The sequence below is a fragment of the Streptomyces sp. NPDC045287 genome (genome assembly GCF_056432325.1).
The window spans coordinates 18,796-75,058 of record NZ_JBWKJG010000018.1 but is presented as its reverse complement, the minus strand read 5'-3'; the positions used below and the strand labels follow the sequence as shown (position 1 = coordinate 75,058).

General features: G+C 73.5%; 50 protein-coding genes and 1 pseudogene (1 of these 51 cut by a window edge). 28 read left to right on the top strand and 23 right to left on the bottom strand.

The window, feature by feature from the left end; translation table 11 throughout:
* The 3 genes from AC07D6_RS26565 to AC07D6_RS26555 form a co-directional block, all read right to left on the bottom strand.
* Positions 1–1,194 carry the 5' portion of a sulfatase-like hydrolase/transferase gene (locus AC07D6_RS26565; RefSeq protein ID WP_479048396.1) on the bottom strand. The gene continues 324 nt to the left of window position 1, outside the view, so 1,194 of the gene's 1,518 nt are visible here — the first part of the coding sequence; its start codon is at positions 1,192–1,194; its stop codon lies beyond the left edge, outside the window.
* A 17-nt stretch (positions 1,195–1,211) separates the two neighbouring features.
* Complete coding sequence (locus AC07D6_RS26560; protein WP_479048551.1) at positions 1,212–1,865, bottom strand: pyridoxine/pyridoxamine 5'-phosphate oxidase; 654 nt, start codon at positions 1,863–1,865, stop codon at positions 1,212–1,214.
* 149 nt (positions 1,866–2,014) lie between these two features.
* Positions 2,015–3,001, bottom strand: coding sequence for a glycosyltransferase family 2 protein (locus AC07D6_RS26555; protein ID WP_315877499.1), 987 nt, complete (start codon positions 2,999–3,001; stop codon positions 2,015–2,017).
* A 538-nt stretch (positions 3,002–3,539) separates the two neighbouring features.
* Here AC07D6_RS26555 and AC07D6_RS26550 point away from each other — a divergent pair.
* The 4 genes from AC07D6_RS26550 to AC07D6_RS26535 all read left to right on the top strand — a co-directional run bounded on the left by AC07D6_RS26550 (position 3,540) and on the right by AC07D6_RS26535 (position 8,175).
* Positions 3,540–4,790, top strand: a complete 1,251-nt coding sequence (locus AC07D6_RS26550; RefSeq protein ID WP_479048392.1) for an MFS transporter — start codon at positions 3,540–3,542, stop codon at positions 4,788–4,790.
* A 73-nt stretch (positions 4,791–4,863) separates the two neighbouring features.
* On the top strand, positions 4,864–6,483 hold the full coding sequence (locus AC07D6_RS26545) for a nucleotidyltransferase family protein (protein WP_479048389.1): 1,620 nt from the start codon (positions 4,864–4,866) through the stop codon (positions 6,481–6,483).
* A gap of 123 nt (positions 6,484–6,606) precedes the next feature.
* Entirely contained in the window at positions 6,607–7,278 is a 672-nt protein-coding gene (locus AC07D6_RS26540; RefSeq protein WP_315877502.1) for a thymidylate kinase, read from the top strand.
* A gap of 162 nt (positions 7,279–7,440) precedes the next feature.
* Positions 7,441–8,175 (top strand): HAD-IA family hydrolase, encoded by a 735-nt coding sequence (locus tag AC07D6_RS26535; protein WP_479048386.1) that lies wholly within the window; start codon positions 7,441–7,443, stop codon positions 8,173–8,175.
* Between the two features lie 421 nt (positions 8,176–8,596).
* On the opposite strand, the gene AC07D6_RS26530 is transcribed toward AC07D6_RS26535, so the two are convergent.
* Both AC07D6_RS26530 and AC07D6_RS26525 read right to left on the bottom strand, forming a co-directional pair.
* Entirely contained in the window at positions 8,597–8,908 is a 312-nt protein-coding gene (locus AC07D6_RS26530) for an STAS domain-containing protein (RefSeq protein ID WP_315877504.1), read from the bottom strand.
* On the bottom strand, positions 8,908–13,065 hold the full coding sequence (locus AC07D6_RS26525) for a SpoIIE family protein phosphatase (protein ID WP_479048383.1): 4,158 nt from the start codon (positions 13,063–13,065) through the stop codon (positions 8,908–8,910). Before AC07D6_RS26525 ends, AC07D6_RS26530 begins: the two co-directional genes overlap by 1 nt.
* Before the next feature lie 208 nt (positions 13,066–13,273).
* On the opposite strand from AC07D6_RS26525, the gene AC07D6_RS26520 reads away from it, so the two are divergent.
* Both AC07D6_RS26520 and AC07D6_RS26515 read left to right on the top strand, forming a co-directional pair.
* Complete coding sequence (locus tag AC07D6_RS26520) at positions 13,274–13,630, top strand: STAS domain-containing protein (protein WP_479048381.1); 357 nt, start codon at positions 13,274–13,276, stop codon at positions 13,628–13,630.
* 76 nt (positions 13,631–13,706) lie between these two features.
* Positions 13,707–14,105, top strand: coding sequence for a hypothetical protein (locus AC07D6_RS26515; RefSeq protein ID WP_479048379.1), 399 nt, complete (start codon positions 13,707–13,709; stop codon positions 14,103–14,105).
* 24 nt (positions 14,106–14,129) lie between these two features.
* On the opposite strand, the gene AC07D6_RS26510 is transcribed toward AC07D6_RS26515, so the two are convergent.
* The 4 genes from AC07D6_RS26510 to AC07D6_RS26495 all read right to left on the bottom strand — a co-directional run bounded on the left by AC07D6_RS26510 (position 14,130) and on the right by AC07D6_RS26495 (position 19,784).
* The gene (locus AC07D6_RS26510; protein WP_479048377.1) at positions 14,130–15,005 is read right to left on the bottom strand and encodes an alpha/beta fold hydrolase; all 876 of its coding nucleotides are present in this window, start codon (positions 15,003–15,005) and stop codon (positions 14,130–14,132) included.
* 74 nt (positions 15,006–15,079) lie between these two features.
* A complete protein-coding gene (locus tag AC07D6_RS26505; RefSeq protein WP_479048374.1) occupies positions 15,080–16,654 on the bottom strand; it encodes an alkaline phosphatase D family protein in 1,575 nt (524 codons plus the stop codon).
* A gap of 389 nt (positions 16,655–17,043) precedes the next feature.
* Complete coding sequence (gene lanL, locus AC07D6_RS26500; protein WP_479048371.1) at positions 17,044–19,599, bottom strand: class IV lanthionine synthetase LanL; 2,556 nt, start codon at positions 19,597–19,599, stop codon at positions 17,044–17,046.
* A 2-nt stretch (positions 19,600–19,601) separates the two neighbouring features.
* Positions 19,602–19,784 (bottom strand): SflA family class IV lanthipeptide, encoded by a 183-nt coding sequence (locus tag AC07D6_RS26495; protein WP_315877511.1) that lies wholly within the window; start codon positions 19,782–19,784, stop codon positions 19,602–19,604.
* A gap of 136 nt (positions 19,785–19,920) precedes the next feature.
* Between AC07D6_RS26495 and AC07D6_RS26490 the strand changes: the two genes are divergently transcribed.
* From AC07D6_RS26490 to AC07D6_RS26465, 6 genes are all read left to right on the top strand, one after another.
* On the top strand, positions 19,921–20,106 hold the full coding sequence (locus tag AC07D6_RS26490) for a cupin domain-containing protein (protein WP_479048368.1): 186 nt from the start codon (positions 19,921–19,923) through the stop codon (positions 20,104–20,106).
* A gap of 321 nt (positions 20,107–20,427) precedes the next feature.
* Entirely contained in the window at positions 20,428–20,619 is a 192-nt protein-coding gene (locus AC07D6_RS26485) for an SDR family oxidoreductase (RefSeq protein ID WP_479048365.1), read from the top strand.
* Positions 20,620–20,861: 242 nt separating this feature from the next.
* On the top strand, positions 20,862–21,833 hold the full coding sequence (locus tag AC07D6_RS26480) for an ABC transporter ATP-binding protein (protein WP_479048362.1): 972 nt from the start codon (positions 20,862–20,864) through the stop codon (positions 21,831–21,833).
* Entirely contained in the window at positions 21,830–22,681 is an 852-nt protein-coding gene (locus AC07D6_RS26475) for an ABC transporter permease (protein ID WP_479048361.1), read from the top strand. The genes AC07D6_RS26480 and AC07D6_RS26475 overlap by 4 nt, the downstream gene beginning before the upstream one ends.
* A gap of 523 nt (positions 22,682–23,204) precedes the next feature.
* Positions 23,205–24,245 (top strand): vWA domain-containing protein, encoded by a 1,041-nt coding sequence (locus AC07D6_RS26470; RefSeq protein WP_479048359.1) that lies wholly within the window; start codon positions 23,205–23,207, stop codon positions 24,243–24,245.
* A 150-nt stretch (positions 24,246–24,395) separates the two neighbouring features.
* Positions 24,396–24,563 carry a hypothetical protein gene (locus AC07D6_RS26465; protein WP_479048358.1) on the top strand — a complete coding sequence of 56 codons (168 nt, stop codon included), beginning with the start codon at positions 24,396–24,398 and terminating at the stop codon, positions 24,561–24,563.
* A gap of 375 nt (positions 24,564–24,938) precedes the next feature.
* Here AC07D6_RS26465 and AC07D6_RS26460 read toward each other — a convergent pair whose 3' ends face one another.
* The 3 genes from AC07D6_RS26460 to AC07D6_RS26450 form a co-directional block, all read right to left on the bottom strand.
* Complete coding sequence (locus AC07D6_RS26460; RefSeq protein ID WP_315877518.1) at positions 24,939–25,781, bottom strand: DUF1206 domain-containing protein; 843 nt, start codon at positions 25,779–25,781, stop codon at positions 24,939–24,941.
* A gap of 637 nt (positions 25,782–26,418) precedes the next feature.
* Positions 26,419–26,790 (bottom strand): ClpX C4-type zinc finger protein, encoded by a 372-nt coding sequence (locus tag AC07D6_RS26455; RefSeq protein WP_479048357.1) that lies wholly within the window; start codon positions 26,788–26,790, stop codon positions 26,419–26,421.
* 647 nt (positions 26,791–27,437) lie between these two features.
* Entirely contained in the window at positions 27,438–28,535 is a 1,098-nt protein-coding gene (locus tag AC07D6_RS26450; protein WP_479048549.1) for a serine hydrolase domain-containing protein, read from the bottom strand.
* Between the two features lie 520 nt (positions 28,536–29,055).
* Here AC07D6_RS26450 and AC07D6_RS26445 point away from each other — a divergent pair.
* The 3 genes from AC07D6_RS26445 (at position 29,056) to AC07D6_RS26435 (ending at position 31,579) form a co-directional block, all read left to right on the top strand.
* Positions 29,056–29,733 carry a TetR/AcrR family transcriptional regulator gene (locus tag AC07D6_RS26445; RefSeq protein WP_479048356.1) on the top strand — a complete coding sequence of 226 codons (678 nt, stop codon included), beginning with the start codon at positions 29,056–29,058 and terminating at the stop codon, positions 29,731–29,733.
* Positions 29,734–30,204: 471 nt separating this feature from the next.
* Positions 30,205–30,774 carry a PadR family transcriptional regulator gene (locus AC07D6_RS26440; protein ID WP_479048354.1) on the top strand — a complete coding sequence of 190 codons (570 nt, stop codon included), beginning with the start codon at positions 30,205–30,207 and terminating at the stop codon, positions 30,772–30,774.
* Positions 30,761–31,579 (top strand): SGNH/GDSL hydrolase family protein, encoded by an 819-nt coding sequence (locus tag AC07D6_RS26435; RefSeq protein ID WP_479048352.1) that lies wholly within the window; start codon positions 30,761–30,763, stop codon positions 31,577–31,579. The genes AC07D6_RS26440 and AC07D6_RS26435 overlap by 14 nt, the downstream gene beginning before the upstream one ends.
* 515 nt (positions 31,580–32,094) lie before the next feature.
* On the opposite strand, the gene AC07D6_RS26430 is transcribed toward AC07D6_RS26435, so the two are convergent.
* The gene (locus AC07D6_RS26430) at positions 32,095–32,226 is read right to left on the bottom strand and encodes a hypothetical protein (protein ID WP_479048350.1); all 132 of its coding nucleotides are present in this window, start codon (positions 32,224–32,226) and stop codon (positions 32,095–32,097) included.
* 575 nt (positions 32,227–32,801) lie between these two features.
* On the opposite strand from AC07D6_RS26430, the gene AC07D6_RS26425 reads away from it, so the two are divergent.
* Positions 32,802–33,422 (top strand): hypothetical protein, encoded by a 621-nt coding sequence (locus AC07D6_RS26425; protein ID WP_479048348.1) that lies wholly within the window; start codon positions 32,802–32,804, stop codon positions 33,420–33,422.
* Positions 33,423–33,748: 326 nt separating this feature from the next.
* Here AC07D6_RS26425 and AC07D6_RS26420 read toward each other — a convergent pair whose 3' ends face one another.
* Positions 33,749–34,111 carry a DUF1330 domain-containing protein gene (locus tag AC07D6_RS26420; RefSeq protein ID WP_479048346.1) on the bottom strand — a complete coding sequence of 121 codons (363 nt, stop codon included), beginning with the start codon at positions 34,109–34,111 and terminating at the stop codon, positions 33,749–33,751.
* 756 nt (positions 34,112–34,867) lie between these two features.
* On the opposite strand from AC07D6_RS26420, the gene AC07D6_RS26415 reads away from it, so the two are divergent.
* From AC07D6_RS26415 to AC07D6_RS26390, 6 genes are all read left to right on the top strand, one after another.
* On the top strand, positions 34,868–35,392 hold the full coding sequence (locus AC07D6_RS26415; protein ID WP_479048344.1) for a SigE family RNA polymerase sigma factor: 525 nt from the start codon (positions 34,868–34,870) through the stop codon (positions 35,390–35,392).
* Positions 35,389–36,591 (top strand): hypothetical protein, encoded by a 1,203-nt coding sequence (locus AC07D6_RS26410; RefSeq protein ID WP_479048342.1) that lies wholly within the window; start codon positions 35,389–35,391, stop codon positions 36,589–36,591. Before AC07D6_RS26415 ends, AC07D6_RS26410 begins: the two co-directional genes overlap by 4 nt.
* A gap of 337 nt (positions 36,592–36,928) precedes the next feature.
* Positions 36,929–37,711 carry a phosphotransferase enzyme family protein gene (locus tag AC07D6_RS26405; RefSeq protein WP_479048340.1) on the top strand — a complete coding sequence of 261 codons (783 nt, stop codon included), beginning with the start codon at positions 36,929–36,931 and terminating at the stop codon, positions 37,709–37,711.
* 403 nt (positions 37,712–38,114) lie between these two features.
* Positions 38,115–39,200, top strand: a complete 1,086-nt coding sequence (locus AC07D6_RS26400) for an S-(hydroxymethyl)mycothiol dehydrogenase (protein ID WP_315877529.1) — start codon at positions 38,115–38,117, stop codon at positions 39,198–39,200.
* Positions 39,200–39,829 carry an MBL fold metallo-hydrolase gene (locus AC07D6_RS26395; protein WP_479048337.1) on the top strand — a complete coding sequence of 210 codons (630 nt, stop codon included), beginning with the start codon at positions 39,200–39,202 and terminating at the stop codon, positions 39,827–39,829. Before AC07D6_RS26400 ends, AC07D6_RS26395 begins: the two co-directional genes overlap by 1 nt.
* 414 nt (positions 39,830–40,243) lie before the next feature.
* A complete protein-coding gene (locus AC07D6_RS26390; protein ID WP_479048335.1) occupies positions 40,244–41,473 on the top strand; it encodes an MFS transporter in 1,230 nt (409 codons plus the stop codon).
* Between the two features lie 653 nt (positions 41,474–42,126).
* On the opposite strand, the gene AC07D6_RS26385 is transcribed toward AC07D6_RS26390, so the two are convergent.
* Positions 42,127–42,711, bottom strand: a complete 585-nt coding sequence (locus AC07D6_RS26385; protein WP_479048333.1) for a helix-turn-helix domain-containing protein — start codon at positions 42,709–42,711, stop codon at positions 42,127–42,129.
* Positions 42,712–42,833: 122 nt separating this feature from the next.
* On the opposite strand from AC07D6_RS26385, the gene AC07D6_RS26380 reads away from it, so the two are divergent.
* The 3 genes and pseudogenes from AC07D6_RS26380 (at position 42,834) to AC07D6_RS26370 (ending at position 45,155) form a co-directional block, all read left to right on the top strand.
* A complete protein-coding gene (locus tag AC07D6_RS26380) occupies positions 42,834–43,670 on the top strand; it encodes an EamA family transporter (RefSeq protein WP_479048330.1) in 837 nt (278 codons plus the stop codon).
* A 54-nt stretch (positions 43,671–43,724) separates the two neighbouring features.
* Positions 43,725–44,369 (top strand): annotated as a pseudogene (locus AC07D6_RS26375) (FMN-binding negative transcriptional regulator); the annotation flags it as partial.
* Between the two features lie 78 nt (positions 44,370–44,447).
* Positions 44,448–45,155, top strand: a complete 708-nt coding sequence (locus AC07D6_RS26370) for a B3/B4 domain-containing protein (protein ID WP_479048547.1) — start codon at positions 44,448–44,450, stop codon at positions 45,153–45,155.
* Positions 45,156–45,246: 91 nt separating this feature from the next.
* Here the strand turns inward: AC07D6_RS26370 and AC07D6_RS26365 are convergent, their stop codons facing one another.
* The gene (locus AC07D6_RS26365) at positions 45,247–45,996 is read right to left on the bottom strand and encodes a class I SAM-dependent methyltransferase (protein WP_479048327.1); all 750 of its coding nucleotides are present in this window, start codon (positions 45,994–45,996) and stop codon (positions 45,247–45,249) included.
* A gap of 600 nt (positions 45,997–46,596) precedes the next feature.
* Between AC07D6_RS26365 and AC07D6_RS26360 the strand changes: the two genes are divergently transcribed.
* Positions 46,597–47,022 (top strand): subtilase-type protease inhibitor, encoded by a 426-nt coding sequence (locus AC07D6_RS26360; RefSeq protein ID WP_315877538.1) that lies wholly within the window; start codon positions 46,597–46,599, stop codon positions 47,020–47,022.
* A 527-nt stretch (positions 47,023–47,549) separates the two neighbouring features.
* Here the strand turns inward: AC07D6_RS26360 and AC07D6_RS26355 are convergent.
* The 3 genes from AC07D6_RS26355 to AC07D6_RS26345 all read right to left on the bottom strand — a co-directional run bounded on the left by AC07D6_RS26355 (position 47,550) and on the right by AC07D6_RS26345 (position 49,446).
* Positions 47,550–48,488: a TIGR04222 domain-containing membrane protein gene (locus AC07D6_RS26355; RefSeq protein ID WP_479048325.1), complete on the bottom strand. Its 939-nt coding sequence runs from the start codon at positions 48,486–48,488 to the stop codon at positions 47,550–47,552.
* Positions 48,489–48,769: 281 nt separating this feature from the next.
* Positions 48,770–49,156, bottom strand: coding sequence for a VOC family protein (locus tag AC07D6_RS26350; protein ID WP_479048323.1), 387 nt, complete (start codon positions 49,154–49,156; stop codon positions 48,770–48,772).
* Positions 49,153–49,446 (bottom strand): ArsR/SmtB family transcription factor, encoded by a 294-nt coding sequence (locus AC07D6_RS26345; protein WP_315877541.1) that lies wholly within the window; start codon positions 49,444–49,446, stop codon positions 49,153–49,155. Before AC07D6_RS26345 ends, AC07D6_RS26350 begins: the two co-directional genes overlap by 4 nt.
* A gap of 731 nt (positions 49,447–50,177) precedes the next feature.
* Here AC07D6_RS26345 and AC07D6_RS26340 point away from each other — a divergent pair.
* Entirely contained in the window at positions 50,178–51,362 is a 1,185-nt protein-coding gene (locus AC07D6_RS26340; RefSeq protein ID WP_479048320.1) for a spore photoproduct lyase family protein, read from the top strand.
* A 372-nt stretch (positions 51,363–51,734) separates the two neighbouring features.
* Here the strand turns inward: AC07D6_RS26340 and AC07D6_RS26335 are convergent, their stop codons facing one another.
* The 4 genes from AC07D6_RS26335 to AC07D6_RS26320 form a co-directional block, all read right to left on the bottom strand.
* Positions 51,735–52,064, bottom strand: a complete 330-nt coding sequence (locus tag AC07D6_RS26335; RefSeq protein WP_315877543.1) for an STAS domain-containing protein — start codon at positions 52,062–52,064, stop codon at positions 51,735–51,737.
* Positions 52,061–53,404 carry a PP2C family protein-serine/threonine phosphatase gene (locus AC07D6_RS26330; RefSeq protein WP_315877544.1) on the bottom strand — a complete coding sequence of 448 codons (1,344 nt, stop codon included), beginning with the start codon at positions 53,402–53,404 and terminating at the stop codon, positions 52,061–52,063. Before AC07D6_RS26330 ends, AC07D6_RS26335 begins: the two co-directional genes overlap by 4 nt.
* Positions 53,404–54,207, bottom strand: a complete 804-nt coding sequence (locus tag AC07D6_RS26325; protein WP_479048317.1) for an alpha/beta fold hydrolase — start codon at positions 54,205–54,207, stop codon at positions 53,404–53,406. Before AC07D6_RS26325 ends, AC07D6_RS26330 begins: the two co-directional genes overlap by 1 nt.
* A gap of 611 nt (positions 54,208–54,818) precedes the next feature.
* Positions 54,819–55,385: a TetR/AcrR family transcriptional regulator gene (locus AC07D6_RS26320; RefSeq protein WP_479048315.1), complete on the bottom strand. Its 567-nt coding sequence runs from the start codon at positions 55,383–55,385 to the stop codon at positions 54,819–54,821.
* 86 nt (positions 55,386–55,471) lie between these two features.
* Between AC07D6_RS26320 and AC07D6_RS26315 the strand changes: the two genes are divergently transcribed.
* Positions 55,472–55,933 carry a nuclear transport factor 2 family protein gene (locus AC07D6_RS26315; protein ID WP_479048313.1) on the top strand — a complete coding sequence of 154 codons (462 nt, stop codon included), beginning with the start codon at positions 55,472–55,474 and terminating at the stop codon, positions 55,931–55,933.
* Positions 55,934–56,263 lie beyond the last annotated feature (330 nt).

Here is a 56,263-nt window from a genome sequence, read left to right as displayed (position 1 = left end):
GGGTGTGCCGTGCAGGAACGGGAGCAGCGACCGGCCGCACGCCCCGGGCAGGCTGGGCAACCCGGCCCACTCCAGCACCGTGGGCACCAGGTCGACGGACTCGGTGAACCGGTCCGTGCGCCGCGGCCCGTCCGGTGCCGCGGGGGCTCCGGGGACGGCGATGATCAGCGGCACCCGGTAGGCGCCGGCGGCGAACCCGCCGGTGCCCAGGGTCCAGTGGTCGCCCAGGGCGTCGCCGTGATCGGCGGTGAAGACGACGAGGGTCTCCTCGGCCTGACCGGTCCGGCGCAGCGCGGCGAGGACACGGCCGACGTGGTGGTCCACCTCGGTGAGCAGCCCCAGGTACACGGCACGGCCGCGCGCCACGGCGGTGTCGGTGAGCCGGTCCGGCGCGGTGTCGAGACCCGGCCGGCCGATCCACCGCCGCAGGAAGGGGTGGACGGCGCCCTGCGCCTCCCGGGTGGGCAGCCGCCGCGGTGCCGCCATCGCGGCCGACTCGTACATCGTGTCGTACGGGGGCGGTGCCACCCAGGGCGGATGCGGGCGCAGGAAGGTGCTGACGATGAGCCAGGGTTCGTCGCGGTGCTCGGTCAGGCAGTCGATGGTGCGGTTCGCCACGTACGCGGTGTCGCTGAGCTCCGCGTCGTAGCGCGCCCGGTGCGCGGTCCCCTCGACGGGACGGAAGACGTCCATCGGGCGCCGCGGGACGGGGTGCCCGGCGGCGCGCAGCGTCTCCAGCCAGCCGCGCAGTCCGGGGTCGTTCAGGTTGAAGCGGGTGTGCCAGGAGAAGCCGGGCGGGACCCCTTCCACCCCGTCGTGGCCGTCCTCGTAGACGCTGTCCGTGTAGCCCACGACGTGGCACGGGATGCGGGCGGTGGCCGGCGTGGGCAGCGCGGGGTCCAGCGGCGCGGAGTTGGAGACGACCCCGTGCTCGGCCTGGTGGAGGCCGGTGAGCAGGGAGGCCCGGGCGGGACCGCAGGGCGCGCAGACGGAGTAGTGCTGCTCGAAGAGGGCTCCGCGGGCGGCGAGTTCGTCGAGGTGCGGGGTGGGCGCCACCGGGTTCCCGTACGCGCCGAGGGCGTCGGCGCGCAGTTGGTCCGCGACGATCAGGAGGATCTTGCGGCCGCGCCCTAAGCGACCGCTCTCCGGACGGCCGCGCACCGGCGCCGCACCGGCCCGCGGCGAGGGGGGCACCGAGGTGCCCTCCCTCCTCAGGGCCACAGCAGTTCCCGCCGCCAGGCGCCCCGGGCCGTGTCCGCGTCCCTGCGGTACCGCACGCGGTGGTGGACGCGGTCCGTGCTCGCCTCCCAGAACTCCACCTCGGTGGGGGTGATCGCATAGAGCGTCCAACTCGGCGGGCACGGCACCTGGTCCGGGTAGAGCGCGTCGAGGCGCTCGAACTCGCCGTACGCGGTGTGACGGTCCGGCAGCGGGCCGGGCCGGTGCAGGTGGGCGGAGAGCCGGGAACCGCGGCCTCGCTCGGCGAAGTCACGCTCGGAGGCGTCCCGGTCCAGGCCGGAAGCCGTCCCCGTGATCCGCACCTGCCGACCGGTGACGGGCCAGTAGAAGTGGGCGGCGACGTGCGGGTTCGACGCGATTTCGATTCCCTTGCGACTGTCGGCAGGGGTGGCGAAGAACAACCGGTCGGTGTCGATGTCCTTCACCAGCAGGACCCGGCTCGACGGAATTCCCTCGGCATTGACCGTGCACAGGCTCATCGCGTGGGGTTCCGGCTGTCCGGCCGCATGCGCCGCGAGGATCCACTCGGCCACCCTCGGCACGGGATTCTCGGGAAGCTCGGATTCCTTGAAATCAACCGGTCCGACGTCCGCGAAGACGGAAATCCTTCTGAGTCTGTCCCGCATTGCTTCGGTCATGCTTCGGGTTCCTGCCCCTTGGTGCGGGCCGTACCGGAGACGCTCCGGACGGCGGTTGCTTTTCGGGAGGGTAACTGATTCTCCGGGCGTACCGCTCCGTCGAAATATTTCGAACCACGGTTCCCGTAATACGGCGTTTACGGAACGCCGCGCGCGGGGGCGCGCCCGCGCTCCGCCGCCGGGGGGTGCACGGCGGCGAGGGCCCGGCAGGTCTCGGCGGCCGCGGCCCGCCCCTCGGCGGCCATCGTGTCGGCCTGGCGCAGGTGGAACCGGCGCACGGCCTCCCGCAGGTCGGCGAGGCTCATCCGTCCCGCGTCGAGCGCGGCCGTCGCCGCGCCGAGGAACCCGTCCAGGTCGACCAGGAGCATGAGGCTGTAGAAGTCGTCGCCCAGCCGCTCCCGGCTCGCCGACCCCGAGGTCGACCGGGGGATGCGGTAGCCCGCCGTCACATCCGGCAGGAACCCCAGCCCGTCGCCGCCGGCGAGCAGGCGGAACCAGGCGTGGGCGTCCTCGGAGACCGCGGTGTGCGGGAACGGGTGGCGCAGCGCCAGGCCGGTGCGCACGGCGACCGTGCTGGTGAGGGTGGCGTAGCCGGTGGCGGTGCCGATGGGCAGCCAGGCGTCGGGACCCTGCACCGGGCCGGCTTCCAGGGCCTCCAGGATCTCCCGCACCGACGGCGTGACCTCGTCCCGCGGTACCGGCTTGTCGTGCTCGTCGATGACCTCGAACGCGGAGTAGAGGAAGTCGGTCCGCGGCTCCTCGGCGAACCGGCGCCGGGTGCGGTCGAGCCGTTCCGGGTCGGCCAGGTCGTCGGAGTCCTGGAACAGGACGAACGGCGCCTCCCGGGCCGCCGCCCAGCGCACCCCCTCGTTGCGGGCGCTTCCCGGGCCGCCGTTGTGGTCCTGCCGCAGGACGTGCAGACGCTCCGGATCGAGCGCGGCGATCCCCGCCAGTCGGTCGTCGGCACCGGGGTCCGGGGACGCGTCGTCCACGATCACCGCCCGCCAGCCGGCATCCGACTGCGCCAACAGGCTGCGTACGGTCCGGTCGAGATAGTCCCAGGCCAGAGGCGTGTCCCCGTAGTGCGGAACCACGAACACGGGCGAGTTGGCCAACGGATCCAAGGGGGTCTCCTCACATCCTGAGCGAACCGGCTCTGCCGCCGGGCGGGCACGGCCGGGCGGTACGGCGGGGCGGCGAATTCCGACGCGGTACGGTGCCGCAGCCCGTGGCCCGCGTCCACCGGTACCGAGTTCCGAACCGGAACGCCGAACACTCCACACCGCAACCGCACCCCGAACAGCGAAGTGCGCTTTCCTGAATAAGGGCGGACGCCCCGTCCGGCGGCCCGGATGGAGAGCGGTTTCAAGACTCTCCGAGCGCGCACGAGATTGTCAAGGACTGTAAGAAACGGGCTCTGGCGGCCCCATTCTCCCGTCGATAGCGTCTTGCGCCCGGCAGGAGCCGCCTGCATATAATGCGCTGCCGCCTTGAGGTGTGCCGCTTTTCTACGTCCGCGTCTGCACCGAAGTGCCGGTAGTAGCGGCTGAGCTGCTTTTTCACATCTCGCCGAGAGGCCACTTCACCGGCGGCGCACGACCCTCGCTGCCGCGCTCCACTCGACCGGGCATCGGCCCGTCCGATCACGAGAGGTGGGCCAACGTGACGTCAGGGGACCTCCGGCGCGACCGGGTGAGCGTCCCGGCCGCCCTGAGTACCGGGCTGCTGCTGAACGCCGCCTTCGCCGGCCTGCTGAGCGTGACGCTTCCCCTCTGGCTGGCCGACCGCGGCCACGGAAAGGTCGACATCGCCGCCTTCTTCCTGCTCACGGCGGTCTTCGCGGCGGCACTCAACCTCCTCGTCGGGCGGCGCCCGCGGAACTGGGCCCGCGTGGTGCGGACCGCCGCCGTCGTCTCCGTGGCCGGACTGGCGGCCCTGTCCTACCTGCCGTGGTCCTGGACGGTCTTCCCGGCCGGTGCCGCCACGATGGCGATGAGCCTCGTCTACCCCCAGTACATGGCGGCGGCACAGCAGTTGGCCGGCCCGGCCCCCGAACTGCGCGTGGTGGCGCGTCTGCGCACCCTCTACGTGATCGGTTACGTCGCCGGCCTGGGCCTGTTCAGCGTGGTCAGCGCGCTCGACAGGTACGCGGAGGTGCTGCGGCCGATCAACTGGGCACTGCTGATCGGAGCCGTCATCGCCCTGTTGCCCAGGCCCGCCGCACCGGCCCCCGTCCCGGCTGACGACCAGTCCGCGGAGCAGCCCGGCGAGCGGGAGCCGGCCGAGGAGCAGCGCCCCGGCCCGGCCCGCACCGGCCTGTGGGTGCTCGGCTGCACCGTTGCCGCGATCGTGCTGCTGCGCGCCGCCGACAGCCTGCGCGGCGTCTACCTCCCGCTGTACGTGCTGCACGGCGGCTGGTCCGAGCAGTGGGTGTCGGCCCTGTTCGCCGTCACCGTGGTCGTCGAGATCGCCGTGCTGCGCCCGCTGGGCCGCATGGGAGGCCGCTACCGCGACGGCGCGGTGCTGACCCTGATCGCCGCGGTAGGGGGTGTCTCCTTCCTGCTGGTCGTGATCGGCGGCGGCCGACCCGTGCTGCTGGTCTCCCAGATCGTGTACGCGGTGTTCACGGCCGGCTTCCAGGCCGTCGGCATGACCCTGCTGGGCCGGCTCCTGAAGACCGGCGCCGCCGGTGGCGCCAGCCTCTACACCGCGGCGGTGCAGATCGGTTCGGCGGCCGGCGTGCTGGCGCCGCTGGCCGTCAGCGGCTACTCACCGGCGATCTTCGCCATCGCGGCGGGCTTCTGCGCGGTTTCCTGCCTGCTGCTGGCGCTCGCGCCCCCCGACCGGGCCGGCCGCCGCACCGGCCGAGGGCGCGTTCGGGCCGCCACCGGCACCGCGACCACGTCACGGTGACCGGCCCTCGCCGCTTCACGGCCCGGTGCCGTCCGGCCCGGGCACCCTTCGGAAGAAACGGGCACGCCTACAGATGACGCCGCTTGACCACGACGCCGGCCGGGACAGCTCGGTGCGGGCCCTGCGCGCCGCGATGACCTGGGCCGCAGGCGCCCCCGGAGACCCTCCCGCCCTCGGCTCCGGGCACCTTCCCCGGGTGAGGGAGCTGCTGGACGCCCATCGGCTGGACGCGCGTTTCCTGCGCCGCGTCGACGCGGAGGGGCCGCGGACGTTCGGCGACGACCTGGTCCGCGGCGTGCGGGAACGGCAGGAACGCACCGCGGCGGGCGTCGTCCGGCGCATCGCCCTGGCCCGGCAGGTCGCCGACCGGTTACGGCGTGACGGGGCCGCTCAACCCCTCGTGCTGGTCAAGGGCTTCACCCTGTACGGCCGGACCGGGGACCCGGCCCACCTGCGGCGCAGCGGCGACCTGGACGTCGTGTCCGACGAGCCGCAGCAGTTGGTGGACACACTGGTCCGCGAGGGATTCGTCCCGGAGGGCGAGCTCGACGTCCTGGACGAGTACTGCCGGCTGCGCAGCCCCGACGGCCAGTTGGTCGAGGTGCACTCCCACGTGCGGGTGCCCCGGCTGCCCGACGGCGTTCGGCCGTCCGACTGCGATCCCCGGCTGCACCCCGGCGACTGGCCCCAGCCGTGGCACCTGGAGACGTACCAGCTGGGGCAGAAGCGGCTGGCCGGTCTGCTGGACTCCGGGGACAACGCGGTCGGCCTTCCGCTGCTGCGGCCGGAGCCCGCGTTGCTCGCGCAGGTGTGCCACGCGTTCGGCGACTACGTGACGGCGGTGTTCCCGCTGCCGGCGGCCACCGTACGCCTCGACGAGATCGCGGCCGGTGCCGACTACGCCGCGCTGCCGGACTTCCGCCCCGAGTTGCTGGCGGAACTGACGGAGGAGACCGGAGCCCATGACGCGGTGGCCTTCTTCCGCTCGATGGCGGTGGCCCTGCTGGGCAGCGACCCGCTGGCCGGCGCGGGACTGCCCGGCCGCTGCGAGCCCCGGGAGTTCTTCCCCGTCGACGCCTGGTGGGACGGCGTCGACGGCTACACGATCGACAGGGGCTGGCATCCCGAGCAGCTCGTGGTCCGTGACAGCGCGGCGATCCCGGCACTGCTGGACCGCTTCGACGCGCCGACCGTGGACCTCCTCGCGCCGGGCGACACCCACCGGGTGGCGGCCCCCGGCCAAGGGGCCGCGGGGCGCAGCGTCCACCGCACGGTTCCGGGCCGTGCGTTCGACGTGGAGGCCCGCTTCACCCGCGCGTCCGACGGCGGACTCACCGTGGTCGTCTCCGTCCCCGCGGCAGCCGCGGGAGCGTTCTCGGCCCTCTCGCTGAACTTCGGCGACCACCGCTACGAATGCTTCTACGAACCGGACGGCGACCGGTTCCGCCACGACGACTACTCGCTGGCCGATCCCGGCGGCAACGGCTTCACCTCCCACTTCACGCGCCGCGACGGTCGGGACGTCTTCGAGGCGCGCCTTCCCCGCGCGGCGACGGGCGATCCCGAGGACGGCGTGCTGCCCCTGCTCCTGGGGGCGCGGCACCAGCGCGCGGGCTGGGGCCGCATGCTCGGCGGAGCCGTTCTTCCGCTGCGCCTGCGACTGTCGGAGCGACCGCACCGCGCCCGTGGTTGAGGCGGCCCGGGGCGCCGCTCCCGGCCGCCCGGCGCTGTCCGCGACCGTGCGGGCGGGAGCGGACGGTCCGTCCCCCGGCCCCGGCCGCGGCATCCGGCGACCAGCGATGGAGGGGAAGTTGCTGTGATCATTTCCGTGGTCGGCACCGACGGGGCCGGCAAGTCGACCGTCACCCGCCGGGTCCACGCCCTGCTCGACAGCCCGGAACATCCGGTCCGGAGGGTCGATCGCTGGGACATCGTGGACAACCCGGCTTATCCGGCAGCCAGGTTCATGCGCCCGGATGTCCCGGACACCCGGCTGTGCGTGGCGGAGATGCCCACCACGTCGCGGTTCCTCTTCCTGATGTGGTCGATCGGTCTGGCCCTGACCGGGAACACAGCGGTGCCCGACGGGCAGCCCGTCCTGCTGGACGGCTACTGGATGAAGCACGCCGCGAGCGAGACGGTGTACGGCCTCGACCGCGCGTGGACGGAGAGCGTGACGGCCGGGCTGCCCCGGTCCGACCTGGTGTTCTACCTGCGGCTCGACCCGGCCGTGGCCTGGCGGCGCAAGTGCGGGCGGGACGTCGTCCCGTACGAGTGCGGGATGGACCCGGACTGCTCGGAGCGAAGCTTCCTCTCCCACCAGCAGGCGATCCTCAAGGTGCTCGACTCCTGGGCCGACCGGGACGGCTGGACGGTGATCGATGCCGCGGCACCGCCGGACGCGGTGGTGGCCGCCGTCGCCGACGGGATCAGGGCGGCCGTTCCGGCCCTGCGGGACCCCGCGGTCGGCGGGCCGCGGGGGCGGTGACCCACGGCCCGGTGAGCGGTGGGCGGCGCCCGGGTGCGCGCCGGGCCCGACGCGTCCCCGCCGGCCCGGTCCCCGCCGGCACGTCCCCGCCGGCGCGGACCGGGCCGGCCGTCCCAGGAACGACCAGACCAGACCGAGCGGAAGAAAGCAGGACGTGCCCTCATGAACGGCTCCCCCCTGGCAGGAACGGGCCCCTCGCCCTTGGCACCGCACACCTGGCGCGAGCACGCGGACGGCTCGCTCGGCAGGCACGGACGCGCCCTGCTGTTCGACCTCGACGGCACGCTGGTCGACTCGGCGGCGGCCATCGAACGCCACACCCGGGCCTGGGCCGCGCGCTGCCACCTCGACGGCGACCACGTGCTGGAACTGTCCCACGGGCGCCGGGACACCGATCTCGTCGCCCTGCTGGCCCCCACCCGCCGCCACGACGAGGAACTGGCCTGGCTGCACGACGTCTCCTGCCGTGACACGTGGGGCATCGGACCGATCCCCGGCGCCGCGGCCCTGCTCGCCCGGCTGGCCCCCGAGGACTGGGCGGTGGTCACGTCCGGCGCACGCGAGGTGGCCCTGGCCCGACTGGCGGCGGCGGGACTGCCGGTACCCCGGGTCCTGGTCACCGCCGAGGACGTGGTCGAGGGGAAACCGGCCCCCGAGGGCTATCTGCTCGCGGCCCACCGGCTCGGGGTGCCACCCGCCCAGTGCCTCGCCTTCGAGGACGCGGACGTGGGAGTGGCCGCCGCACGGGCCGCGGGGGTGGCCGTGGTGCGGGTCGGCGGCACGGGCGACCCCGGCGTCACCGACCTGCGCGCGGTATCGGTCGTTCCGGAGACCGACCGCACGGGACGACGGCTCGCCGTGCGGGTGGACAACCGGCGGGTACGACCCAGGCCCTGACGGACGCTCAGGTCGGACGGAGCCGAGCGGCACGGACACCCGCCGGCGGTCCGTGCCCGCCGCGCGACGGGCGGCTCCCGGTATCCGGCGAGGACCACCAGGACCTCCGGGGCGAGTGGGGACGGCCGTCTCCGCCACGCCCGAAGGCCCCTCCTCGATCGACTGCCGACGGCCGCACGTCACCGGCGTGACGGCCGAATGCGGCTGCGCGGGCGGAGCGGGCCTCGGAACCCGCCCGGCTCCGAGGCCGTCCGGTCACCCGCGCGCCGAGGGACGGCCGACACCGCCCTCGGCACACCCGGCGGCCTCGGCCGCGCCCTCGGCCGGGAGTCGCGCGGGATCCGGCTCCGGCCCCACCGACCGGCGGCCGTCCCACCGCCACCGGCCCGGCCCTCACTGCGCCGGCCCCGTCCTGAGGGCCTCAGGAGGAGGGAGGCGGCTCGGTGCCGAGGCCGTGGACGGTGGCCAGGTCGGCGAGCCCGGAGACGGTCAGGACCGGCGCCAGGAGGGGCGTGGCGATCAGCTCCAAGCGGTTGGCGTGGGCGAACAGCACGCTCAGTCCGGCGCTGTCGAGGTAGTCGACCGCCGTCAGGTCCAGCACCAGCGGCCCGGTGGTCGCGTCCAGGGCGTCGGCGAGGGAGTCGACGTTGCTCATGTCGATCTCACCGGCGACGGCGAGGTGGGAGGTCCCGTCGGGGCGCCGGCCGGGGGTGAGGGTGAGGGGGGTGGTCATCAGGCGATCCTTGTGTGCATGTCGACGATGGTGCCGATGGGACCGGGGGTGATGGTGACCTGCTGCATCAAGGAGCGCATCAGGGTCACTCCGCGTCCGCGGTGGGCGTTGAGCTCGGGCTGCGGGGTCTTCCACCGGCCGGTGTCGGTGACGGTGAGGTGCAGCCCGTGGACGAACGCTTCGGCGCGCAGGCGCACGGTGTCGCCGGGGGCGTCGCGGTGGCCGTGCTCGATGGCGTTGGCACACGCCTCTCCCGCGGCGACCAAGACGTTCTGGACCGTGTGCGGGGGCAGCTCGCACTGGTCCAGCCAGCTCCGCAGGGCCTTGCGGACCGGGGCCAGCTGGGAGGACTCGGCCGGGAAGGACACCTCCAGGGGCGCCGGGTGGCGGTACAGGAGCAGGGCGACGTCGTCGTCGTAGCCGTCGGCGGGGGCGAGGCGGGTCATGACGTGGGTGGCCAGGTCGTCCACGGCGATGTCGCGACCGTCCTGGACGGCTTCGCTGGCCTGGTCGATGCCCGCCGTCAACGGGCGGCGGCGGCGTTCCACCAGTCCGTCGGTGTACAGCAGGAGGGTGCCGCGCGCCGGCATGACGCACTCGGCCTCGGGGCGCGTCCTGCCGGGGCGGACCGCGAGGGGGATGGAGCGCCCGTCCTCCAGCAGTCGGGTGGTGCCGTCGGGGTGGGTGAGGATGCCCGGTGGGTGCCCGGCGCTCGAGTACGTCAGGCGGCCGGTGTCCGGGTCGAGCACGCCGCAGAACACGGTGGTGCACAGGGCGCCGGGGATGGTCGCGGCGAAGTGGTCGAGGGCCATGAGCGCCTGGGCGGGGCTGGCGTCCTGCAGCAGCAGGGCGCGGCAGGCGCTGCGCAGCTGTCCCATGACCGAGGCGGCCTCCAGGCCGCGGCCGACGCAGTCGCCGACGACGATGCCGATGCGGCCGTCGGGCAGGGTGACCGTGTCGTACCAGTCGCCGCCGACTTCCAGCGGCTGGGTAGCCGGCTCGTAGCGGACGGCGAATCCGTCGGGCAGGTGGGACGGGCCGAGGATGGCGCGCTGCAGCGCGATGGCGGTTTCGCGCTGCTGGTCGATCTGGTGCGCACGGGTCAGGCCCTGCGCGAGGTGGCCGGCCAGGAGGGACAGGAGGAGCTGGTCCTGCTCGCTGAACGGCCTGTGCTCCCCCAGGTCGATCCAGATGACCATCGGGCCGCTGGGGTGTTCGACGGCGATCCCCGCCCCCGTGTGGTCGGGGTGGGGGGTGAGTAGGGGACGCCGGCGGATGTCGGTGATCGTCCGGCGGTGCTCCTGGGGCAGCTCGTGCCAGGCCGAGCCGTCGGTGGCGGTCAGGGTCGGTTCGTCGCCGCCCTCGAAGACGGCGGCGAGCACGTTCCGGGCGCGCCACAGGTCCTTCAGCTCGTGCAGGGCCCCGGAGAGCGCGTCGGGGAGGCTCGGGGCCCGCGACAGGCTGGTGCTCAGGGAGGCCAGGGCGCTCTCGCGCTGGATGGCGTAGTGCTCGGCGGTGACGTCGCGGAAGGTGCCGACGGTGACGCGGCGCCCCGAATCGGGGTCCTGCGCGTGAGCGAAGCTGGCGGTCACCCACAGTCGATGGCCGTCGCGGTGGGTGACGGGGATGGTGTACGAGCCCTGGGGGGCGCCCAGGAGCAGGTCGAACGCCTCCCCGACCTGCCGGTGCGCCTCGGGGTCCGTCTCGGCGTCCGGCCACCAGGGGTGGACCGGCTCGTAGGGCAGGGATTCGGGGCCGTAGCCGAGGATGTCGGTGAACGCGGCGTTGATCTCGATGACGGCGCCCTCCTCGTCACAGACGAAGAACGCCTCTTGGAGGGAGTCCACCAGTGCGGTGCGCCAGCGGGCGTGGTGGGTGCGCAGTCGGGCCAGCTTCACGTTGACCTCGACCCGGGCGAGGAGCTCGGCGGCCGCGAACGGCTTGACCAGGTAGTCGTCGGCACCGGCCTGGAGCCCCTCGATGGAGGCCTCCTGCCCGGCCCGGGCGGACAGGAGCAGCACGGGCAGCGAGGCGGTACGGGCGTCGTCGCGCAACGCGGCAACCAGTTGCAGACCGTCCAGGCGGGGCATCATGACGTCGCTGACGAGCAGGTCGGGGGCTTCCCGACGGACGGCCTCCAGCGCTTCCTGCCCGTCGGTGACCGCTTGGACCTGGTAGCCGGCGCCGGTCAGGAGGCGGGTGAGGTACTCGCGCATGTCGGCGTTGTCGTCGGCGACCAGTACGCGCGCCGGGGCGACGGAACCGGCGGCGCGGAGCGGCGCCTTGCCCTCCGCCGGCATCTGCGCCGGCGCGTCCGCCGCGGTGTCGGAGGGCAGCCAGCGCAGGGCTTCTTGCAGATAGGGGTCCGCGGTGGCGGAGGCGGCGGAGGGGCCGGAGGCGGGGGCGAGGGAGTCGGCGGGCAGGTGGCCGGTGCCGAAGGGCAGGCGGATGGTGAAGCAGGTGCCCTCGCCCTCGGTGGACCGGGCGGTGATGGTGCCCCCGTGCAGGCCGACCAGCTCCTGGACGAGCGCCAGGCCGATGCCGCTTCCCTCGTTGGAGCGGGAGCGGGCGTTCTCGATGCGGTGGAACCGCTCGAACAGCCTCGGCAGCTCCGCCTCCGGGACGCCGATCCCGGTGTCCGCGACGGTGACCACCGCCCGGCCGCCCTCTTCGCGCACGGTGACGCTGATGGAGCCGTCGAAGGTGAACTTCAGCGCGTTGCTCAGGAGGTTGAGGACCACCTTCTCCCACATGTCGCGGTCGATGTGGACGGGCCGCCGCAGCGGGGCGCAGTCGACGTGGAAGTCGAGGCCGGCCTTGTCGACGGCGGAGCGGAACACGCTGGCCAGCTCTCCCGTGACCACGGCCAGGTCGACGGGTTCGTAGCTGGCCCGCATCCGGCCGGCCTCGATGCGCGAGAAGTCCAGCAGGGTGTTGACGAGCTTGCTCAGACGCAGCCCGTTGCGGTGGATGGTGTCCAGTTCCTGCCGGGCCCGTTCGTCGTCGGCCAGCCGGGTCCGCAGTTCCTGCACCGGTCCCATGATCAGTGTGAGGGGGGTGCGGAACTCGTGGCTGATGTTGGAGAAGAACGTGGTCTTGGCCCGGTCGAGTTCGGCGAGTTCCTCCGCGCGCCGCTGCTGGCTCTGGTAGCTGCGGGCGCTGCCGATGCCCGAGGCGAGGTGCCCGGCGATCAGCTCGACGAAGCCGCGGTAGCCCTCGTCCAGGGCCCGGTAGCGGTTGAGGGCGGCCACCAGGAAGCCGAAGGGCGCGTTGCCCTGCTGCAGGAGCGGCACGACCAGTGCCTGCGTGGGCGGCTGCTCCCAGCTTCCCGTCGGCAGGTCGGTGAACGGGGTGTCCTGGAGGGGTATCAGCGCCGACTCGCCGCGGGCCGGGGCCGCCGCGGGCCACGGGGCGTCCGGGTCGTCGACGCGCACGGCGTCCACGGCGGCCGGGTGGTCGGCGGGGAGCCCGGTGGTGGCCGCGAGCCGGGCCGAGCCCTCCTCCCCGTACAGGTAGGTGAGGGTGAAGGGAAGGTCCCGCTGGTTCGCGGTGAGCTGCTGACCGGCGAAGTCCAGCACTTCCTGTTCGGTGCGGATGACGCTGGGGTCGGAGCCCAGGTCGCGCAGGGTCGCCATCCGGCGCTCGCCGATGACGCGCTCGGTGTCCTCGCTGACCACGCACAGCATGCCGACCACGGAACCGGCGTCGTCGCGCAGCGGGCTGTAGGAGAAGGTGTGGTAGCTCTCCTCGGTGTAGCCGGAGCGCTCCAGGAAGAGCAGCAGCGCCTCGTCCCACGTCGCTTTCCCGCTGGTGAGGACGGTGTCGATGCGCGGGCCGATGTCACCCCAGATCTCGGCCCACACCTCGCTGGCGGGACGGCCCAGCGCCCAGGGGTACTTGCGGCCCAGGGTGTCGCGGCGGTAGGCGTCGTTGCAGAAGAACGTCAGCTCCGGTCCCCAGGCCATCCACATCGGGAACCGGGAGGACAGCAGGATGCTCACCGCGGTCCGCAGGCTCTGCGGCCAGCTTTCCGGCGGCCCCAGCGGCGTCGCCGCCCAGTCCACCGCGGCCAGGTCCCGGCCGACTTCACGGTCGGCCTCGAACACCTCGGCTCCGGCTGCCGACAGCCCGTGCCCAGCCTCTTCCGAGCGCGCCACGCGCCACCCTCCTGTCCGTTTCGGTCACTGCCCCGTCGTCCCACCGCCCACAACAACCGACCGCAGTGCACGGGTGGTGCACCCTCGTGGCCCCGGCGCGGTGGAGCCCCCGCCCCCGCGGTCCCGGTGTCACCGCTCCGCCACCTGGTGCGACTTCGTAGGATAGGCGAGCGGACCGGCTGTCCATCCACCGCATAGGAGTCGAACGGTGACCGAGGTAGAACGCACTCTGGCTATCACACAGCAGCCCGGGACCAGCGGGTCAGTCCTGCTGCGCGTGGAGGGGGAGCTGGACCACCACACCGCCGGCCAGCTCCGCGAAGCCTTCGCGTCCGTTCCCTTCGGCACGAGCAGGGGCGTGGTCGTGGACCTGTCGGGCCTGGAGTACTGCGACTCCACCGGTCTCACCGTGCTCATCACCGCCTACCACCGAGCGACGAGCGCGGGCTCCACGCTGAGCATCGTCGGCTTGAAGCCCGGTCTGGAGCGGGTCTTCCGGATCGCGGGGATCGACCAGGTCATCTCCCTGTACCCCACCCTCGACCACGCCCTCGACCGCTTGTGACGGTGAAGCCGGACGGCACGGTCGCCCCGGATCGCAGGGCCCGGAAGGACACGAGGACGCACCGGGTGTCGAGTAAATGCCGCCACCGAAAGGTGCCGTCGAGGGGGGATCCGGCCCGTCGGCGTCCACGACGTCGGCGAAGGCTGTGAGGGGCGCGTACGCGCACGGGGACCTCCCCGAGCGGGACATCGGGTACGGGGACCATCTGTGCCTGCCGTTCACCGACGACACCGAACAGCGTGACCTCCTCACCACCTGGATCATTTACTCCTACGACACCCGGGTACTGCCCCGGGACGTGGTCGTCGATGCGCGCCGCACCCACCCCGAACCGGCCGTCCGCCGGAAAGCCGAGACGCCGATCGTCCTCACGGAAGGCGGGCCAGAACCTGCGAACGAGCAGCGGGTGCCCACCGCTTCGGCGGGCGTCGGCGCGGGGCGCCGTTCGTTTTCCGGCCCGGCCGGTCGGTCGTGACCGGGTTGCTCGGTTCCCCCGGTGTCACCGGACGTGGGCCAGCAAGGTGCGCAGGACGGTCTCGGTGTGCGTCCAGAGCAACGATCCCCCGGCGGCGGGAAGGAGGTGCCGGGTCGCCTTCGGAATCAACCGGGCGAGGGATTCGCCCCGGTCCGGGGAGTGGACCGGGCTGGTGTCCTGCTGTCCGTACCAGAGGTCGACCGGGACGGCGATGTCGGCCGGGTCGAACGGCCAGCGGCCCATCGCCAGGACCGTGTCGCGGGCGTAGCCGCTCGGGCCCTGGCTGAAGGCCTCGGCCATCGCGCTCCGGAAGGCGCGCTGGAAGGCCGGGTCGGTGTAGACCGTGCGGTCCGGCTCGGAGCTCGTGGTGACGATCAGGTCCCACAGCGTGTCGGCGCTGCCGAAGCCGGCGAAGGACGCCTCGGCAGCGCCGGGGTCGGCCGCGACGGCGTCCACCATGTTCTTCACCTGCGGGTCCAGCGAACGGGCGAAGCGAGGATGGGCGAGTTCGTCACTGCCGGACACCACTGCCACCGCGTCCACCAGGCCGTTCGCCGCCAGGGCGAGGGCGAACGGCGCGCCCTGGGAGAACCCCACCGCCGACGGCGCGCGCAGAGCCCGCTCGTGGATGAGGTGCCGGATGTCGGCGGCCCAGTCGGACAGGGTCCGGCCGGGAGCAGGATCGGAGGTGCCGAGGCCGGGCCGGTCCACGCTGATGAGCCGGACACCTGCCGCGTCGACGACGTCGCCGCCGAAACCGAGCCGCCTGCTGGTGGCCGCCCCCGGGCACACCAGCACCGGGGTGCCGTCGGCCGGCCCCCATTCCGCCCAGCCCAGGGATCGACCGTCCGGCAGTCGGATCTGTCCGAGCCGCGCCGGCTCCCGCACGCCGTAGTCCATGATCCGTATCATCCCTTGCCGCCACCCCGCGCACCAACCTCCACCCCCCTGGGCGTCATCCGGCCGTTCCGGCTCTACTGCCCGACGAGACCGGGCTGGAGCGCCTTGGTGAACAGCACGGTGCCGTCCTGCTCGCGCAGCCGGACCGTCAGTTCCGCGGTGTCGCCGTCGATGTCGACCTCGCCGAAGAACTGGTAGCCCTCCGCAGGGGAGACGTTCGCCCGGGTGGGCGCCTTCACGAAGACCCGTTCCGGGCCGAAGGTGCCGTCGAGCGCGTTCGCCGGGAAGGCACCGGCGTTCAGCGGGCCCGACACGAACTCCCAGAACGGCTCGAAGTCGGTGAACGCGGCCCGCGACGGCTGGTAGTGCTGCGCGGAGGTGTAGTGCACGTCGGCCGTCAGCCAGACCGTGCCGGTGATCCGGCGGTGCTTGACGAACCGCAGCAGCTCCGCGATCTGCAGCTCACGGCCGAGCGGGGCGCCCGGGTCGCCCTGCGCCACCGCCTCGATGTTCGGCTTGCCGTCCCCGCCGTCGGGCACGACCAGGCCGAGCGGCATGTCGGAGGCGATCACCTTCCACACCGCGCGCGACCGGGACAGCTCCTTCTTCAGCCACTCCAGCTGTTCCCTGCCGAGGATGCCCTGCGGGTCGCTGCTCTGGCCGCCCGGGGAGTTCGCGTTGCGGTGGGTCCGCATGTCGAGCACGAAGACGTCCAGCAGCGGACCGTGGCGCTGCACCCGGTGGACGCGGCCGCCGGGGCGGCGCAGCGTGGAGATCGGGAAGTACTCCGAGAACGCCTGCCGGGCCCGCGCGGCGAGCACGTCGACGTTCTTCTCCGTGTAGCGGCTGTCGGCGAGGATCTCGCCCGGATACCAGTTGTTGGTGACCTCGTGGTCGTCCCACTGGATGATCGAGGGCACGCGGGCGTTGAACGCGCGCAGGTTGTGGTCCAGCAGGTTGTAGCGGAAGTTGCCGCGGAACTCGGCCAGGGTCTCGGCGACCTTGGACTTCTCCTCGGTGGTGACGTTCCGCCAGGTCCGGCCGTCGGGCAGGGCCACGGTCTCGGTGATCGGGCCGTCGGCGTAGACGTTGTCGCCGGAGCACAGGAAGAAGTCCGGGTCCAGGGCGGCCATCGTGTCGTAGATGCGGTAGCCGCCGAGGTCCGGGTTGATGCCCCAGCCCTGTCCGGCCAGGTCGCCCGACCAGACGAACCGCACCCCGTCACGGCGGCGGACGGACGCCGTGCGGAAGGTGCCGGTGACCGGCTCGCCGGTGCGGCGCAGGTCGTCCGGGTCGGCCAGCAGCACCCGGTAGTGGATCTGCTCGCCGGGCGGCAGTCCGCGCAGCCGGGTGGTGCCGGTGAAGTCGGTGTCCGCGCCCAGCAGCGGGCCGTGCCACCTGCGCGGGTTGCGGAACGACTCGGTCGCGGACGTCTCAACGATCATCCGGGCCGGCCGGTCCGAGCGCACCCACACCAGCCCGGAGTCCGTCGTCACATCGCCGGTCTGCACCCCCCAGCCGGCCCGCGGTCGCCCCGACAGGGCCAGCGCGGGCGCCGCGCCGAGACCGGCGGGCAACGTCAGGGCGGCGGACGCGGCGAGCGAGCCGCGCAGCACGGTACGGCGGTCGGGGAGCGAACGATGTGCCATGGAAGGGTCTCCAGACGGGATCCGGCCAGTGTGTGCAGCCACACCTACTGGTGCGCCGAGGCGCGCGCGGAAACAGCGAGTGAACAACTGGCCGCTCGCGGAGCGAACGCGGCTCGCCCGGCCTTTCCGGCTCGCCGTACGGGCGTCGGCGGCGCTGCCGGTACCGCTACTGGACGGGGCTGTTCGTCAGGCCGGTCGGACAGGCCGTGTGCCACGCCCGGGCAACACGGCGCGCCGGGGCCGGCCGGACGGCGCCGGGGCCGGGGAGCCGAGCGGGGTGGCGTCGCCGGGCCGGTCGCCGTGCCTTCTCCTCTTCCGACCTCAAGGCGCCGCCGTCCGCCGGGGCGTGAAGCACCGGCTGCGCGGCGGGGAGCCGCCGGCGGCAGCGGTCAGGCGACGAGGCCGAGCCGCGGACCGCCCCGGTCGCGCAGTCGTCTGAAGAAGGCCAGCACGCCCGCGGAACCGCCGGCCCAGGTGGCGCTCGACCCGGCGAGACCGGTGTCCGGGAACACGGGCCGGGACCAGGTGCCGCCGCTGCGGCTCAGGATGAGCAGGGCCACGGTCTCGGCCGCGTCCCGGAACTCCTCGGACGCGGACGCCTCCGCGACGTCCACCATCAGGTCGCCCACCCCGGCCAGTCCGCAGCACTGCGTGACCAGCGGCATCCGCGGCGCCAGGGCGGCGCAGGCGCGCGCGGCCCGCTGGGCGAGGTCGAGGTACCCGGGCTCGTCGAGGCGTTCGGCGGCCCGGACGAGTACGGTCCCGATGCCGGCCAGGCCCCGGCACCACGAGCCGTAGCGGCGTGTCGCCCCCGGCTCGGCAGCCGCCGCGATGATGTCCGGGGTCACGGCGGCCAGGCGCGCGACGGCCTTCTCTGAGCGGCTGATCGCGTCCGGGTCCCCGGTCTCGCCGCCGTATTCGAGCAGGAAGCAGGCGACGCCCGCCCCGCCGTGCGCGATGCCCTCGCGGAGTGCGGCGCTGCCGGCCGTGTCCGAACCGGTCGGGGCCAGTCGGGCGGTGCCCGACGCCAGCATCCGGTCGCAGTCGGCGGCGACGGCGAGGTGCCGGTCCGCGGCGTGCCGGTGACCGGACCGGAGGGCGTGTCGGGCGAGCAGCAGCCGGCCGAGGCCGATTCCGGCGGCGCCCGCGATCAGATCCGCCTCCGGCGGTCCGCCGTCCGGTGCCCGGTCCGGCAGGACGGGGTGCCCGGACCGCGCGTCCGTCCCCGGGACCGCTTCCACGCCCGCTTCCGCGAGGAAGAGTTCGACGCCGGTGCGCCCCGTGTAGAGACCGGCCGGCAGGTTCCTGGATTGTTCCGCCGTCCACCGCGCCAACGCGGTGACGGCCGGACGCACGTGGGGCCGGTGCGCGTGGTGGAGGAGTTCCAGTCCGAGTCCCGAACTGCCGCCGTAGACGTCGATCGAGGTGGGGACGTTCAGCCGCGCCGCCCGTACCGGGTCCACGATCGCGTGCGCTTCGCCGAGGCAGAACGCGGTCGTGTGCTCGATGACCTCGTCCAGCAGGTCGCTGTCGATCCGGGGGCGCGCGGGTCGGCGCGGGGGCCGGCGCGCGATGCCGGCCGTGCCGGTGCGCAGGCGGTCGGCGGCGGCGGTCCGTACGGCCGGGTCGAAGCTCAGGAGGCCGGTGATCGACGACCGGACCTCCCGGTGGGCGCGCCCGGGCAGCGCCCATGCCAGGCAGGCCAGGGTCCGGTCCCGGTTGACCCGGTGGTCGGGGTCGACGATCACCGGGTCCATGCCGGTGGCGGCGAAGAAGAGGGTCGCGCCGAGGGCGTAGTGGTCGTCGGCGGGGGCGGCCGGTCCGGTCGTGTGCAGAACCGGCTCGCTGTATCCGGGGGTCGCCCCTCCCGGGCCGGCGCCGTTCCACTCGCTGATCCCGAAGTCGATCACGTGGCAGTGGCCGGGGCCGGAGTCGTCGAGCACGACGTTGTCGGGTTTGAGGTCGCGGACGACCACGTTCCGGCCGTGGATCGCGTCCAGGACGCACAGGAGCCGGGAGGCGAGGACGGACAGGGCGCGCGCCGGCCGGGTGCCGTCGTCCCGGTAGGGGCCGTTGCGCAGGACCTCCCTGCGCAGGTCCCGGTCGCCGCAACTGCTCGTCACCAGGTACTCGTCCGACTGGTGGGCGAAGTAGTCCAGTGCGCGGGGCACGCCCGTGACGCCGTCGAGCGCGGTGAGGACCGCGCGCTCGTTGCGCAGCCGGTGGCGGGCGTCCGTACCGGATTCGTCCTCCCCCACGAAGGCCCTCGCCTGTTTGACCACCACCGGCCGCCCGAGAGCGCGGTCGACCGCGCGGTAGACGTTGCCCCGGGGGGTGCGCGCGATGCCGGCGGTGACCGTGTAGCGCCCGCCGCCGAGGCCGGGCGCGGACGGCTCGTCACCGTGTGCGGAGCCGCCCGCGAAGGGGTCCTCGGCCCAGGGCGGGCACCGGTAGCGACCGACGGCCAGGCCGTCGAAGATCCGGCCGTCCGGCCCGGTCATGACGGATTCGAGCCGCCCGCTCCGGCCGGTCCGGTAGTCGCCCGTGAAGGGGCCGTAGCGGTAGTAGACCGGGGCCCTCGGGTCGACCCGCCGGTCACTGACGACCCGCGGGCCCTCCCGGTCGCGCAGTACGGCGACGAGTTCCCGGGCGACCCGGACCGCGGTGCCGGCCAGGGGGTAGACGGTGATCGCCTTTCCGACGGCTCCGGCGCTCACCACCCCGGAGTTGAGGCGGCGCAGCGTCTCCGGGTCACGGGCGAACTTCGCGTGGCAGACGTGCCGGGACAGCACCGGCAGGACGAGCCGGGTCACGGCGTCGAGGTCGCCGGGGCGCGCCGAGACGTGCAGTTTCCAGCCGTGTTCCATCGCCGGCATCCGCGGATCGTTCAAGTACGACCACGTGTCGTCGGACCAACCGCTGCGGCCGGCGATGGAAACCGCCACCGCTACGAGTTCAGGTCACAGGCGAAGCGGGTGGTGGCGGTCACCCAGGGGTCGGCGAGACACGCCGTGTGCTCGCGGTCGCCGCGGTCGTCGTCCTCGAACACGATCGCCTCGTCGTCGATCTCCAGTGGACCCGCGTCGCGGAATCCGTCGGCTTCCAGAAGATCCGGCACGGCTACGGGCATGTGACGCCTCCATGGTTTGTCCTGCGCCGAGGAGCAGGAAATGGCCGGCGCGGGCCGGTGGACCCGCTGGACCAAGGACTCGCTGCACAAAGGTAGGGAGGGGTGGGGCTACTGACAAGGGGTCAGCGGCGGACCGGTGGAGACCATCCGTCCCGGGGACCGCGTCCTGCTCGGGGCCGGCGAGGAGCACCGGCACGGCGCCGCCCCCAACCGGCTGATGGTCCACCTGGCCATCAACGAGGGCGATCACGACCACGACGTCGTGCACTGGCTGGACCCCGTCACCGACGAGGAGTACGCCGCCGCCCCGGCCACGCGCTGAACCCGGCGCCGGGCCGCCACACCCCCGGGCGGCCGTCCCCGGACCGCCGCGTCCGCGGTGCGGCGGCCCGTCCGGATCCGCGCCGGGCGAGGAGGCCGGGTGAGGAGGCCGAGCCCGTGCCTCACGCTCCTGGCGCCAAGGCACGGCGCCGGCGCGCGCACCATCGTGAGGAGAGCGGCCCGTGCCTCACGCCCTCCTTCGTACCGTCGTCCTCGGCCGTCTCACCGGCCACCGGGACACCGGGCCCCTCGTGACCGCCGACCGGGTACGCGTCGAAGCCGCCCTCCGACACCGGCACACCGGGCAGGAAGAAGAACCGACGTGGACATCGCCTACGACTTCCGCGGCAGGACCGCGTTCGTCACCGGAGCCGCCTCCGGCGTCGCCGACGAGCCCTTCGGCCGCCTCGGCAAGCCCGAGGAGATCGCCTCCGCCGTGCTGTGGCCGTGCTCCGACGACGCCGCCTTCACCACCGGCGCCGCCCTCGTCGTCGACGGCGGCCAGACCACCTGACCTCACCAGGCCCCGTACGAGGAGTACGGCCGTCGTGGTCGATGGACGCCCCGCCGGGGCGGTGGAGCAGCGTGGAACTCCTGAACCGTTCGGTAACGTGTTCGCCCGGGGAGGGCGCGTACGGCTGCCGCCGGGCGACAACGGCCACAGCCGTGGACACGTCCCATGACCGCGGACATCGGCACGGCCTCCGGCTCCCCGGCCTCGAAGGACGGATCACGAGACGGAACGGGGGAACACCGATGACGACCGCTCACGCTTCGCCCGGAGCAGGGAGCAGCCCGTCGCCGAAGAGCGACAGGGTCATCGACGTACGGGATCTGCGGATGCGCTACCGCAGCCAGGACGTACTGAAGGGGGTGGGGTTCACGGCCCGGCGGGGCGAGGTGGTCGTGCTGCTCGGCCCGAACGGCGCGGGCAAGACGACCACGATCGAGGTCCTGGAAGGCTTCCGGATGCGCTCGGCCGGTGACGTGACCGTCCTCGGCGTCGATCCGGCGCGCGGGGACGAGCGGTGGCGTGCGCGCTTGGGCATCGTGTTGCAGTCGTGGCGCGACCACGGCAAGTGGCGGGTGCGGGAACTGCTGGCACACCTGGGGTCCTACTACGCGCCGTACTCCACCGCCCTCGTACGGCGGCCGTGGGACGTCGACGAGCTCATCGCCGCGGTGGGGCTGACCGAGCAGGCGGACAAGCGGGTCGGGACGCTGTCGGGCGGGCAGCGCAGGCGTTTCGACGTGGCCGTCGGCATCGTGGGCAGACCCGAGCTGCTGTTCCTGGACGAGCCGACGGCCGGTCTGGATCCGGAGGCCAGGAACGAGTTCCACGGCCTGGTGCGTGGGCTCGCGGACGAGAACACCACCGTTTTGATGACCACGCACGACCTCGCCGAGGCGGAGAAGCTCGCTGACCGGATCCTCGTTCTGGCCGGCGGCCGGATCGTGGCCGATGGCACGGCCGAAGAGCTGTCGCGGCAGGTCTCGGCCGAGGCCACCGTGCGCTGGACCCGGGACGGGCGGCGTTTCGAGCAGGCGACGGCCGAACCCACCCGGTTCGTCCGTCGGCTGTTCGAGGAGCACGGCGAGGCGATCGGCGGGCTGGAGGTGCGCCGGGCGAGCCTGGAGGACACCTACCTGGCGATGGTGAGGGAGTGGGAAGCGGGGAGTGTCCCCGGCGAGCGGGCGGCACACGTTTTCGGGGAGGGGGCGCGATGAGCCCGGTGTGGTACGCGGCGGGGGCAGGGGTACGGCGTGGCTGGACGGAACTCCGGCAGACTTTCACCACCGGCCAGGACGTGTTCGGGTACGTGCTCTGGACGGTCCTGCTCATGGTGCCGCTGTTCCTGGCCGGGGACGATCCGCTGGCGGGTGCGGGCATCTCGACCGGCGCGTTCATGCTGCCGAGCATGCTGGGGATGACGCTCGCGTTCACCGGGGTGATGACCACGGCGCAGCTGCTGGCGACCGAGCGGGAGGACGGCACGCTGCTGCGGGCGAAGGCCGTGCCCCACGGCATGATCGGCTACCTGACCGGCAAGATCATCATGGTGTCGGGTACGGCTCTCGTCTCCATGGCCCTCCCCTTCGCCCTGGGCGTGTTCATGGTCGACGGAGTCGCCCGACAGGGCGGTGGGGCGTTGCTGACGCTGGTGTGGGTGGTGCCGCTGGGCCTCCTGGCGACCCTGCCGATGGGCGCGGTCATCGGCTCGCTCGTCAACAGTCCGCGCGCCGTCGGGTTGATGATGCTGCCGGTGATGGGACTCATCGTGGTCTCCGGAATCTACTTCCCCCTGTCGGAGCTGCCCGGGTGGCTGCAGACCGTCGGGCAGGTCTTCCCCATGTACTGGCTCGGCCTCGGTCTTCGGGCCGCGTTGCTGCCGGCCGAGGCGGTCGCCGCCGAGATCGGCGGATCCTGGCGGTACCTGGAGACGGTGGGCGTGCTGGGCGCATGGGCAGTCGCCGGGTTGCTCCTCGCACCGGCCGTCCTGCGCAGGATGGCCCGCCGCGAGTCCGGGGCCGCGATGGCGGAACGGCGCCAGAAGGCGATGCAGCGGGTCGGTTAGCGAGGTGCCGGGGCGTCGGCCCGGTTCGTGACCGGGCAGTGCCGGGCTGGGACGTCGGCCCGGGTCGTGACCGGGCCGGGGCGTCCCGGCCTCGGCGCGGGCCCGCCCTCCTGCGGACACGCGTATGTCCTCGACGCTGAGCGGCCGGGGGTCGTCGGAGTCGTGGGCGCCGGCGTTGTGCCGGCGCGAGTGGCCGGGCGGGCCCCGGGTCTGCGCGGGATGGCTGCGGGCCCTGTTGAGCCGCGTGCTGAGCGCACGAGTTCGGCAGGGCCCGCAGTGGCAGGTGCGGCACGCGGCATCGGGAAGCGGGGCTGCCGGTCGGACGGTTCGACGGGGGCGGCGGGGGTGCCGACGGGCCGCGGAGGGGCAGGGGCTCCGGGGCGTGGCAGCGCCCGGGGTCCCGTGCTGCGGCCCGGTGGGGCCCCTGGCCAGGTGGGCTCTTCATCCGGTCCGGGAGCCACCGTCGATTGTCAGTGGTGGGTGAGACGGTAGGAGCATCGAATCGGAACGAGGGGGAGCTGTCATGTCCGGGAGCCAGAACTACATCAATCACGTCGCCCTTGTGCTGGATGCCAGTTCGTCCATGTCGCACCTGAGCCGCAAGGTCGTCGAGGTCGCCGACCAGCAGATCGCCTATCTCGCCCGCCGGTCGAGGGAGTTGGACCAGGAGACCCGTGTCACGGTGTACGTCTTCGCGGACGAGGTGCAGTGCGTCATCTACGACAAGGACGTGCTGCGGATGCCGTCGCTGAAGCAGTTGTACCGGGTCGGTGGAATGACGGCTCTGCTGGCGGCCGCGCTGAAGTCGCAGCGGGAACTGGCGCAGACGGCCCAGTTGTACGGCGACCACAGCTTCCTGACGTTCATACTCACCGACGGGCAGGAGAACGCGAGCCACCGCTGCCCGGGCGCCCCTACCAGGGATCCGCGTGAACTGGTGGGGGCCGTGGCCGAGATGATCGAGACGCAGGAGGACAACTGGACGCTGGCCGTCCTGGTGCCGGACCAGGTGGGCAAGCGCGAGGCCATGCGGTGCGGTTTCCCGAAGGACAACATCGCCATCTGGGACGCCACGAGCTCCCAGGGCCTGGAGGAGGCCGGGCAGGTCATCCAGCAGGCCACCGAGAAGTTCATGGTGGGCCGCACCCAGGGCATCCGGGGATCGCGGACGGTGTTCTCCACGGGTGCGGAGGCGGTCAACGAGGACACCATCAAGGCCGCCGGCCTCACCCCGGTGGACCCGTCGCGGTACCAATTGGTCCCGGTGGCCCGTGACGCGGCGATCCGGGACTGGGTCGTCGAATGCGGGCACACCTACCGTACCGGGTGCGCGTTCTACCAGCTGAGCAAGTCGGAGAAGGTCCAGGCGCGGAAGCAGATCGCGGTGCTGGAGAAGAAGACGGACCGGGTGTACACGGGACCCGAGGCCCGGGCCCTGCTCGGTCTGCCGGACGTGGAAGTCCGTGTCAAGCCGGATCACAACGACGACTTCACGATTTTCGTGCAGAGCACCAGTGTGAACCGGAAGCTCGTCGCGAACACACGTCTGCTGTTGATGAACTGACGCCTCGGGAACCCTGTCGGGTCCCGGAGACCTCGACGTACCGGCACCTCGCCGGCAACAGAGCCAGTGGGGGCGGGCGCGGATGCGGACGCGGCAGTGCGGGGCAGCGCGGGGCAATCGTCGGTAGTGGGGTGGTGGGCCGGTGCGCGGGTGGCGGACCGGCCCGGCCGGGTCGTCAACACGCGCCATGAGAGCGTCTGGATCGGTGACACCAAGGGCGGGGTCGAGTGCGTGCGGCCCGGGACGGTCGTCGACAAGTGGTTGGGGACGCTCGAAACCGTGCGGATCGACGACTCGGTGGAGTGCAGGCTCATCTGATCCCGGCTCGGGTGCGACCGGCGACGCAGGTGCCTTCCGCCGCCCGCCGCTTTCGACTCGTAGCCGCGCCCGGTCCGTAGCCGCCGCCCGGTCTTGGAGGTGATGTGAGGTCAGGTCCGCCGCGTGCCCGGCCGGCTGCGGGCCGAAGGCCGGAGCCGGAGTGCCGGGCGGGCAGCCCGACCACGGCCCTTCAACCGCTCGGGAATCAACGCCGCTCCCGGTGACGGCGGTGCCCGGACGGCGGCACGGCCCGCCCGCCCGCGCCCGGTTGCGTTTCGTGGGAGGACCGAGAGAAACACCCTGGCATCCACCGGGGTGCCAGGGTGCGGGAAAAGGGTGCCTCCGTCGCCGCGGCGTCCGGTCGCCCGGGGGTCCTCAGACCCGGCGCCACCGGGCCGAGGCGAAGGAGAACAGTCCGAAGAGCGCCATCCCCGCGGCGACGAGCACCAGCAGCCCCGGGCCCGCCGGGGTTTCGGCGAACGAGCGCAGCGCGTCGTCCAGGCCCTTGGCCTCGTCCGGCTCGTACGTCAGCGCGGCGCGCGTGACGAAGACGCCGACGGCCGCGAACACGGCGCCGCGCGCCACACCCCCGCCGACCCCGGTCACGTCGGTGAACCGCCGTTCCCAGCGGGACATCGTGGCGAGTTCCAGGTGCTTGCGGTACTTCCGCAGCGCGGCCCGTCCGGCCATCCACACACCCGCCACGACGATGCCCGCCCCGACCAGGCCCACGATCCACTGGCCGCCGGGCAGTTCGAGCGCCCGCGCGGTGACGTCCTTGGACTGCCGGTCGCCCGACCCGCTGCCGCTGCCGCTCTCACCGGCGGCGAACGCCAGGACCGAGTAGGCGACGAACGCGTAGAAGACGCAGCGGGCCGCCGACATCAATCGCTTGCCCGGCTTGCGCCCGCCGGCGCCGGCCGCGCCGAACACCGCCTCCGAAAGCCGCCACAGGGCCATTCCGACCAGCCCCAGGCCGACCGCCCACAGCAGGACCGATCCCATGGGCTGGGTCGACAGTTCGGCAAGCGCGCCGCCGCGGTCCGCCTGGCCGCCTCCCTCACCGAACGCGATCCGCAGGGCGATCAATCCGATGAGTACGTACAGCACGCCCCTGGCCGCCAGGCCGCACCGCGCCGCCACACCGAGAGCCGAGCTGTTCGCCGCGCCCCGCGCCACCGCGCGAGGTGACAAGGACGTCCCGCGTACCGCGCTCATGTCAACCTCCCCCATCTCACCGACTTGCCCTGCGTCGGTTGCCCCCTGTCGCCCCGGGGAAACACGGCCACCGACCGTAAGCACACGCCGGCCCCCCGGCACCGCGGCGTATCAGCCGGACCGCCCGGGCCCGGCGGGCGGGACCGGTCCTGGGGCGACTGCCCCGTCATCGCTGGGCGTGCCGATCGGGGCCGGGACGGACGGCAGCGCGGCGCCGGTGCGCCTTCGCCGGCACCGCGGTCCGCAGTACAGGAAGTCCGCGCGTCCGGCCGTAGTGGGCCGGTCGCGGGCGCCACAGGGACGCCCGCATCCGGAAGGAGGCCCGGGGCGGGAGAGCGGGAGATCAGCACCCAGCGGCCCTCCCCGCGCCACAGGGGCCGGGACTCCCCCGCACCTCATCTGACTCGGCGGTCGCGACAGCCGCCGCACGCACGGCTTTCCGCTCGCGCCGGCGGCCTCCACCGCCGACCGCTACCGTGCTGGAGTTGCCTTGCCCTGCCCGGTGCTCCGGCTCCGCGGACCGGTCAAGTGATCACTGTCGAGCGGGTTCCGGACTGCCCGCAGGCCGATCCCGGTCCATCCCCCGGGTCCGGGGCTCGGGCACGGGCGGCGCTCCCGGGTCGGGCGGCCTCCCCGGTCACTCCTCCCCGGAGAACCGTTCCCAGGCCGACTGGCGGGTGATGCCGAGCGCCTCACCGATCCTGGCCCAGGTCACGCCGCGTCGCCGCAACTCCGTGACCCACATGCGCAGATCGGCCTCGACCTGATCGGCGACGGTCGCGACGCGGGGCAGCCGCTCCAGCATCTCCGCGTCGGTCAGTTCGCCCCACATCGGCATCCGCAGCTCGATCGGGCCCGGGCGGTACTCGGCCACGATCGAGGCGGCCAGGTCCACACACTCGTTGCAGATGTTCACCCCCGGACCGGCGATCAGCTTGGCCAACTCCGCCTCGGGCTTACCGCAGAACGAGCACGCCCGGCCGTCGCGTTCCAGCATCTCCGCGGGCATGGCGCCCCCTCCTCCGACCCCAACCTGCCTGTCAGGCTGATCCTGACAGGCAGCGTACGGACGTCAGGGCCACCCTGACAACCCTCGACACCCCGGCGCCACGCCGGGCGACGGGCCCGGACGCGGCCGGACGACGCGGCCGACTCGGCGCCGGAGCACCAGGGCACCAGGGCACCAGGGCACCAGGGCCGAACGGGACCGCGGATACCGGCACGACAAGGCGCCGGCAGGGGGACACCGAGCGGGAGGGAGCGGAGCCGTCGCGGGGGAAGCGGTGACGAAGCGGCCACGCCACACCCCGGACCGGCCGGATGCCGCCGACCGCCGTACTGCTCGCACTTGACCGCCGACCGTCCGTGCCCCTCGCACCCGGCCACCGGGCAGTCGGGCAGTCCGCGCGCTCCTCGGGCCGGGCCACCGTGGAGGGGGAGCCGCCTCCTGGGCCGCGTCCGTCCGTGACGCATGCCTGGCCGCGTGCGCCTCGGAGCACCGTCGTGCCCCGCGGCGGTGAAGCCGCTCGGCGGCGTCGACGGCGGTTGACCGGACCCGCCGCCCGCCGGACCCGCCGTGTCCGGCCGCCTGCCGGACGCGCTGCGACCCGAACGCGCCGTGGCGGGGTCGACGGCCGGCGCGCCCGGCCGGGTCGGTCAGGGTGCCGACTTCGTGGTTCCGCACAGGGCCTGTCGGTACAGCGCCTCCAGCGCGTCGTCGATGGGGTGGTGCTGCGGTTCACCGGCGGCGTCCAGCCGGTTCCATCTGATGAGGTTGACCGCGACGGACATCCGGCGTTTGCCGTCGGCGCGGGTCAGGGACATCGTGCCGGCTCCCCAGACCGTGCCGTCGTGCCCCCAGAAGGTGCCGCAGCCCGGGACGGACACCTTGTGCAGGCCCAGGCCGTAGTCGATCGTCGATCCGTCGAGGGCGCGCACGGGGACCGTCCGCTGCATCTGCGCGAGCGACGCCTCGCCGACGACCCTCCCGGCGAGCAGTTCGCCGTAGAAGCGGTTGAGGTCCTCCATCGTCGAGACCAGGGCGGCACCGGTGCCCACCCACGACATGTCGTAGACGCTGTAGTCGCGCGGCGGGTCGACGAAGCCGTACAGCGCCTCGTACATCCGCGAGTGGGGGCCCTTGAGGCGCGGCCCGGTCGGGAAGCCGGTGTGGCGCAGGCCGGCGCGCTCGATGACGTGGCGGGTGATGTACCGCTCGGCCGTGGTGCCGGTCACCTCTTCCAGGAGCTGGCCGAGGAGGAGGTAGTTGACGTTGGAGTACACGCCCGTCGAACCGCCGGGCTCGCCGGCCGGAGGGGCCGTGAGGCCCAGCTCGATCAGTTCGGCCGGGCTGAACCGGCGGAACCGGTTGTCGTCCAGGCTGCCCGGGTGGACGGGGACCTGAAGAAGTGAGGGGAACGCGTAGCGGATGTGGTCGGGGATGCCGCTGGTGTGGTTGAGCAGCATCCGTACCGTGATCTTCCTGCCGCGTTCCGCCGGTACCAGATGGGGCAGGTAGGTGCCGATCGGCACGTCGAGTCCGATGCGGCCCTGCTCGACCTGCTGCATGATCGCGGCGGCGGTGAAGGTCTTGGTGACGCTGCCGACGCGGTGGCGCAGGTCGGGGGTGACGGGGCGGCCGGTCGCGAGGTCGGCGACCCCGGAGGCACCGCGCCAGGTCCGGTCGGCGTCGCGGACCTCTGCGAACACCCCTGGTATTCCGGCGTGGTGAACACCGTCCAGCGCGGCCCCCAACCCCGCGGGGTCGAGGCCGGTGTCCGAAGCGGTACGGGCGGCCGGTGCGGCCCTCGTCGGGTCGGGTGCCGGCGCGGGTGCTGCCGTCACCGCGCTCGTGCACATGCCCAGTGCGGCTGCGCTTGCGCATAAGACGAGTCGGATCTTCACGACGTCCGTCCTTTCAGGATCGGGTCACTGCGGGTGCGAAGGGAGATGTTCCGCGAATCGGCCAGGCAGCCGGCCCCGACACGGCATCCCGCCACGGCACGGCATCCCACCTCCGTCCGGCACCGCTCCCGGCCGCCCGTCGCGAGGACCGCCTGCGGACGGGTGGGGCCTGCCCTCCCGGCCGGGTGGGAGCGTTGCGGCCCATCGCCCTCCCGTGTCCTGCCGCTTTCCGACGGTGCCACACGCGGTGGCGGCCACCCCCCTTTAGGAACATGTTCCGAAAGTAGCACCGGAAGCCGCCACCGGGAACACCGAAAGCCGAATCCGCGCCCCGTTCCGCGACGGGAAGGGCGGACGGCATGATGGGGCGATGCCCCGACCACCCGCACCGCGCGGCCGCATCGGCCGGCCGCCCGTGACCTCCCGCGCGCGGATCCTGGCCGCGGCCCGCCGACTCATCGACCAGGACGGCTGGGAGAAGCTCACCATCCGCCGCCTGGCCGCCGAGCTGGGCATCGGGGCGACCACCCTCTACCACCACATCCGCGACAAGGAGGACCTGCTGGTCCTCCTCCTCGACCAGCACGTCGGCCAGCTCGAACGCCCCGAACTCCCCTCCGCGCCGAAGGACCGCATCATCGCGGCCGCCACCGCCATGCACGACGCCCTCGCCGCCTGGCCCTGGGCCGCAGAGGTCCTCTCCGCCGACGGCTTCGTGGGCCTGCTCGACGAGTCCGCGCTGTGGATGGTCGAGGCCATCGTGGCCGCGGCCGGCGACCACGGATGCACGCAGGCGGAAGCCGTCCACGTCTTCCGCAGCCTGTGGTACTACACCGTCGGCGAAGTCCTCGTCCGCGCCCGCTCCCCGCACCGGCGCTCCGACGACCAGCGCCCCGCCCACCGCAAGACCTTCGACGCGGCCCGCGTCCCCCACCTGGCGGCCATCGGCGAGCAGTGGCCCGCCCTGGCCGGGCAGGACACCTACCGCGACGGGCTCCGCGCGTTCGTCGACGGACTGCTCGCCCAGGCCACCGGCCCGAGCACATGACGCGGACCGCGCCGGCGCCCGCCGGAGGACCAACGAGGAGCACGCGGCCGGTCTGAGCCCCTACCGCAAAGGAGGGGGCGCGGCCGGCGGACGGGCGGTCCCACGACGCCGGGGCCCACCGGACGGCAAGGGAGCCGAGCCGTCCTGCGACAGGACGGCTCGGCGCCGTACGGAACAGCCGGAACAGGCACGGCCAGGGCAAACTCGACCGCCACCCGAGCGACGACCGGCGGGATGACGCAGCACGGCGGGCGGCCCCGCGCCCCTCCACCGCCAACTGGGGAGAACGAGCGAAATCAATCGCCCCCCGCCCCGTCAGAGCCGTCCGGTGTCGCGAGACCGCACTTCTCCACGGCGGCACGGAAGGCGTTGAGCGGATCCCCTGACTCCGCTTCATATTCAAGGAGCAGATTAGTCATTTTCTTGATTATGATGCGGCGGTGGACGAGGACCGGGGAGGGGACTGCTGCGATGGCCTTGCGACATGCCGTGCTGGCGGCGCTGCTGGACGGCGAGTACAGCGGATACCAGTTGGCGAAGGCGTTCGACGTCGGCGTCGCGAACTTCTGGCACGCCCTGCCCCAGCAGTTGTACGCCGAGCTGGCCAAGCTGGAGAAGGAAGGGCTGGTCGCGGGTCGGCAGGTGGTCCAGGAGTCCCGGCCCAACAAACGCCTGTTCCACGTCACCGACGCCGGTCGCGCCGAGTTGGAGGAGTTCGCCGCAGCCGTGTCGAAGCCCTCGTTCATCCGCGACGACCTGCTGGTCAAAGTCCAGGTCGCCGACCGCATCGGCACCGCACCGGTGATCGAACAGCTCGAGAAGCGGGCGGCCGAGGCCGAGGCCAAGATCGAACTTTTCGGCAAGCTCCTGCGGCAGATGCGCGGTGACGCGGACGAAGAGGACTTCCTACGCCGAGCCGAGCGGATCGGGCCGTACTTGACGTGCCTGCGCGGCCTGGCCTTCGAGCAGGGCCATCGGGACTGGTGCCTGCGGATCGCAACCGTCCTGCGAGAAAGGCAGACGACTCATGCCGCACGGTGAATACCTGCGTTACGTCGCCCTGGGCGACAGCCAGACCGAAGGGCTGGGCGACGGGAACGACACCGTCGGCCTGCGCGGCTTCGCCGACCGGCTCGCCGAACAGCTCGCAGCCGTCAACCCCGGGCTCCGGTACGCCAATCTCGCCGTACGGGGACGTGTCGCCGGTCAGGTCCGCGCCGAACAACTGGGGCCGGCCCTGGCCCTGCGCCCCGACCTGGCCACCGTCGTCGCCGGAGTCAACGACCTGCTCCGACCCCGGTTCGACGCCGCAGAGGTGGCCGGTCACCTGGAGGAGATGTTCGCCGCGCTCACGGCCGCCGGAGCCCACGTGGTGACCCTGACCTTCCCCGACGTGGGGAAGATCGCACCCCTCGCCCGGCCCCTCAGGTCCCGCGTGTTCGACCTCAACACCCGCATCCGCGCCGCGGCCGCCCGTCACGGGGTCACGGTCGCCGAAACCGCCCGGCACGCCGTCACCACCGACCCACGGCTGTGGACCGCGGACCGGCTCCACGCCAGCCCCCTGGGCCACGAGCGGATCGCCGCAGCGCTCGCCCAAGCCGTCCACCTCCCCGGAAGCGACGACGCCTGGACGCGTCCCCTGCCGCCGCAGACGGTCCCTTCGGGACGGCAAGCCGCGGCAGCCGAACTGCGCTGGGCGGCCGCGTTCCTCGCTCCCTGGCTCGGGCGCCGTCTGCGCGGCCGGTCCTCCGGCGACGGCCGGACCGCGAAGCGCCCCCAACTCCTGCCCCTGAGCGCCAGACCCGCCTCTCCGGTGGACGCCGAGCGACGGGAGTTTCCGTAGGGACGGCATCGGTCCCGAGGCGGGCTCCTCCCGAACGACCCGCCGCCGGCTCCTCCCGAACGACCCGCCGCCGGCTCCTCCCGAACGGCCCGGCGCTGCGCGGCACGCCGGAGTGGGCACGTTCACGCGTACCCGGGGATCCTTCGCGAGTGCGCCGGGTACGCGGGCGGCGTCCACGACACAGCCCCGCAGACGACGACGCCGGTTCTTCCGGTGGTCGGGGACCTGTTCCCGTGGTCGGGGACCTGTTCCCGGAACGAGCCCGCGGACACGGCGGGCGCAGCGACGGCACGACAGCAGCCCCGCGGGACGGCGGTGGCCGGGCTGTGCCGACGGCCGCGGGTCCCGCAGATTCACCAGGGCATGGGGGTCGACTCCTTGCCCACGGCCCTCGACGGCACGGACAAGCGCCCGGGTGTGCCCCGTGGGAAGGGAATCGGGCAGCCCGTCCCAGTGGATCGGCACGTCCCAGCCCGAGACGGCGGGGACATCGTCTTCGTCCACCACCATCGGGTTCACATCGGCGAACCACCTCCGGCCCTGCCCGTGCACTCCTTCACCAGTCGGTCAGCGGTGGTGAACTCCGGGAAGCCTTCGCTGAGAAGCTCCTTCAGGTGCGCTCCGGCCACGCGCGTCAGTCCGTTCAACTTTCATCCTCATTGCCCGTCCATGACACACGGTCTGTGAAGAACCGCCCTCCTGACCAGGCCCGGCCCCAGTGCCGTCACCCCCCGTGAAGCCCTACGGAGTCGGAGGAGCCACCGACCGGTGCTCTCCCCCGTGCCGCCGCCAACTCCCCCGCACCTGACACGATGTGCTTGAGCCGGAAACCGGCCAGGGCGGTCGGTGGGGTGGACGTCCCCTTCGCCACCGGTCCTCAGCGGCTTCCGGACGGGTCCGGGAGGTTGTCGACAGGCGTGGGGTGACCGCATCGCCTATCGTGGAAGGCGGTGGGCCGACCGGGGCCCACCTTCTCGGGGCCATCTGGTTCGCAGTCTCGACACACACCTCATCCCGTGGGGCCGTGAGTACACCGGCCACACCACGTGTCCGCGGCGCACCCCGCCGACCGGTGCCGTTCTGACCGGCGCCGCCGGAACCGGTCGCGCCATCCGGCCGATCACACCGATCCGTTCGAGGCACCAGCGGCTTTCGCCGCGGCCGGCGCCCGGGAACGGCCCGCGGGATCCCGGTTCCCAGCGAACCGGGGAATGGAGGGACCATGGCAGCATTCCGCCTGACTCTGAAAGCCACGTTCTGCACGGTCGTCGCGTTGTTGATGACCGCGGTCTGGACGCAACCGGCGAACGCGTGGACCTGGGCCACCAGGGTGACCGTGTACAACGGTTCCGGCCTGTGCGTCCAAGGGGACGCGGGAATCGACCACCTGCGACCCGGCACGTTCTCCGGCAACCTCGCCTACGCGAACACCTACGCGCTGACCCAGGGGTGCGGGACCGGTCTGTCCAAGCCCGACGGCTGGGCCGCCGCGCGGGCCGTCGTCTACCGGTGGAACGGCTCCGCCTGGGCGGTGTGCCGCGCCAGCGACTGGAAGTACGGCGCCACGGGCCAGGCGGGTGGCGAGTTCCCGGGGCCGTGGGGGCCGGAGCAGGGGCTCGACTGGGGTGGTTGGCAGGCGTGCGGGCCGGGCTATTACGGGACGCTCGCCTCGGCCTACGTCTGGGACGGGTCCGCATGGCGTGGCGGCGGCGTCTGGTCGGGCCACGAGTTCGCCTCGTCCACCCGGTTCAGGGAGAGCCGGCCGTCCGCGCCCCAGGTCGCTCCCACGCGGCATGCCACGCCGCCCCCCTCCCACCCGCGGGTGCAGTCGGGGACCCGGTGAGGCCAGGAGCACGCGGCCGTGCTCCGCACGTGCCCGGCGGATCCGCGAGGACCCGCCGGGCACGCTTCAGTGGTGCTGCGTCAGGTTCTGGTTCTCCTGCCCGGCCAGGGGACGGCCGCGGGCGGTGCGGGGTGCCGGCTCGCTCGGACGGCCGCCCACACGTCACCAGCACGTCCGACGCCCCGTGGGGAGGCAACCGAAGGCCGGGCGTACCGGCGTCCCTCGGGGGTGTGTCGTACGGTCACCGCACGGGCTGCACGAGGCGGCGCGGGGGTCCGGTGGTCGTGCGCGTGGTCGTCCACGGGGCGGCGGTGGGGGCTCCGGAGCTATGCGGGCGGCTGCCCTGCCCGCTCGGCGGCGGCGCGCAGCCTGTCCGCCCGCTCGGTCGGGTCGTAGTCCGGACCGACCCCCTCGACCAGCACCACATCGCCCTCGATGTGGTCGGTACGCAGCCGCAGGATGTCCTGGTAGGGCGGTGAGTCGTACCAGGCCCGGGCCTTCGCCAGGTCGGGGAACTCGATCAGGACCATGCTCCCGGACCACGTGCCCTCCAGCACCTCGGCCGGTGGGCCGTGGATGACGAAGCGGCCCGCGAAGGGGTCGAGGGTGGCCTGGATGCGCTCCAGGTACTCGATGATGTCGCTGTGGTGCCGACGGTGGCGGAGATGGGCGAAGCCGTAAGCGGGCACGGTGGGGCTCCTTCGTTCCGGTTCCGATCCGCCCGGAGCGGGGCGGTGACCAGACGGTAGCCGGAGGCCGCTGACGACAGCGATTACCTCACGGGTAGTTGCCATCGGCCCTGGACGCGCCGCCGCGCCGCGGGTGGCAGCACCCGCGGCGCACACAGCGCACCGTCGACGGGCCGGAACGGCGGCGGCGCCCGACCGGAAGCGCCGGATCCGGGCCTGCCCGCGCGTACCGACGGGGGCGCCCCGTCAGGAGCCACGGTCAGGAGCGGAAGCGCGCGGACCGGCCCTTCCCCCGCGCGGGCGGACCTCGGCGCTCGTGCACGGCAGGCGCGACCCGGCGCGTCACTGCCACGGCGATCCGTCCCTGGGCCGCGGCCGTACGGCGGCGGGGGCGGCGCGGGCCCGGTTTCGGGGGTCCGGTGTGGCTTTCCAGCGGCCGTCGGTGGACTTCGCACCGCGCTTGGCGCGGACCGGTCGGCGGACCTCGCGCCCGGCTGCCTTCGGCAGGGCCGCGCGGCACGGCGCTCCCCCGACGCGTACGCCCCCGGCGTTCCCCGGCCGCCTCGCGCTCGCGGGTCGTCGGCCGACCTGGGCGGCGCGCTCGTCGTCGGTGCAGGTGAAACCGTTCGCCGCGGCGATGAACCGGACGCTCACCAGGTGGAGCCGGGGGCTGAGAATTCCATGGAACCCGTGGCGCGTCCCGGGTTGTCGAGGGGGTGACAGGGGCCTCGGCCCGAACGAGTGGGGGGAGTACCCGTGGGTGACCGCGACTCGGAACGCGACGCAGGGTTCGCGGAGTTCGTGAGAGGGGCGTACGCGTCGCTGCTGCGGACAGCCGTCCTCCTGACGGGAGACCGGCATGCGGCCGAGGACCTGGTGCAAGCGGCGTTGGTGCGGGTGTACGTGCGCTGGAACCGTTCGGCGGCCTGGGAGTCGCCCCAGGCCTACGCCCGCAAGGTGGTGGTCAACCTCTTCGCCACGTGGCGCAAGCGCCGCTGGAACGGTGAGGTCCCCAGCAGCGCGGAACGCCACGTGACCGACGCGGGGGACATGGCCGACGGAGCGGCGAGACGGCTGCTGGTGGGGCGTGTACTGGCCACTCTGCCCCGTGCGCAGCGCGCCGTGGTGGTGCTGCGCTTCTACGAGGACTTGTCCGTGGAGCAGACGGCCGAACTGCTCGGCTGTTCGCCGGGGACCGTCAAGAGCCGGACCAACAGGGCTTTGGAACGGCTGCGCGCCTCAGGGGTGCTGGCCGAATACGCAGGAAGGGGTGCGCGATGAGCGAGACGACCCATTCGGATGAGGAACTCCTGAGGCGGAGCCTGCACGAGTTGGCCGCGGCGGAGGGCGGCACGGCGGGTTCCCCGCAGCCGGCCGTGCTGGTGGCCCGGGGCCGCCGGGCGTTGCGGCGCAGGCGGGTGGCCGCCGTCACGGCGAGCCTGGCGCTGGTGGGCATCGTGGGGGCAGCAGGGGCGTACGCGGGGCTGCTCGACGACCGGCGGGACGTGAACGTCGCCTCGCCCGGGGACGGGAAGCGGGCCGGGGAGGAGCGGGTGGTCTCCCTCCTCAAGGGGCTCCTCCCGGAGGGGAAGGTCACCGAGGTGGGTCCGGACGGGGAGGGCGTCGTGCTGGGCGCCTATCTGAGGGGCGTCGTCACCTTTGACGACGGCAAGGGCGCCGGGACGGTCTCCATGGCCCTGGGCCGGACCGACGACCCCTCGCTCGCCACCGTCTCCCTGGCCGATTGTTCGGCGAAGCCCGGGACCGTCGGCCGGTGGGGGCCCAAGGGAACGTGTACGGCCAGGAACCTGCCGGACGGCTCCCGCCTCCTGCTCACTCAGGATCGTGAGGCCCCCTACCGCGAACAGGATCCCGAGGTGTGGTCGGCACGGCTGACCAAGCCGGACGGTTCGATGCTCACCGTCACGGAGTCGAACGCGCCGGCCGGGAAGGGCACGGCACCGTCCCGTGAGGATCCGCCGCTGACGCAGGAGCAGTTGACGACCCTCGTGACGGCGGAGGAGTGGCGGCCGCTGCTGGACTCGTTCCCGCGCCGGGGTGGTGGGAACGCGGATCCGGACGCCCCGTCCGGCTTCGAGCTCGTGAACACCTTCAAGCCGCTGCTTCCCCCGTCCCTCAAGCGCGTCAGGAGCACGGGCGGCACGGACCCCAGCGGCTATGTGAGCCTCACGGTCGACGACGGGAAGGGCGAGGCCGAGGTCGAGGTCACCGTCGACCGCCGCGGAACGAACACCGGCGATCGGATGAGGATCGAAGAGCGGCAGGGCCCGGACCCCTGGAGCGACAAGGGGATCCTGCGCTGGTCGGTCACCGCGATCCGGCCCGGCGGCTTCCAGGTCACCATCACCGCCTACAACACCTACTACGTAGAGGGTGAGCCCAGTCGCTCCACCTCCCCCCTGACGATGGAGCAGCTGAGGGACATCGCGAGCGACGACGCCTGGGACCGGTACCGGTAAGCCGGACCCGCCCCCGTCGACGACGGCGGCCGACCGGGCGGGCGGCAGCCCGGCGGCAGGCCACACCGCGGCCAGGGGGCGCGGCGCGGCCAGGGGGCGCGGCGCGGCCAGGGGGCGCGGCGCGGGCGCCGGGGCGGGCGAGCCGCCCGACGGCGGTGTGACTCCGCTCCCCCGCCGCCGGGCCGGAGCCCGTCCCGTGGCCCCCACCGGCTCGGGCCGGGTCCGCCGGTCCGTGGCGGGTCCGGATCCGGGTCCGGCGCGTTCCCCGCCTCCACCCCTCCTCCGGTACTCGCCTCACCGGGGTGATCACAACGAGCCGACCCGACACACTGGTTCGATGCAGCGCGAAGAAGAACAGCCGTTGTCCGGCGGCAACGTCAGTGCGGGCGTCGTCCGTGTCGGAGACACCGTCCGGCGCCCGACCGGACCGTGGACCCCCGCCGTGCACGCCTTGCTCACCCACCTTCACGGGGTGGGGTTCCGGGCGGCGCCCCGCCCGCTGGGCATCGACGACCGGGGGCGCGAGGTCCTGACCTTCGTGCCGGGACACGTGGTCTGGCCCGACCGGTTCTCCCTGCTCGAACCCGCTCGGCGACTGGCCCGCGTGGCCCGCCTGGTCCGGGACTTCCACGACGCCGTGCAGGACTTCACGCCACCGCCCGACGCGCACTGGCAGGTACTGGTCCGGGCGGAGGGCGACGACATCATCGCCCACCACGACCTGGCGCCGTGGAACCTCGTGGCCGCCGGCGAGGAGCAGTGGGCCTTCATCGACTGGGACACCGCCGGCCCCGGTTGCCGCCTGTGGGACGTCGCATACGCCGTGCACGGCTTCCTCCCGCTGTCCGCCCACCCCGACTGGCAACACCCCGACGCGGCAGGCCGGCTGCGGGTCTTCGCCGACGCCTACGGCCTCGACGAGGCCGAACGCCGCCGGCTGGTCCCCCTGCTGGGGCGCCGTACGCGTTCCATGCACGACTTCCTGCGGGACCGGGCCGCCCGAGGCGTCCAGCCCTGGGCGACCCTGTGGAGCGAAGGCCACGGTGACGCCTGGCGAAGCGACGCCGAGTACATCGAACAGCGCGAGGACCACTGGGAGCGCGCCCTGCTGTCCGGCTGAGGCACCTCCGTGCCCGGCCCCCGGTGACGCCGTCCCGACACGGCCGCGAGGCGTCTTCCCCGTCTTCCCCGTCTCCGGCGGCACGGTCCATGGAACGGCCGATGGACGCGGCCACATGGCGCGCCCCGGTGGATCAGGTCCACCGGGACGATCGAGGGCCGCCCCGGCACCAAGGCACGGCCGCCTCCCGCGGCGCGGAAGGCGGTCGGCTCCGTCGCACCGGGTCAGGAACCGGCCCTGACCTCCTTCGTCGGGGGCGGGACCGCAGGCGCAGGGCGCCGGGCAGTCGACCGGCGGAGGCGGCGCGCATCCGGGTGGCCCTCCGGCCGGAAACAGTTCCCCGGCGCGTTCCCGACCGCGATAGTGGTGTCGTACATCCACACCGAGGAAGGGACGCGCCGCGATGGCACAGCAGGTCCGAGGGGTCGTGGCCCCGGGGAAGAACGAGCCCGTGCGGGTCGAGACGGTCATCGTCCCGGACCCCGGCCCCGGTGAAGCGGTGGTGAAGGTGCAGGCGTCGGGGGTCTGCCACACCGACCTGCACTACAAGCAGGGCGGCATCAACGACGACTTCCCCTTCCTCCTCGGCCACGAGGCGGCTGGTGTGGTGGAGTCCGTCGGCCCGGACGTCACCGATGTCGCCCCCGGCGACTTCGTGGTCCTCAACTGGCGGGCCGTCTGCGGCAGGTGCCGGGCCTGCCGGCGCGGCAGACCCTGGTACTGCTTCGACACCCACAACGCCACGCAGAAGATGACACTGGAGGACGGCACCGAGTTGTCGGCGGCGCTCGGCATCGGGGCCTTCGCCGAGAAGACCCTGGTCGCCGCCGGCCAGTGCACCAAGGTCGACCCGTCCGTCTCCCCCGCCGTCGCCGGTCTGCTCGGCTGCGGCGTGATGGCCGGCATCGGCGCGGCGGTCAACACCGGCCGGGTCGGCCGGGGCGACACGGTCGCCGTCATCGGCTGCGGCGGCGTCGGTGACGCGGCGGTCGTCGGCTCCCGCCTCGCCGGCGCCGCCCGGATCATCGCCGTCGACATCGACGACCGGAAGCTGGAGACCGCCCGTTCGATGGGCGCCACCCACACCGTGAACAGCCGCACCACCGACCCCGTCGAGGCGATCCGCGAGCTGACCGGCGGGTTCGGCGCCGATGTCGTCATCGAGGCGGTCGGCCGTCCCGAGACGTACCGGCAGGCGTTCTACGCCCGTGACCTCGCCGGTACGGTCGTCCTCGTCGGCGTCCCCACTCCCGAGATGAAGCTGGAGCTCCCGCTGCTCGACGTCTTCGGGCGCGGCGGCGCGCTCAAGTCGTCCTGGTACGGCGACTGCCTGCCGTCCCGCGACTTCCCGATGCTCATCGACCTGCACCAGCAGGGCCGCATCGACCTCGGCGCGTTCGTCACCGAGACGATCGGCCTCGGTGACGTCGAGGACGCCTTCGCCCGCATGCACGAGGGCGACGTCCTGCGCTCGGTGGTGGTCCTGTGATGGCCGCCCGCGTCGAGCACCTCGTCACCTCCGGCACCTTCTCGCTGGACGGCGGCACCTGGCACGTCGACAACAACGTGTGGATCGTCGGGGACGGCACGGAGGCGATCGTCATCGACGCCGCGCACGACGCCGACGCCATCCTGGCCGCCCTCGACGGCCGTGCGCTGCGGGCCGTCGTCTGCACCCACGCCCACGACGACCACATCGGTGCCGCCCCCGCCCTCGCGGCCGCGACCGGCGCCCCGATCCTGCTCCACCCCGACGACCTGCCGCTGTGGAAGCTGACCCATCCCGACCGCCATCCGGACGGCGAGCTCGCCGACGGGCAGACCCTCGCCGTCGCGGGAACCGACCTCACCGTCCTGCACACCCCGGGCCACGCCCCCGGCGCGGTCAGCCTGTACGCGTCCGACCTCGGCACCGTCTTCACCGGGGACACGCTCTTCGCCGGCGGCCCGGGCGCCACCGGCCGGTCCTTCTCCCACTTCCCGACGATCCTCGAATCGATCCGCGACCGGTTGCTCACCCTGCCGCCGGAGACCGTCGTCCGCACGGGGCACGGCGACACCACCACGATCGGTGCCGAGGCCCCCCAGTTCAACGAGTGGGTCAGGCGGGGCCACTGAGCGGCGGCTCCGGACGGACCGCACCGGGGCGCCCGCGAAGAGGACGCCGGGGCGGAGGTCCCGGTGCGCGAGGCGCCCCCCGGGAGGCGGGCGCCTCACGCCGGACGACGTTCCACGCCCGCGTACGCGTGCGGGCGAGGACGTACGCGGCACTCCGCCGACCGGGGAAGGCGCCCGCCCCCTCCCGCGCGGGCCGAAAGGCCCCGACCCGCCCGGGCGCCTTCCGCCCCTGGTCGCCGGTCCGCGTACAGGCTTGCGCCGGCCGTCCGGCGGTGGCCCGGCACCGCGCCGCGACGTTCGTCGCCGACCGGCGGGACGGCGGATCACCCGCCGGGCCGGCCGGTGAAGTGGCCCATGCACAAGGCCCCTCATTGTCCTACTCGGAGGTGCCGATGTCTGCGTACCGTCGCGGCCATGCCACCTCTGCTACCGCCCGCCGGCCCACGACGCACTCTCGCCCTGGCCCAGTTGAGCAACTCCGTGGGCGACGGCGCGTACTACGTCACCTCGGCCCTGTACTTCACGCACGTCGTCGGGCTCTCACCCGGCCGCATCGGCCTCGGCCTCACCGCGGCCTGGGCCGTCGGCTCGGTCGTCGGGGTGCCGCTCGGCCGGGTCGCGGACCGCCGGGGCCCGCGCGGCACGGCGGTGCTGCTCGCCCTGGCGACCGGCGCGGCGGTCGCGTCCTTCCTGTTCGTACGGGACTTCCTGCCGTTCCTCACGGCCGCCTGCCTCTACGCCACCGCCCAGTCGGGTCTCGCCGCCGCCCGGCAGGCGCTGCTGGCGGGTCTGGTCGCCAAGGAGGAGCGCACAGGTGCCCTGGCCCACCTTCAGTCGACGCTCAACGCGGGCCTCGCCGTGGGCGCCGCACTCGGCGGGCTCGCGCTGTCCACCGGCACCAGGCGCGCATACCTCGCGGTCTTCGCGGTCGACGCCCTGAGCTTCCTGCTCTGCGCGCTGGTCCTGCTGCGGCTGCCGGCCGTCGCGCCGGTTCCCGCCGCCCGGGACGCGAAGCTCGAAGTCCTGCGGGACCGGCCGTACGCCGTCGTGACCCTCCTCAACACCGTGCTCCTGCTGCGCATGCCGCTGCTCAGCCTCGGCCTGCCCCTGTGGATCACCGAGCGCACCGATGCCCCCGAGTGGCTCGTCTCCGCGCTCTTCCTCCTCAACACCGGTGCCGTGGTCCTCTTCCAGGTCCCCACCGCCCGCTCGGTCACCGGGCTCGACACGGCCGCCCGCGCCATTCGCCGGTCCGGCGCGCTCATGGTCCTCACCTGCGCGACCTTCGCCCTCTCGGCGGGGGCCCCGCCCTGGGGCGCGATCGCCGCCCTGGTCGGCGGCTCGGCCCTCCTGGTCGCCGCCGAGATGCTCCAGTCGGCCGGTTCCTGGCAGCTCGGCTTCGACCTGGCACCGGTCGGGCGCGTCGGCGAGTACCAGGGCTTCTTCGGCACCGGCGTCACCGTCGCCCGTACGCTCGGACCCCTGGTGCTCACCGCGCTCCTCATGGGGATGGGCGCGGCGGGCTGGTTCCTGCTCGGGACGCTGTTCCTCCTGGCCTCGTGCGCGCTGGGGCCGGCGGCGCGGTGGGCGGCCGGAACGCGCCGGGAGCCGACCTCCGCGTTCCCCTCCGCGCAGGCCTTCTGAGCCCGGAGCCGGAGGCGGCTGGGCGGCTGGGCGGCTGGGCGGCTGGGCGGCTGGGCGGCTGGGCGGCTGGGCGGCTGGGAGAACGGCTACCGGGCGCGCGGTGCCGACTCGGCGTGCGCCGCCTCGATCAGGGCCTGGTGCGCCTCCCGCCGGGCGCACTCCGGTTCGTCCGCCTCCAGGCGCGTGCTCTGCCCGTCGGGTGCCGTCAGACGTGCGGGGTCGTGGTCGGGAACCTCGGAGCGGCCGGTAGGGCGGGCTCCGAGGACGTGACGGGGGCGGCGCGGAAGCAGGCCGCCTGGGTCCGGAGCGCCGCGGCGAGGCTGCCGCAGGCCGCGACGCCCGGCGGTCCGTCCCCGGCGGTCCGTCCCCGGCGGTCCGTCCCCGGCGGTCCGTCCCCGGCGGTCCGTCCCCGGCGGTCCGGTCGAGCGGCTGCCCGCGCTCGACCGGCCACGTGCGCCGCTCGGACACGTGCGGCGCTCGGACACGTGCGGCGCTCGGACACGTGCGGCGCTCGGACACGTGCGGCGCTCGGACACCGCGCGGCTCGCAGCGGGGCCCGCACCGCGCGTCAGCCGGTCTCTTCGGCCGCTCCCCGGCCTGTGGACGCGGCCTGAGTGGTCCCGCCCCGTCACCCACCCCCAAGACCGCGCGGGTCAGGCGGTGGCGCCGGGGCCGGGCGGGATGTGGACGGTCATGATCAAGTGGCAGGTCTCCGTGCCGGCGCCGCGGTAGGTGTGGGCGGCGTCGCCGTCGAAGGTGGCGGTCTGTCCGGCTTCGACGGGATGCTCGGTGCCGTCGACGACCAGGGTCATCCGGCCGGAAGTGACGCTGACGGTCTCCACGACGCCGGCCTGGTGGGGGTGGCTGGGATACTCCTCGCCCGGTTCCAGGCGCCAGCGCCAGACCTCGACCGGGGCGGGACCGGAGGTCGTGAGCATGAGCCGGGCCTCGCTGCCCTTGGCTCCGGTCCACAGCGGTATCACGGCGTCGGCGGCCACGACGCGGACGCGGCCTTCGGCCGGCCCCTCCATCAGGGCGGACACCGAGACGCCGAGGGTGTCGGCCAGCCGGACCAGGGTGGAGAAGTTCGGGTTGCCCTGGGCCTTCTCCAGCCCGACCAGGGCGCCCTTGCTGACCCGGGCGCGCTGGCCGAGTTCGTCCAGGGACAGGCCCGCGCGCTTGCGGGCCGCCCTGACGTTGTGCGCGAGCGTCCGCAGGGCTGCCTCTGTCTCGGCCATCCGATCACCATCCTCACCAGTGGACCACTTCACTGAACCGCCCGGTCGTTTGGTTGACACAGGACGGTCGATTCGTTGTACGGTTTGGTCGTTCCATTGAAATAGTAAGGGATGTACATACCGTGATCGCTCTGCTGCTGGCCCTGGGCAGCTCCCTTGCCTACGGATGCGCCGACTTCCTCGGCGGCCTCGGCGCCCGCAAGGCCCACGTCCTGCGCACCGTGATGATCGCGGCCCCGGCCTCGCTCGCGGTCGAGCTGCTGCTGTGGCCGTTCCTCGGCGCCTCGTTCAGCTCCGGCGCCCTCGCCTGGGGCGCCGCGTCCGGCGTCGCCTCGGCCGCCGCGTTCGCCCTGCTGTACCGCACCCTGGCGATCGGCCCGATGAACATCCTCTCCCCCGTCACCGCGCTGGTGTCCGCCATGCTGCCCGTCGGCGTGGGCCTCCTCCAGGGCGAGCGCCTGGGCGCCGCCGGTCTGGTCGGGCTGCCGCTCGCGCTGGCCGCGGTGGTGCTGGTCAGCGCCGGACACGGCGCCGGCTCGGCCCGCCCGTCCCGTACGGCGCTGCTGCTGGCCTTGGGCGCGGGCGCCGCCATCGCCCTCCAACTGGTCTGCCTGCACCAGGCGCCGTCCGACAGCGGCGTGGCCCCGCTGATCATCGGCCGGGCGGTCTCCTCGGCCGTCACGCTGGCCGCGGCCGGGCTGATGCACCGCAGGCTCGGGCCGGAGAAGCCCGCGTACGCGATATCGGCGACCGCCGGCGCGCTGGACTCGGTGGCGAACCTGCTGTTCCTGCTCGCCGCCCGCAGCGGGGACCTCGCCGTCGTCGCCGTGATCACCGCCCTCTACCCGGCCGGTACCGTCCTGCTCGCCCGCAGCGTTCTCGCCGAACGCATCCACCGGGGCCAGCTCGTCGGCCTGGGCACCGCCGCCGTCGCCGTCAGCCTCCTCGCCCTCACCTGAGCCATCCCTCACCACCGCACGGCCACTGCACGACCACCGCAAGGAGCACACCGCGTGTTCATCCAACCCTGGGACGCCGGCCTGGACGAAGCCGAATGGCAGACCTGGATCGCCGACGGCCATGATTTCGGCCTCCTGAGCGTCAACGGCCTGCCCGGCCAGGCGCCCCTCGCCGTCCCCACCCACTTCACCTGCGACCCCGGCCACCTCCTGGTCCACCTCGCCCGCCCCAACCCCGTCTGGAAGGCGATCGAGAACGACCCGAACGTCCTGTTCACCGTCTTCGGCGACTACGCCTTCGTCCCCGGCCCCTGGCGCGCCAAGCCGGACACCCCGGCCGCCGACGGCGTTCCCACCAGCTACTACACGACCGTCCAGTTCACCTGCCGCGCGCACATCGTCGACGACCCCGAGGCCAAGGCCGAGCTGCTGCGCCGCCAGATGGCCCACTTCCAGCCCGACGGCGACCACGCCCCCGTCACCGTCGACCAACCCCCCTACGGGCGGCTGCTGCCCGGCATCCGGGGCCTGCGCCTGGAGGTCACCGACGTGAGGGCGAAGTTCAAGTACGACGACCAGAAGCCCGTCGAGCACCGCGCGGCTGTCGCCGGCCGCCTCACCGAACGCGGCCGGGGCCTCGACGTCCCCGCCGCCCTCCAGCAGCGCCGCCGCCTGGACCGCATCGGCCCCTGGAAGCCCCGACCGCCCCGCCCCCGCGCCCCGCACGCACACACGCGTGCACACACCCGCACACACGCAGGAACGGAAACCCCTCCCATGACCGTCTTCCGCCTCGCCCCCGCCGTCGCGGACGCCTTCCCCGACACCCTCATCGCCGTGGTCAGCGCCACCGGCCTGCGCGGCCACGAGCCCTGGCCCGACACCACCGCCGCCGTGGAGGAGTTGGAGCGGCAACTCGCCGCCGGCGCTTGGCAGCCCGCCGACGAGACCGATCCGCGCATCGAGGCGTGGCACGCCGCCTACCGCTCCTTCGGCACCAATCCCCGCCGCATCCGCCCCAGCGTCGACGCGCTCGGCCGACGCCTCGCCAAGAAGGGGTCCCTGCCGCGCATCAACCCGGCCGTCGACTCCTACAACGCCGTCTCCGTCCGTCACGGCCTGCCCGCCGGCGCCTTCGACCTCGACCACGTCACCGGCGACGTCGACATCCGCCACGCGGACGGCACCGAGTCCTTCACCCCGCTCGGCGAACCCGACACCGTCGAGAACCCCAAGCCCGGCGAGATCGTCTACACGGACACCACCGGCGTCCTCACCCGCCACTGGAACCACCGCGACGCCCACCGCACGCGCGTCACCGAGGACTCCGTCCACGTCGCCTTCGCCGTGGAAACCCTCCGCGCCACCCACGACGGCCACCTCCTCAAGAGCGCCGTGAGCGAACTGCGGGACCTCCTCGCGCCGCACGCCGGACGGACCGCCGTGCACTACCTCAGCCCGGCACAGCCGCAGGCCGCCATCTGAGCTCCCGCCACCCGCGGGCACCCGTCGATCCCACCCCCCGCGTCCCGGACCGTGCCCGGGGCGGACCGCGGGTGCCCGGGGAGGCGGCGGGTCAGGGCCGTGGGCGTACGACGGTCAGCCCGCACCGGTACGGCTCGTCGAGCTCGCCGTCGGGGAAGATCCGCGCCAGCGCGGCGCGGTTCGCGTCGAGGAGGCCGGCCCGCTCGACGGGGTCCATGACGGCGAAGTGCGAATGGGTGGCGAGGTTGCGGATGTGCTCCTCGACGGTGACGCGGCGCGCCCACGCGATCTCGCGGGTGGACACCTCGACGGGAAACGGGACGAGCAACTCGGCCACGGTCGTCGGGAAGTCGCGGGTGAAGGGCGCGAGCCGGGCGTCCTCCGCCGCGACCCAGGGGACGCGGAGGTCGGCCTGGTTCCACCACAGGGTCAGCACGCCGTGCGGGCGCAGCACGCGCAGGGCTTCGGGGACGGAGCGGTCCGGGTCGGTCCAGTGCCACGCCTGGGCGTAGGCGATCACGTCGAAGCTGCTGTCGGCGAAGGGCAGGTGGTTCCCCTCGCCTCGTACCAGCGGGATCTCCGGCGCGGCCCGGCGCAGTTCCGCGGCCATACCGGCGCCCGGCTCCAGGGCGACGACCCGGGCGCCGCGATCGCGCAGCAGCCGGGTGGCGATGCCGGTGCCGGCTCCGCAGTCCAGCACGTCGGCTCCGGCCAGCGGTCGGCCGGCGAGCTCCTCCACGGCGTCGAAGAGGGCCGGTGGATAGGCCGGTCGGGCGGCGGCGTACTGCGGGGCGACGGTGTCGAAGGACAGGGCGCGGGCCTGGTTCGCGTGGGATGCCATACCGGTGATCCTTCCGGGTGGAGGGCGGAGTGCCAATGGCGCACGGCAAAAGCGGCGACCGGCACGCGCGGTGGGCGGGCCCGGCGGCACGCGCGGCTGCGGGAGGGCGGGCCGTCTCGTCTGCGGCTCCGAAACCGCTGCGCCTCCGTACCGCTGTCATGGGACGGGGCAGGCATCTTCCGGCCCGTGGTCGGGTGCCGGTCGGACGCTGCGTGCGGGGTGCCGGACGCGACCGCAACGAACGACCGGTCGCCGACGGCTGCGGCTTCCTTCGGTACGCCCGGTGCCGTCACCGGGCAGCGACACGATTCGGTCACCTTGGGTGGACGTTCGATTAACCCGGCGCGACGATCAGCAGGTCAACGCCCCTCCACCAGGCGGTCGCGCTCGGCCCCCGAGGCGTTTCCCCTTGCGCGCGCGGAGGCGCGGACCCGTCCTGAGCTGCCAGAACGATCGTTCGGTAGCCGGTAATCGAACGAGATGTCTGTAAATCGGTGACGAACATGCGCAGCTCCTTCACTTCGTAGAGACTCGGCGGCGATCAGTCGGCAGTACGCAGGCAACTGCTTCCGATTTCCTACGCATTGAAAGGACCTCATCGTGCGTCACCGCATCGCCGCCGTCTCCGCCGCCGCCCTCCTGACCCTGGCGGGCGCCTCCGGCGTCGCGCAGGCCCAGCCCTCCAGCCTGTACGCCCCCTCCGCGGTCGTCCTGACCGTCGCCAAGGGCGGGGTCGAGGGTGAGGCGACCGTCGTGCGGGCCGCCACCCTCAGTTGCGCACCGACCCCCCGGGGCACGCACCCGGACCCGCAGGCCGCCTGCGCCGAACTGGCCGCCGCGGCCGGTGACTTCGGCACGCTCCTGGCCTCCCCCGACCCGGACCGCGTCTGCCCGATGCACTACGACCCCGTCACCGTCACCGTGGACGGTGTCTGGCAGGGCAGCCGGGTCTCCTGGAAGCACACCTTCTCCAACGCGTGCCTCATGTCCGCGACCCTGAACGGCACTTCCCTCTTCGCCTTCTGACGCGTCCGTCCGGACCACCCTGCCCGTGCGTCCGCCCCCGCCCTCTCCCCGGGCGGGGGCGGACGCGCGTTCCCGCGCCGAGGGCACCAGCACGGCGGCCACCCGGTGGCACGGCAGGCGGCACGGGGGCCCGGTGGCGGCCCACGGCCCGACGGTCATGGCCCGGCGGTCACGGTCCGCACCACTTCACGAGCAGGCGAACCAGACTGCGTCGTAAAGACGTTGGCCGACCAAGCGACCTCGCCCGTGCTGCCGCCGAGACCCGGAGGAGCAACGGAACCGGCCCGCGCCCCACGACTACGCCACCACCCTGCCGGCGCTGCCCGGCAGGACGCTTCGCTCCCACCGGGCGCTCGGCCCGGCTTCGCCGGGCCGCCGGATGCCGGTCCCCCGCTCCTCGCCCTCGGCCGGAACGCCCTGTCCGGTCCGGGGGGCCGCGCCCTCGCCTCGCTCGTCCCGGAGGAGAACACGGTACGGCTGCGGGAGCCGCCGTTCCCCTGCTTCCGCGTGCGTCCTCGTCCGACCGCTCACGATCCCCCGCCGCACCCGCCCCCGCCCCCTCCCCCGCATCCGCCGCCTCCGGCGTCGCCTCCGCCGCACGCGCCGGCGTCCCCGAACGCGCCCCAGTCGGCGTACGCACCGCTCCAGGCGGCGCCGGTGCCGTCGCCGTAGGGGCTCTGCCGGGCCTTCCAGGTCTCCGGCGTGACCAGCTCCCGCAACGCGGGATCCCGGGAGGCGGCCAGGCCGTCGAGGGCCACGGCGCCCAGGGGGGTGGCAGCGAGGGTGGTCAAGGCGTCCGTCGGGCGGGAGGGAGCCAGGCACCCGTGTTCGGCGCGCAGGGTGTCGAGCTGCGACTGGACGCGGTACGGCACCTGTGTCCCCACCGGCCTGATGAGCTTGGCCGGTACGGCGGCGACGGCGGACAGGGCCAGGCCGGCCCACCAGCGGTGAGGCGCACCGACGGTGAGCTCGTACACGGTCAGCGTCACCGGGAGCGCCGCCGACCACCACAGCAGGCGCCGGGCGCGGTGCTGCCCGCCCCGCAGGGAGGGGGCGACCAACAGGCCCTCCGCCCGCAGGCGGTCACCGACGGACCGCACCGCGCGGCTCGTGGCGGCGCGGCCGACCAGCTTGCCGAGGCGCTCGGCGCGGGAGACGCCCGCCGCCTCGACGAGCGCCTTCTCGATGCCGTCCGTCGTGTCGGCCGCGTACAGGTCGTCGTGGAGGGTGACCGTGCCGTCCTCGGCGACGGACAGCCGGCCCTCCCGTTTCATCCGGAACAGCACTGTCGTCACGACCCGGCGCGGTCCGCCCGCCAGGAAGGCCAGTTCCTCGGCGGAGAGGTCCTCGCGGACCTTCACGCCGCCCTTCAACGCCGCCGCGATCCTCGCGGCGGCGGCGAGGCGGTACCCGATCGCGCCGGTCGTCAGGATGAGCGCCGCGAGATAGATCCGTTCGTGGAGCATCGTCGTTCCCCCGTAGTCCCCGTTTCCCCAACGGGGTTGTCCCCGGAGCGGGAGATCGGCAAGCCCACCGGCGACGGGCCACCGCGCCGGGTCCCCGGGGGTGGACGACGACGGCCGCCGGGACGACGACCGCCTCCGGGCCAAGAGCCATACGGGGGCGGCGGGCGGGCGCGTCCGGCGCGGTACGGGGTTGCGGTCCCGGGAGACGCCGCGCTTCCCGGCGGCGGTGCGGGCGGCCCCCGGCGCGGGCCCGCGTCTGCGTCTGCGCCCGTGCGGGGTCCTTACGCGCTGTGCACGATCTGGATCAGGTTGCCGCAGGTGTCGTCCAGGACCGCGGTGGTGACCGCGCCCATCTCCAGCGGCTCCTGGGTGAACCGCACCCCGAGCTCGCGCAGCCGGTCGAACTCCGCCCGTACGTCGTCCACGGCGAAAGAGGCGGCCGGGATGCCGTCCTGGGCCAGCGCCTTCTTGTACGGCGGCACCGCGGGATGGCCGGAGGGCTCAAGCAGCAGTTCGGTCCCGTCGGGGTCCTCCGGCGAGACCACGGTCAGCCACCGGTCCGTGCCCAACGGCACGTCGTGCTTCTTCACGAAGCCCAGCACGTCGGTGTAGAAGCGCAGCGCCTTGTCCTGGTCGTCGACGAAGACACTGGTCAGATGGATCTTCATGGGGTGCTCTCCGGGGGATCGGGCCTGAGCCATCGGGTCATGACGCGCTCAAGGGGTTCGGTGTTCAGGTCGTGGAACTTGTAGCGGCCCTGGCGCCTCGAAACGACCAGACCCGCGGACTCCAGTACGGCCAGGTGCTGGCTGATCGCCTGGCGGGACAGCCCCAGACCGTGCTTGGTCACCAGCCGTGCGCAGATCTCGAACAGGGTCTGACCGTCCCGTTCCACCAGTTCGTCGAGGATGCGCCGACGGGTGGGGTCGGCCAGCGCCTTGAAGACATCCTCCGTCATGCCCCCACCATAGGCAAGTATCGACTTGCCTATCAAGTGAACCGCCGCCGTTGCCCGATCGGACGGCGCCGACGCGGCAGGACCGCTGCGCGGGTACGGGTTCCCGCCCTCGACGCGCGCGGAGACGGCGCACGGCGCGGAGCCCGGTCGGGCCGGAGCACCGGGCGGAAGAGGAGCGCGTGACATCCCGCCGGACGGTCGTTGAACCGGACGGTCACGCAGCACGGAGAAGCCCCGGGCGACGAGCACGCGCCCGGGGCTTCGCGCTGCCGCCGCGTCCGGGGCCGGACCGGCCGCTTCGCTCGTTCGATCGGACGGACGGCCGGCCCGCCGGTGACGGGCCGGCCGTCCAGGAGGACGTGGACACGGCCCCGGCGTCCCCCGCGTCGGCCGCGTGACCGCGTCGGCGGTCCGTTCCGCCGGGCCCGCGGCGGCGGTGTGCCTCGCCCGGCGTGCCGGGACGGCCCCCGCCCATGCCTCCCCCCGGCTCGCGGTTCCGGCCGACGACGGCGCTGCGGTCGCCCGCGCCGTGGTGGGGCGGACCGGACCGCCCCCGCCCGGCCCGGTGGCGTCCCGTATCACCGGGCAGGGGTAGTTTCTCCGCCACCATGTCCGGTTTTGTACAGTAGGGGGAGTCTCGCCCGCCCCGGCGCGAGCGTCGGCGGACGGCTCGTAGCGGAGGCCGCCGTCCCGTCCGCCCCCCGTTCGGCATCGGAGCTCCCGAGGTGGTCATGCGGCATCGTCCCAGGGGTGCGGACGGCGATCAGGCGGGGCTGTTCTCCCTCGACGACCTGGCGGCGGCCGGGGGCGGCGACGGGCGGGCAGCGCGGAGCCGCGCCTTCCGGGACTCGCCGGAGGCCCGCAGGATGCTCGACGTGAGCGAGATCCACGCGGAGCCGGCCGCGGCGGCGTCGCACCGCGGCCGGCAGATCATCGCCCGCTTCCCCGGGGCCCGGGTGCTGGAGACGGACTCGCACTGGCGCATCCCCCGGCTGCACGGCGACGAGGGCAACGCCGAGCGCTGGGTGCGGGTCAAGCGCCAGACGCTCGTGCTCGGCGAGCGCTCCTCCCTCACCACGCGGCCCAACGGCAGGTCGGCGGACTGGATCGCGCCCGGGCTCAGCAACGGGTGCGCGATGGCCTGCGCGTACTGCTACGTGCCGCGCCGCAAGGGATACGCCAACCCGATCACCGTCTTCACCAACGTCGAGCAGGTCGTCCGGCACATCACCCGGCACGTCGCCGCGCAGGGCACCAAGCCCGAGCCGAACCAGTGCGATCCGCGGGCGTGGGTCTACGACATCGGTGAGAACGGCGACTGCTCGGTGGACGACCTGATCTGCGACAACACGGCGGATCTGATCGAGGCGTTCCGCCACTGGCCCACGGCCAAGGCGTCCTTCGCGACCAAGTTCGTCAACCCGGACCTGCTGGAGCTGGATCCGCGGGGCCGCACCCGCGTCAGGTTCTCGCTGATGCCGCCCGCCGACTCCCGGACGCTCGACATCCGCACCAGCCCCGTCGAGCGGCGCATCGCCGCCGCGGCGGACTTCCTCGACGCCGGGTACGAGGTCCACTTCAACCTCTCGCCCGTCGTGGTCCGCCCCGGCTGGGAGGAGGACTGGGCCGAGCTGCTGCGGCAACTGGACGACGTGGTGCCGCGCCGGGTCAAGGAGCAGGCGCAGGCCGAGGTCATCATGCTGACCCACAACGACCGCCTGCACGAGGTGAACCTCGGCTGGCACCCGCGCGCCGAGGAACTGCTGTGGCGCCCCGACATCCAGCAGCCCAAGCGGTCCCAGAACGGGGACTGGAACGTCCGCTACCGCAACGCCGTCAAGTCCGCGTCCCTGGAGACCCTGCGCGGGCTGATCGAGGCCCGGGCCCCCTGGCTGCGCGTCCGGTACGCCTTCTGAGCACGGTCGTACCGGCGCCGACCACCGCCCGCGGACCGGCCCCGCCCGGTGGGGCGGCCGGCCGAACCACACGGTCCGGTCGTGGTGGAGCACGGGCCCCGAGGGCGTCACGACCGGCCCTCCTGCCCTGCACCCCCCTTTCACCGCATGCGTGAACCCGGCGGGCCGCATGCCGGAGCGGTGACCGGGCCCCGCCCTTCCTCCCGCAAACGTTCGTTCCGGTGGCGGGGAGGCGGGCGGACGGCTTCGCGGGCATCGGGGTGCGGCTCGCCGGGGGCCACCCCTGGCCGTACTTCCGGAACCGGGAGGGGCGGCCTCCCGCCGCGCGGCTCGGTGCGGTCGGGCCCGGCGGGGAGGGGGCGGGGTCGGGAGTCAGACGGCGTCGGCGGCCGGGCGGATGGTGAAGACCTGGTCCAGGCCGACGATGGCGAGGACGCGCATCAGGTTGGGGGGCACGGCGGCCAGGGCGATGTCGGCGTCGGCTGCCTGGGCGTGCTGGCGGGCGACGAGGAGGGCGGTGATCCCGGTGGAATCGCAGAATTCCAGACCGGACAGATCGATGACCAGGCACTGGCCCCTCTCCAGGGGGAGTTGCTCGACCTGTCGGCGCAAGGCGGTGGACTGGGCGTAGTCGAGTTCGCCGGCCACGTGCAGGACGGGTCCGGTGGCGGTGTCGCGGTGGGTGATGTTCAGCGGACTCATCGTGGGTTGTTCGTTGCCGGGGGGAGGCTGGGGTGGGTGGCGGGGACGCCGAGGGCGAGCAGGGCGGTGTCGTCGTCGAGGCCGTCGCCGAAACTCTTCAGCAGGCCGGTCAGCGCGGTGATCGTTTCCTGGGGGGTGGCGGGGGCTCGGTCGGCGGCGAAGGCGAGCAGGGCGTCTTCGCCGTACAGGTTGCCGCGGTCGGGGCCGGTGCGGGCCTCGGTGAGGCCGTCGGTGTAGAGCAGGAGCGTTTCGCCCGGGGCGAGGGTGGTCTCCGCGGTGCCGATGGGGGCGGTGGGCAGGATGCCGATGAGCAGCCCGCCGGGGGCGGGCAGGAAGTCGGCGCGGCCGTCGGCGCGCAGGACGAGGGCGGGGGGATGGCCGCCGGAAGCGAGGCGGACGGTCGTGTGGCCGAGCTCGGTGGCGGGTTCGACGATGCCGAAGACGCACGTGCAGTAGCGGGGGTCGCCGCCGGCGGCGTACCGCTCGTGCAGGACGGCGTTCAGTGTGGTCAGGGCCGCCGCGGGCTCGGGGTCGTGAAGGGCGGCGGCGCGCAGCGTGTAGCGGGTCAGCGAGGTGAGGGAGGCGGCCTGGGGGCCCTTGCCGCACACGTCGCCGAGGAAGAACGCCCAGCGTTTGCCGTCGAGGGGGAACAGGTCGTAGAAGTCGCCGCCGAGCCGGTCGGCCGAGGCGGTGTGGTAGTAGACGGCCGTCTCCAGCCCGGGTACGTCCGGCAGCGAGGTCGGTACGAGGGACTGCTGGAGCACGGCGAGCGCGTCGGCCAGCCGGGCCCGGTCGGCCTCGGCCTGCCGACGGGCCTCCTCCGCTTCCGCGCGCGCCCGCTCGGCCTCGGCGCGGGCCTGCTCGGCGTCCTGGCGGCGGCGCAGCAGTTCCTCTTCGTAGGCGCGGCGGTCGGAGGCGTCGAAGACGGTGGTGCGGATCAGCAGCGGCTCGCCTTCGCTGCCGTGCTTGACCAGTGAGGAGACCAGCACCGGCAGCCGGCCGCCGCCGGCGGTCTTCATCTCCAGGGCGATGCCGCGCAGCTCGCCCTGCATCCGCAGCAGGGGCGCGAAGTGGGTCTCGTGGTACAGCTTCCCGCCGACGGTGAGCAGGTCGGTGAACCGCTTGCGTCCCACCACGGCCTCCCGTGTGAGGCCGAGCAAGTTCAGCAGCGTGGTGTTGATCTTGGCGATGGTGCCGTCCATCAGGGTGGAGAGGTAGCCGCAGGGAGCCGACTCGTACAGTTCCTCGATGCTGTCCTCCAGCAGTGTGGTGAACGCCACGTCCATGTCCGCGTCGCCCCCGGTGCCGGACGGTTCCGGCTCCTCGTCCACGCGGCACATCACGGCAGGTCCGCCAGGAAGGCGAGGATCGCTTCCGCGGTGGCCTCCGGGGCGCTCAGCTGCGGGCAGTGGCCGGTGGCGTCCAGCGTGACCAGGTGGGAGGAGGGGATCGCGGCGTGGACATAGGCGCCGACCTCGCGCGGCGCGATCACGTCCTGGGAGCACTCCAGCACCAGCGTCGGCACCGTCACGTCCTTCAGGTCGTCGCGGCTGTCGGTCAGGAACGTGGTGCGGGCGAAGACGCGGGCGATGTCGGGGTCGGTGGCGCAGAAGCTGTTGGTCAGTTCCTGGCCCAGCTCCGGCCGATCCGGATTGCCCATGATCACCGGAGCCATCGCGGAGGACCAGCCGAGGTAGTTCGACTCCAGTGACGCGAGCAGCTCGTCGATGTCCTCCGGGCTGAAGCCGCCGCGGTAGCCGTCGTCGTCGATGTAGCAGGGTGAGGGCGCCACCATCACCAGCGCCCCGATCCGCTCCGGGGCCGCCTGCGCCGCCAGGACTCCGACCATGGCGCTGACCGAGTGCCCCACGAACACCGCCCCCTCGAGGTCCAGCTCCTCGCAGACCTCCACCACGTCCTGGGCGTACCCCTGGAGCGAGGAGTACCGCTCCGGGTCCCACGCCGACAGGTCCGATCTGCCGGCACCGACGTAGTCGAACAGCACCACCCGGTACCGCTCCGCCAGTGCCGGCACGATCAGCCGCCACATGTTCTGGTCGCAGCCGAACCCGTGCGCCAGCACCACCACCGGTCCGTCGACGGGGCCGGTGGTCGTCACGTTGTTCCTACGGTGGATGTACATACCCACCATCCTCACATCCGGCCGGAGCCGCCCGACAGGCGGTTCACCACTACCTCACATCCCGCGCGCCCTACGCACCGGCGCGGCCCCTGTCCGGCGCGTCCCCGGCGGGGGCGGCGAGCCCCCGCGGGAAGGCGGATCGCCCGGGGCTGCGGGGCTCGCCCGGGCCCCGGGCTGTCCGGCGGGGGCCCGGGGGCCACCGGGGGGCCGACCGTGCGGGCGGCCCGGAGGGGCGGTTCCCGGCGTTCGCCTTCGGGCGGTGCCGGCTCCCGTTCCCCCGGGGAGCGGGTGGGGGACGGGCCGCAGCAGTTCCCGCTGCCGCTTCTCCGGTCTCCGGAAGCGGCAGCAGCGGGCGCGGCAGGGCGGCCCCGGGCCGCCCTGGGGGCCGGTCGGGCCCTGACGGATCGCGGCGGGCCGCCCTGGGCTCCGGCCCTCGGGAGGGACAGCCGCTCCGCCCCCGTCCTGGAGGGCCCGGCGGCAGGCCCGGGCCGGCGTCCACCGCCCCGTCCACGGCCCGGGCGACCCGGTGGCGCCGCCCTTCACGGCCTCACCGGCGGAACCCCTTCGGGTGGCGCGGGCCGGAACGTCGCCGCAGTACGGCCCGGGGACCGTCAGGACGTCCTGAGCAACACCGCGACGGCCGCGCGCGCATGGCGGGCCGGAGCCGGGTCGCCGGTGATGCCGGCGGTCACGATCGCCCCTTCGGCGAGCAGGAAGACCGGTTCGACCGCCGTCGCCCCGGCAGCGCGGACCCATCCGGCGATCTGGTCGTGGAACGCCCGCTTGTGCGACCGGACCTCGGCGAGGACCGCTTCGGACGACGAGCCGAGTTCGCCGTGGGCGTTGACCCAGGCGCATCCGCGGAAGCCCGGTTCCGCGAACCACTCGGCGAGCCAGTCGAAGACCGCGAGTACGCGCTCGCGAGGCTCCGGGAACTGTTCCACGTGGGCGGCCAGGTCCCCCCTCCACCGCCGATCGCGGCGTCGGAGCACCGCCACCACGAGGTCCTCCTTCGCGGCGAAGAGGCGGTAGATCCGTTTCAGCGGCAGACCGGAGGCCGCCCGGACCTGGTCCATTCCGACCGCCTGGATGCCCCGCTCGTAGAAGAGGCCCTCCGCCGTGTCGAGCAGCGCTTCGCGGTCCAGGCGGGTCTGTTCTTCGGTGATCGGGGCGGGCATCCGGGCTCCTTGACGTAGAGAACGAACGTTCTCTACCTTAGGCCCCACTGATGGAGAACGCCCGTTCTCAACTTGAGGAGGCCGCAGTGCCGGAAGATCGCCCGCCCTATCCGCCCTTCACCCGCGAGACGGCCCTGCGGAAGGTCCAGGCGGCCGAGGACGCGTGGAACACCCGTGACCCCCAACGGGTGGCACTGGCCTACACCCCGGACTCGACGTGGCGGAACCGGGACACGTTCGTCAACGGCCGCGAGGAGATCGTCGCTTTCCTGAAGCGGAAGTGGGGGCGCGAACTGGACTACGCGCTGCGCAAGAGCCTGTGGGGGTTCAGCGGGAACCGGATCGCCGTCCGGTTCCAGTACGAATGGCACGACGCGGGGGGCCAGTGGTGGCGCAGCTACGGCAACGAACTGTGGGAGTTCGACGAGCGCGGCCTCATGCGGCGCCGCGAGGCGAGCATCAACGACGTGGCCATCACGGAAGCCGAGAGGCGCATCCGCGGCCCCCGGCCCACGAGCGAGTACGGGATCGACATCCCGATCCGGTAGGTCCCGTCGCCATGCCGTTCCGGGGTGGTGGACGCGGGCGGTGCGACCGGCCGGGCCCGCCGTGCCCGTGGTCCGCGGGCGGAGAACCGTGCGCTCCGCACCGGCGCGCCCTGTCCCCCGAGGGTCGACGTCGCCTCGCAGACGAGGCCGGCCGCCCGACGGGCGGGCCGGGCACGGCAGCGGCGGCCCGCTGAGGACGGCGTGGCGGGCCCCGCTGAGGACGGCGTGGCGGGCAGCGGGCAGCGGGCAGCGGGCAGCGGGCAGCGGGCAGCGGGCAGCGGGCAGCGGGCAGCGGGCAGCGGGCAGCGGGCAGCGGGCAGCGGGCAGCGG

Excerpts from the sequence above, each read along its gene's own strand:
- AC07D6_RS26560 (WP_479048551.1), bottom strand. The coding sequence starts at position 1,865 with ATGCGGGACAGACTCAGAAGGATTTCCGTCTTCGCGGACGTCGGACCG.
- AC07D6_RS26545 (WP_479048389.1), top strand. The coding sequence starts at position 4,864 with ATGACGCCGCTTGACCACGACGCCGGCCGGGACAGCTCGGTGCGGGCC.
- AC07D6_RS26535 (WP_479048386.1), top strand. The coding sequence starts at position 7,441 with ATGAACGGCTCCCCCCTGGCAGGAACGGGCCCCTCGCCCTTGGCACCG.
- AC07D6_RS26530 (WP_315877504.1), bottom strand. The coding sequence starts at position 8,908 with ATGACCACCCCCCTCACCCTCACCCCCGGCCGGCGCCCCGACGGGACC.
- AC07D6_RS26515 (WP_479048379.1), top strand. The coding sequence starts at position 13,707 with ATGCCGCCACCGAAAGGTGCCGTCGAGGGGGGATCCGGCCCGTCGGCG.
- AC07D6_RS26510 (WP_479048377.1), bottom strand. The coding sequence starts at position 15,005 with ATGGACTACGGCGTGCGGGAGCCGGCGCGGCTCGGACAGATCCGACTG.
- AC07D6_RS26505 (WP_479048374.1), bottom strand. The coding sequence starts at position 16,654 with ATGGCACATCGTTCGCTCCCCGACCGCCGTACCGTGCTGCGCGGCTCG.
- AC07D6_RS26495 (WP_315877511.1), bottom strand. The coding sequence starts at position 19,784 with ATGCCCGTAGCCGTGCCGGATCTTCTGGAAGCCGACGGATTCCGCGAC.
- AC07D6_RS26480 (WP_479048362.1), top strand. The coding sequence starts at position 20,862 with ATGACGACCGCTCACGCTTCGCCCGGAGCAGGGAGCAGCCCGTCGCCG.
- AC07D6_RS26475 (WP_479048361.1), top strand. The coding sequence starts at position 21,830 with ATGAGCCCGGTGTGGTACGCGGCGGGGGCAGGGGTACGGCGTGGCTGG.
- AC07D6_RS26470 (WP_479048359.1), top strand. The coding sequence starts at position 23,205 with ATGTCCGGGAGCCAGAACTACATCAATCACGTCGCCCTTGTGCTGGAT.
- AC07D6_RS26460 (WP_315877518.1), bottom strand. The coding sequence starts at position 25,781 with ATGAGCGCGGTACGCGGGACGTCCTTGTCACCTCGCGCGGTGGCGCGG.
- AC07D6_RS26455 (WP_479048357.1), bottom strand. The coding sequence starts at position 26,790 with ATGCCCGCGGAGATGCTGGAACGCGACGGCCGGGCGTGCTCGTTCTGC.
- AC07D6_RS26445 (WP_479048356.1), top strand. The coding sequence starts at position 29,056 with ATGCCCCGACCACCCGCACCGCGCGGCCGCATCGGCCGGCCGCCCGTG.
- AC07D6_RS26440 (WP_479048354.1), top strand. The coding sequence starts at position 30,205 with ATGGCCTTGCGACATGCCGTGCTGGCGGCGCTGCTGGACGGCGAGTAC.
- AC07D6_RS26435 (WP_479048352.1), top strand. The coding sequence starts at position 30,761 with ATGCCGCACGGTGAATACCTGCGTTACGTCGCCCTGGGCGACAGCCAG.
- AC07D6_RS26425 (WP_479048348.1), top strand. The coding sequence starts at position 32,802 with ATGGCAGCATTCCGCCTGACTCTGAAAGCCACGTTCTGCACGGTCGTC.
- AC07D6_RS26410 (WP_479048342.1), top strand. The coding sequence starts at position 35,389 with ATGAGCGAGACGACCCATTCGGATGAGGAACTCCTGAGGCGGAGCCTG.
- AC07D6_RS26405 (WP_479048340.1), top strand. The coding sequence starts at position 36,929 with ATGCAGCGCGAAGAAGAACAGCCGTTGTCCGGCGGCAACGTCAGTGCG.
- AC07D6_RS26400 (WP_315877529.1), top strand. The coding sequence starts at position 38,115 with ATGGCACAGCAGGTCCGAGGGGTCGTGGCCCCGGGGAAGAACGAGCCC.
- AC07D6_RS26395 (WP_479048337.1), top strand. The coding sequence starts at position 39,200 with ATGGCCGCCCGCGTCGAGCACCTCGTCACCTCCGGCACCTTCTCGCTG.
- AC07D6_RS26390 (WP_479048335.1), top strand. The coding sequence starts at position 40,244 with ATGCCACCTCTGCTACCGCCCGCCGGCCCACGACGCACTCTCGCCCTG.
- AC07D6_RS26385 (WP_479048333.1), bottom strand. The coding sequence starts at position 42,711 with ATGGCCGAGACAGAGGCAGCCCTGCGGACGCTCGCGCACAACGTCAGG.
- AC07D6_RS26370 (WP_479048547.1), top strand. The coding sequence starts at position 44,448 with ATGACCGTCTTCCGCCTCGCCCCCGCCGTCGCGGACGCCTTCCCCGAC.
- AC07D6_RS26365 (WP_479048327.1), bottom strand. The coding sequence starts at position 45,996 with ATGGCATCCCACGCGAACCAGGCCCGCGCCCTGTCCTTCGACACCGTC.
- AC07D6_RS26355 (WP_479048325.1), bottom strand. The coding sequence starts at position 48,488 with ATGCTCCACGAACGGATCTATCTCGCGGCGCTCATCCTGACGACCGGC.
- AC07D6_RS26350 (WP_479048323.1), bottom strand. The coding sequence starts at position 49,156 with ATGAAGATCCATCTGACCAGTGTCTTCGTCGACGACCAGGACAAGGCG.
- AC07D6_RS26345 (WP_315877541.1), bottom strand. The coding sequence starts at position 49,446 with ATGACGGAGGATGTCTTCAAGGCGCTGGCCGACCCCACCCGTCGGCGC.
- AC07D6_RS26340 (WP_479048320.1), top strand. The coding sequence starts at position 50,178 with ATGCGGCATCGTCCCAGGGGTGCGGACGGCGATCAGGCGGGGCTGTTC.
- AC07D6_RS26335 (WP_315877543.1), bottom strand. The coding sequence starts at position 52,064 with ATGAGTCCGCTGAACATCACCCACCGCGACACCGCCACCGGACCCGTC.
- AC07D6_RS26330 (WP_315877544.1), bottom strand. The coding sequence starts at position 53,404 with ATGTGCCGCGTGGACGAGGAGCCGGAACCGTCCGGCACCGGGGGCGAC.
- AC07D6_RS26325 (WP_479048317.1), bottom strand. The coding sequence starts at position 54,207 with ATGTACATCCACCGTAGGAACAACGTGACGACCACCGGCCCCGTCGAC.
- AC07D6_RS26320 (WP_479048315.1), bottom strand. The coding sequence starts at position 55,385 with ATGCCCGCCCCGATCACCGAAGAACAGACCCGCCTGGACCGCGAAGCG.